This window comes from Haemophilus parainfluenzae T3T1, from assembly GCF_000210895.1.
In the GTDB taxonomy this organism is placed as follows: domain Bacteria; phylum Pseudomonadota; class Gammaproteobacteria; order Enterobacterales; family Pasteurellaceae; genus Haemophilus_D; species Haemophilus_D parainfluenzae_A.
Window position 1 is genome coordinate 1,806,723 of the sequence record NC_015964.1, and the last position, 57,671, is coordinate 1,864,393.

Annotated in this window: 52 protein-coding genes, 1 tRNA gene and 1 riboswitch (1 of these 54 only partly in view); of the genes, 22 read left to right on the forward strand and 31 right to left on the reverse strand. The window is 40.2% G+C overall.

Features of this window, described 5'->3' with window-relative positions; genetic code table 11:
- The first annotated feature begins 264 nt into the window (after positions 1-264).
- Entirely contained in the window at positions 265-1,275 is a 1,011-nt protein-coding gene (gene purR / locus PARA_RS08930) for an HTH-type transcriptional repressor PurR (RefSeq protein ID WP_014065480.1), read from the forward strand.
- 175 nt (positions 1,276-1,450) lie between these two features.
- Positions 1,451-4,090, forward strand: coding sequence for a phosphoenolpyruvate carboxylase (gene ppc / locus PARA_RS08935; protein WP_014065481.1), 2,640 nt, complete (start codon positions 1,451-1,453; stop codon positions 4,088-4,090).
- A 56-nt stretch (positions 4,091-4,146) separates the two neighbouring features.
- Here ppc and PARA_RS08940 read toward each other — a convergent pair whose 3' ends face one another.
- Entirely contained in the window at positions 4,147-4,578 is a 432-nt protein-coding gene (locus PARA_RS08940; RefSeq protein ID WP_014065482.1) for a MarR family winged helix-turn-helix transcriptional regulator, read from the reverse strand.
- Positions 4,579-4,681: 103 nt separating this feature from the next.
- Between PARA_RS08940 and PARA_RS08945 the strand changes: the two genes are divergently transcribed.
- Entirely contained in the window at positions 4,682-5,575 is an 894-nt protein-coding gene (locus tag PARA_RS08945; protein WP_014065483.1) for an ABC transporter six-transmembrane domain-containing protein, read from the forward strand.
- Positions 5,576-5,671: 96 nt separating this feature from the next.
- Entirely contained in the window at positions 5,672-5,995 is a 324-nt protein-coding gene (locus PARA_RS08950) for an HI1450 family dsDNA-mimic protein (protein ID WP_005697650.1), read from the forward strand.
- Between the two features lie 67 nt (positions 5,996-6,062).
- Here the strand turns inward: PARA_RS08950 and hypE are convergent, their stop codons facing one another.
- From hypE to PARA_RS08975, 5 genes are all read right to left on the reverse strand, one after another.
- Entirely contained in the window at positions 6,063-7,076 is a 1,014-nt protein-coding gene (hypE, locus tag PARA_RS08955) for a hydrogenase expression/formation protein HypE (protein WP_014065484.1), read from the reverse strand.
- Between the two features lie 4 nt (positions 7,077-7,080).
- Positions 7,081-8,193: a hydrogenase formation protein HypD gene (gene hypD, locus PARA_RS08960; RefSeq protein ID WP_014065485.1), complete on the reverse strand. Its 1,113-nt coding sequence runs from the start codon at positions 8,191-8,193 to the stop codon at positions 7,081-7,083.
- A 9-nt stretch (positions 8,194-8,202) separates the two neighbouring features.
- Entirely contained in the window at positions 8,203-9,009 is an 807-nt protein-coding gene (gene hypB / locus PARA_RS08965) for a hydrogenase nickel incorporation protein HypB (protein WP_041918275.1), read from the reverse strand.
- Positions 9,010-9,196: 187 nt separating this feature from the next.
- Entirely contained in the window at positions 9,197-9,538 is a 342-nt protein-coding gene (hypA, locus tag PARA_RS08970; RefSeq protein WP_014065487.1) for a hydrogenase maturation nickel metallochaperone HypA, read from the reverse strand.
- Between the two features lie 99 nt (positions 9,539-9,637).
- Positions 9,638-10,051 (reverse strand): MerR family transcriptional regulator, encoded by a 414-nt coding sequence (locus tag PARA_RS08975; protein ID WP_014065488.1) that lies wholly within the window; start codon positions 10,049-10,051, stop codon positions 9,638-9,640.
- A gap of 86 nt (positions 10,052-10,137) precedes the next feature.
- Between PARA_RS08975 and PARA_RS08980 the strand changes: the two genes are divergently transcribed.
- The 5 genes from PARA_RS08980 to PARA_RS09000 are packed head-to-tail and all read left to right on the forward strand — an operon-like array spanning position 10,138 to position 13,219.
- Entirely contained in the window at positions 10,138-10,821 is a 684-nt protein-coding gene (locus tag PARA_RS08980; protein ID WP_014065489.1) for a DUF4198 domain-containing protein, read from the forward strand.
- Positions 10,821-11,324 (forward strand): hypothetical protein, encoded by a 504-nt coding sequence (locus PARA_RS08985; RefSeq protein WP_014065490.1) that lies wholly within the window; start codon positions 10,821-10,823, stop codon positions 11,322-11,324. The genes PARA_RS08980 and PARA_RS08985 overlap by 1 nt, the downstream gene beginning before the upstream one ends.
- Before the next feature lies 1 nt (position 11,325).
- Entirely contained in the window at positions 11,326-11,937 is a 612-nt protein-coding gene (gene cbiM / locus PARA_RS08990; protein WP_014065491.1) for a cobalt transporter CbiM, read from the forward strand.
- Positions 11,934-12,578 (forward strand): energy-coupling factor transporter transmembrane component T family protein, encoded by a 645-nt coding sequence (locus PARA_RS08995; RefSeq protein ID WP_014065492.1) that lies wholly within the window; start codon positions 11,934-11,936, stop codon positions 12,576-12,578. The genes cbiM and PARA_RS08995 overlap by 4 nt, the downstream gene beginning before the upstream one ends.
- Positions 12,578-13,219, forward strand: coding sequence for an energy-coupling factor ABC transporter ATP-binding protein (locus PARA_RS09000; protein ID WP_014065493.1), 642 nt, complete (start codon positions 12,578-12,580; stop codon positions 13,217-13,219). The genes PARA_RS08995 and PARA_RS09000 overlap by 1 nt, the downstream gene beginning before the upstream one ends.
- 84 nt (positions 13,220-13,303) lie before the next feature.
- Here PARA_RS09000 and fdhF read toward each other — a convergent pair whose 3' ends face one another.
- From fdhF to PARA_RS09065, 12 genes are all read right to left on the reverse strand, one after another.
- Positions 13,304-15,457, reverse strand: a complete 2,154-nt coding sequence (gene fdhF, locus PARA_RS09005) for a formate dehydrogenase subunit alpha (RefSeq protein ID WP_080557657.1) — start codon at positions 15,455-15,457, stop codon at positions 13,304-13,306.
- 183 nt (positions 15,458-15,640) lie between these two features.
- The gene (gene hycI, locus PARA_RS09015; protein ID WP_014065496.1) at positions 15,641-16,096 is read right to left on the reverse strand and encodes a hydrogenase maturation peptidase HycI; all 456 of its coding nucleotides are present in this window, start codon (positions 16,094-16,096) and stop codon (positions 15,641-15,643) included.
- Positions 16,089-16,496 carry a formate hydrogenlyase maturation HycH family protein gene (locus PARA_RS09020; protein WP_005696265.1) on the reverse strand — a complete coding sequence of 136 codons (408 nt, stop codon included), beginning with the start codon at positions 16,494-16,496 and terminating at the stop codon, positions 16,089-16,091. Before PARA_RS09020 ends, hycI begins: the two co-directional genes overlap by 8 nt.
- A gap of 45 nt (positions 16,497-16,541) precedes the next feature.
- Entirely contained in the window at positions 16,542-17,318 is a 777-nt protein-coding gene (locus PARA_RS09025) for an NADH-quinone oxidoreductase subunit B family protein (RefSeq protein ID WP_014065498.1), read from the reverse strand.
- Complete coding sequence (locus PARA_RS09030) at positions 17,315-17,962, reverse strand: formate hydrogenlyase complex iron-sulfur subunit (protein WP_014065499.1); 648 nt, start codon at positions 17,960-17,962, stop codon at positions 17,315-17,317. Before PARA_RS09030 ends, PARA_RS09025 begins: the two co-directional genes overlap by 4 nt.
- Positions 17,963-17,974: 12 nt before the next feature.
- The gene (locus PARA_RS09035; protein ID WP_014065500.1) at positions 17,975-19,705 is read right to left on the reverse strand and encodes an NADH-quinone oxidoreductase subunit C; all 1,731 of its coding nucleotides are present in this window, start codon (positions 19,703-19,705) and stop codon (positions 17,975-17,977) included.
- Positions 19,706-19,725: 20 nt separating this feature from the next.
- The gene (locus PARA_RS09040) at positions 19,726-21,264 is read right to left on the reverse strand and encodes a hydrogenase 4 subunit F (protein WP_014065501.1); all 1,539 of its coding nucleotides are present in this window, start codon (positions 21,262-21,264) and stop codon (positions 19,726-19,728) included.
- Between the two features lie 4 nt (positions 21,265-21,268).
- Complete coding sequence (gene hyfE / locus PARA_RS09045; RefSeq protein WP_005697594.1) at positions 21,269-21,907, reverse strand: hydrogenase 4 membrane subunit; 639 nt, start codon at positions 21,905-21,907, stop codon at positions 21,269-21,271.
- 15 nt (positions 21,908-21,922) lie between these two features.
- Entirely contained in the window at positions 21,923-23,368 is a 1,446-nt protein-coding gene (locus PARA_RS09050; RefSeq protein WP_014065502.1) for a hydrogenase 4 subunit D, read from the reverse strand.
- An 11-nt stretch (positions 23,369-23,379) separates the two neighbouring features.
- Positions 23,380-24,342: a respiratory chain complex I subunit 1 family protein gene (locus tag PARA_RS09055; RefSeq protein ID WP_014065503.1), complete on the reverse strand. Its 963-nt coding sequence runs from the start codon at positions 24,340-24,342 to the stop codon at positions 23,380-23,382.
- Positions 24,343-24,352: 10 nt separating this feature from the next.
- Entirely contained in the window at positions 24,353-26,374 is a 2,022-nt protein-coding gene (gene hyfB / locus PARA_RS09060) for a hydrogenase 4 subunit B (protein ID WP_014065504.1), read from the reverse strand.
- A gap of 37 nt (positions 26,375-26,411) precedes the next feature.
- Complete coding sequence (locus PARA_RS09065) at positions 26,412-27,011, reverse strand: 4Fe-4S dicluster domain-containing protein (RefSeq protein WP_014065505.1); 600 nt, start codon at positions 27,009-27,011, stop codon at positions 26,412-26,414.
- Positions 27,012-27,355: 344 nt separating this feature from the next.
- Between PARA_RS09065 and hybG the strand changes: the two genes are divergently transcribed.
- Positions 27,356-27,631 (forward strand): hydrogenase maturation factor HybG, encoded by a 276-nt coding sequence (gene hybG / locus PARA_RS09070; protein ID WP_005696275.1) that lies wholly within the window; start codon positions 27,356-27,358, stop codon positions 27,629-27,631.
- Between the two features lie 13 nt (positions 27,632-27,644).
- Positions 27,645-29,912, forward strand: coding sequence for a carbamoyltransferase HypF (hypF, locus tag PARA_RS09075; protein ID WP_014065506.1), 2,268 nt, complete (start codon positions 27,645-27,647; stop codon positions 29,910-29,912).
- A gap of 84 nt (positions 29,913-29,996) precedes the next feature.
- Here the strand turns inward: hypF and PARA_RS09080 are convergent, their stop codons facing one another.
- Both PARA_RS09080 and aroG read right to left on the reverse strand, forming a co-directional pair.
- Entirely contained in the window at positions 29,997-30,914 is a 918-nt protein-coding gene (locus PARA_RS09080) for a lysine exporter LysO family protein (protein ID WP_197534119.1), read from the reverse strand.
- A gap of 123 nt (positions 30,915-31,037) precedes the next feature.
- Positions 31,038-32,129, reverse strand: a complete 1,092-nt coding sequence (gene aroG, locus PARA_RS09085) for a 3-deoxy-7-phosphoheptulonate synthase AroG (protein WP_014065508.1) — start codon at positions 32,127-32,129, stop codon at positions 31,038-31,040.
- 415 nt (positions 32,130-32,544) lie between these two features.
- Between aroG and PARA_RS09090 the strand changes: the two genes are divergently transcribed.
- Entirely contained in the window at positions 32,545-33,936 is a 1,392-nt protein-coding gene (locus PARA_RS09090; protein WP_014065510.1) for a DegQ family serine endoprotease, read from the forward strand.
- Positions 33,937-33,973: 37 nt separating this feature from the next.
- Here the strand turns inward: PARA_RS09090 and uvrB are convergent, their stop codons facing one another.
- Positions 33,974-36,010 carry an excinuclease ABC subunit UvrB gene (gene uvrB / locus PARA_RS09095; protein WP_014065511.1) on the reverse strand — a complete coding sequence of 679 codons (2,037 nt, stop codon included), beginning with the start codon at positions 36,008-36,010 and terminating at the stop codon, positions 33,974-33,976.
- A 400-nt stretch (positions 36,011-36,410) separates the two neighbouring features.
- Between uvrB and PARA_RS09100 the strand changes: the two genes are divergently transcribed.
- Positions 36,411-36,486: transfer RNA gene (locus PARA_RS09100), tRNA-Asn, on the forward strand.
- A gap of 132 nt (positions 36,487-36,618) precedes the next feature.
- On the opposite strand, the gene PARA_RS09105 is transcribed toward PARA_RS09100, so the two are convergent.
- Both PARA_RS09105 and xthA read right to left on the reverse strand, forming a co-directional pair.
- A complete protein-coding gene (locus PARA_RS09105) occupies positions 36,619-37,392 on the reverse strand; it encodes a TIGR01619 family protein (protein WP_014065512.1) in 774 nt (257 codons plus the stop codon).
- Positions 37,393-37,401: 9 nt separating this feature from the next.
- Entirely contained in the window at positions 37,402-38,205 is an 804-nt protein-coding gene (xthA, locus tag PARA_RS09110; RefSeq protein WP_014065513.1) for an exodeoxyribonuclease III, read from the reverse strand.
- 234 nt (positions 38,206-38,439) lie between these two features.
- On the opposite strand from xthA, the gene PARA_RS09115 reads away from it, so the two are divergent.
- Positions 38,440-39,750, forward strand: a complete 1,311-nt coding sequence (locus PARA_RS09115; RefSeq protein ID WP_014065514.1) for a cation:proton antiporter — start codon at positions 38,440-38,442, stop codon at positions 39,748-39,750.
- A gap of 10 nt (positions 39,751-39,760) precedes the next feature.
- On the opposite strand, the gene PARA_RS09120 is transcribed toward PARA_RS09115, so the two are convergent.
- Entirely contained in the window at positions 39,761-40,438 is a 678-nt protein-coding gene (locus PARA_RS09120; RefSeq protein WP_041918276.1) for a TIGR01621 family pseudouridine synthase, read from the reverse strand.
- Positions 40,439-40,456: 18 nt separating this feature from the next.
- On the opposite strand from PARA_RS09120, the gene cls reads away from it, so the two are divergent.
- Positions 40,457-41,917: a cardiolipin synthase gene (gene cls, locus PARA_RS09125; protein ID WP_014065516.1), complete on the forward strand. Its 1,461-nt coding sequence runs from the start codon at positions 40,457-40,459 to the stop codon at positions 41,915-41,917.
- Positions 41,918-41,982: 65 nt separating this feature from the next.
- On the opposite strand, the gene PARA_RS09130 is transcribed toward cls, so the two are convergent.
- Positions 41,983-43,503: a Na+/H+ antiporter NhaC family protein gene (locus PARA_RS09130; protein WP_014065517.1), complete on the reverse strand. Its 1,521-nt coding sequence runs from the start codon at positions 43,501-43,503 to the stop codon at positions 41,983-41,985.
- Positions 43,504-43,563: 60 nt separating this feature from the next.
- Positions 43,564-43,741: riboswitch (Lysine riboswitch) on the reverse strand.
- 300 nt (positions 43,742-44,041) lie between these two features.
- Between PARA_RS09130 and PARA_RS09135 the strand changes: the two genes are divergently transcribed.
- The 3 genes from PARA_RS09135 to aroA all read left to right on the forward strand — a co-directional run bounded on the left by PARA_RS09135 (position 44,042) and on the right by aroA (position 46,652).
- Positions 44,042-44,446: an H-NS family nucleoid-associated regulatory protein gene (locus PARA_RS09135; RefSeq protein ID WP_014065518.1), complete on the forward strand. Its 405-nt coding sequence runs from the start codon at positions 44,042-44,044 to the stop codon at positions 44,444-44,446.
- Positions 44,447-44,517: 71 nt separating this feature from the next.
- The gene (gene purU, locus PARA_RS09140) at positions 44,518-45,354 is read left to right on the forward strand and encodes a formyltetrahydrofolate deformylase (RefSeq protein ID WP_014065519.1); all 837 of its coding nucleotides are present in this window, start codon (positions 44,518-44,520) and stop codon (positions 45,352-45,354) included.
- On the forward strand, positions 45,354-46,652 hold the full coding sequence (aroA, locus tag PARA_RS09145) for a 3-phosphoshikimate 1-carboxyvinyltransferase (protein WP_014065520.1): 1,299 nt from the start codon (positions 45,354-45,356) through the stop codon (positions 46,650-46,652). Before purU ends, aroA begins: the two co-directional genes overlap by 1 nt.
- Positions 46,653-46,734: 82 nt before the next feature.
- On the opposite strand, the gene PARA_RS09150 is transcribed toward aroA, so the two are convergent.
- A complete protein-coding gene (locus PARA_RS09150) occupies positions 46,735-47,910 on the reverse strand; it encodes a multidrug effflux MFS transporter (protein WP_014065521.1) in 1,176 nt (391 codons plus the stop codon).
- Positions 47,911-48,020: 110 nt separating this feature from the next.
- A complete protein-coding gene (gene folE / locus PARA_RS09155) occupies positions 48,021-48,677 on the reverse strand; it encodes a GTP cyclohydrolase I FolE (RefSeq protein ID WP_014065522.1) in 657 nt (218 codons plus the stop codon).
- Positions 48,678-48,832: 155 nt separating this feature from the next.
- On the opposite strand from folE, the gene moeA reads away from it, so the two are divergent.
- From moeA to yedF, 4 genes are all read left to right on the forward strand, one after another.
- The gene (gene moeA, locus PARA_RS09160) at positions 48,833-50,050 is read left to right on the forward strand and encodes a molybdopterin molybdotransferase MoeA (RefSeq protein WP_014065523.1); all 1,218 of its coding nucleotides are present in this window, start codon (positions 48,833-48,835) and stop codon (positions 50,048-50,050) included.
- A complete protein-coding gene (moeB, locus tag PARA_RS09165) occupies positions 50,050-50,772 on the forward strand; it encodes a molybdopterin-synthase adenylyltransferase MoeB (RefSeq protein ID WP_014065524.1) in 723 nt (240 codons plus the stop codon). Before moeA ends, moeB begins: the two co-directional genes overlap by 1 nt.
- Before the next feature lie 566 nt (positions 50,773-51,338).
- On the forward strand, positions 51,339-52,562 hold the full coding sequence (yedE, locus tag PARA_RS09175; protein ID WP_014065526.1) for a selenium metabolism membrane protein YedE/FdhT: 1,224 nt from the start codon (positions 51,339-51,341) through the stop codon (positions 52,560-52,562).
- A gap of 40 nt (positions 52,563-52,602) precedes the next feature.
- Positions 52,603-52,872 (forward strand): sulfurtransferase-like selenium metabolism protein YedF, encoded by a 270-nt coding sequence (gene yedF, locus PARA_RS09180; RefSeq protein WP_005696304.1) that lies wholly within the window; start codon positions 52,603-52,605, stop codon positions 52,870-52,872.
- 101 nt (positions 52,873-52,973) lie between these two features.
- Here the strand turns inward: yedF and PARA_RS09185 are convergent, their stop codons facing one another.
- The 4 genes from PARA_RS09185 to tldD all read right to left on the reverse strand — a co-directional run.
- The gene (locus PARA_RS09185) at positions 52,974-53,813 is read right to left on the reverse strand and encodes a hypothetical protein (protein ID WP_014065527.1); all 840 of its coding nucleotides are present in this window, start codon (positions 53,811-53,813) and stop codon (positions 52,974-52,976) included.
- Between the two features lie 120 nt (positions 53,814-53,933).
- A complete protein-coding gene (gene pntB / locus PARA_RS09190) occupies positions 53,934-55,313 on the reverse strand; it encodes a Re/Si-specific NAD(P)(+) transhydrogenase subunit beta (protein ID WP_014065528.1) in 1,380 nt (459 codons plus the stop codon).
- 10 nt (positions 55,314-55,323) lie between these two features.
- Positions 55,324-56,865: a Re/Si-specific NAD(P)(+) transhydrogenase subunit alpha gene (gene pntA, locus PARA_RS09195; RefSeq protein WP_014065529.1), complete on the reverse strand. Its 1,542-nt coding sequence runs from the start codon at positions 56,863-56,865 to the stop codon at positions 55,324-55,326.
- A 307-nt stretch (positions 56,866-57,172) separates the two neighbouring features.
- Positions 57,173-57,671 carry the 3' end of a metalloprotease TldD gene (gene tldD / locus PARA_RS09200; RefSeq protein WP_014065530.1) on the reverse strand. 950 nt of this gene lie beyond the right edge of the window, so 499 of the gene's 1,449 nt are visible here — the last part of the coding sequence; its start codon lies off the right edge, out of view — the gene reads right to left on this strand; its stop codon occupies positions 57,173-57,175.

Genomic DNA, 57,671 nt, shown 5'->3' on the forward strand with positions numbered 1-57,671 from the left:
CTTAAAGCGCGGTCTATTTTAAATGGATTAATATGTTATTTCTTTCAATTAGAAAATTGCAGTTGCTAAACCTACTACAACACTTAAAGAAAGCACTACAGCTAACATTGCATAACCAAAATCACTCATTTTAATTTCCCACTTGTTTAGTTAAAGATACCCCATTCTAACAATAAAGTACGTTTTTTCAAAAATTTTTTATAATTTGCTTAACCTATTTGGCGACAGTCTTTATAATGGGAAAAATTCTCTAGAGGCAAAATTATGGCAACAATTAAAGATGTCGCGAAAATGGCTGGTGTTTCAACCACCACAGTTTCCCATGTAATTAATAAAACCCGTTTTGTAGCAAAGGAAACCGAAGAGGCGGTGATGCAAGCCATTAAAAGCTTGAAATACTCACCAAGTGCTGTTGCGCGGAGTTTGAAAGTCAATACGACAAAATCTATTGGGATGATTGTTACCACCAGTGAATCCCCTTATTTTGCTGAAATCATTCATGCCGTTGAAGATCATTGTTATCGTCAAGGTTATTCACTTTTTTTGTGTAATACACAAAATGATCCTGAAAAAATTAAAAATCACGTCGAAATGCTCGCCAAAAAACGCGTAGATGGTTTATTGGTGATGTGTTCTGAATATACGCAACATTCACTTGATGTGCTTTCAGGTTTCTCTTCCTTACCTATGGTGGTAATGGATTGGGGCCCTAATGCTGATACCGATATCATTGAAGATAACAGCTTTACGGGCGGTTATATTGCCACTAAGCACTTAATTGATTGTGGTCATAAAGCCATTGGTCTTATTGCGGGGGAATTAGATAAAACCACCGCAAGAACCCGTTATGAAGGTTTTGTGAAAGCCATGAATGAAGCCAATCTGCCAATTCATGAAAATTGGATTATGGAAGGTTTCTTTGAGCCAGAAGACGGTTACGAGTGCATGAACAAGATCCTTTCACAAGACAGCCTACCTACTGCTGTCTTCTGCTGTAATGATGTGATGGCATTAGGTGCAATTTCCGCAATTACGGAAAAAGGCTTGCGCGTGCCTGATGATATTTCGATTATTGGCTATGACAATATTCACTCATCACGTTTCTATGCACCGCCACTCACAACGATTCACCAATCGAAGTCGCGTTTAGGTGCACAGGCAGTGAATCTCTTATTTGAACGTATTGCGAATAAAGATAACGACAATCACGAAAAACATCGTATTGCGATCCATCCAGAATTAGTACTACGAAAATCAGTTCGTACACTTGAATAAACATTAAACTTTTTGACCGCACTTTGAATTTTATCTAAAAAAGTGCGGTCATTTTTTACTTATTTTCAGCTTTTTTGATTTAATGCAAGTTTTCGACGTATAGCATTTGATCCCGATACATATTTTTGGTTATATCTCTCCTGGTTTTATTTTATTTTTTTTTATCGGAGTTTATATGACTGATGAGTATCGCACTCTCCGCCATAATATTAATATGTTAGGGCGTTTTCTTGGAGAAACCATTAATGATGCACAAGGCGAAGACATTCTCACCTTAATTGAAAATGTTCGCCAATTGTCCAAACAATCTCGAGCAGGCGATAGCCAAGCACGTAAAACCTTGTTGGATACCCTTTCCACCATTTCTAACGAAAACATTATTCCCGTTGCGCGTGCATTCAGCCATTTTCTTAATCTGACGAATATCGCTGAACAATACCAAACGGTCTCTCGCCAACATAAAGATTTACAATCTTCTAATCGTTCATTAAGTGCTTTATTTCAACGTTTAAAAGAACAAAATGCCTCAAAAGAAGAGGTTTATAAAACTGTTGAAAACTTACTCATTGAACTTGTATTAACGGCACACCCAACCGAAACTACACGTCGTTCTTTAGTCCATAAACATGTTGAGATCAATAAATGCTTAAGCAAATTAGAGCATGATGACTTAACACCGAAAGAACGCGGCATTATTGAACGTCTGTTGCTTCGTTTAATTGCTGAAGCTTGGCATACCAATGAAATCCGTACTGTTCGCCCTACCCCATTCGATGAAGCAAAATGGGGCTACGCCATGATTGAAAACAGCCTATGGCAAGGGGTGCCGGAATTCTTACGTCAATTAAATGAACATGCTCGTGAATTTTTGGGGTACGATTTACCGGTGGGCTTACGTCCTGTCCGAATTTCTTCTTGGATGGGCGGTGACCGTGATGGTAACCCATTTGTCACCTCAAAAATCACGCAACAAGTACTCTATTTCGCTCGTTGGAAAGCGGCAGATTTATTCTTAAATGACATTAAATCTCTTGCCGATGAATTATCTATGGTGAAATGCACGCCAGAATTTACCGAAAAATATGGTGAACATTTAGAGCCTTATCGTTTTGCAGTCAAAGCGCTTCGTGCAAAACTTATCGCCACTCTTGATTACTTTGATGATTGTCTAGCAAATCGTCCGCCACGCGTAAGCCAAGCGGATATCATCATGGAAGATAATCAACTTTGGGAACCACTCTATGATTGCTATCAATCATTAATGGCGTGTGGCATGCGTATTATTGCCAATGGATCTTTATTGGATATTTTGCACCGCATTCGTTGTTTTGGCGTTACCCTTTCACAAATGGATATCCGTCAAGAAAGTACCCGTCATACAGATGCCATTGCTGAAATTACCCGTTATCTTGGCATTGGCGATTATGCACAATGGAGCGAAGCAGAAAAACAATCTTTCTTAGTACGCGAGTTAAATTCTCGTCGCCCATTAATTCCAACCCATTGGGAGCCATCTGCTGAAACCCAAGAAATTTTAGATACTTGCAAAGTCATTGCTCAACAAAAACAAGGCGTGATTGCTTGCTATATTATTTCAATGGCGAGAAGTGCCTCTGATGTGCTTGCTGTGCATTTATTATTAAAAGAAACAGGCGTGCCTTATCACATTCCTGTCGTGCCACTTTTTGAAACCTTAGATGACTTAGATGCTTCTGAAGGTGTCATGCGTCAATTGTTTAATATTGGTTGGTATCGTGGCGTAATTAACAATCATCAAATGGTGATGATTGGTTATTCTGACTCAGCTAAAGATGCGGGAATGATGGCGGCTTCATGGGCACAATATCGTGCACAAGAAGCATTAGTCAACTTAACCGAAGAACTAGGTATTGAGCTCACTTTATTCCATGGTCGTGGTGGTACAATCGGTCGAGGTGGTGCGCCTGCACATGCGGCATTACTTTCTCAACCTCCGCGCTCACTCAAAAATGGTTTACGTGTAACTGAACAAGGGGAAATGATCCGTTTTAAACTTGGCTTACCCGAAGTTGCGGTTGAAACCTTTGATCTTTACGCGAGCGCGATTTTGGAAGCAAACTTACTTCCACCACCAGAACCCAAAGCAGAATGGCGTACTGTGATGGATGAGCTTTCCGCTACTTCATGCGACATTTACCGTAGTGTCGTTCGTGGTGATAAAGACTTCGTGCCTTATTTCCGTAGTGCCACACCGGAACAAGAACTGTCTAAACTGCCACTTGGCTCTCGCCCTGCAAAACGTAATCCAAATGGTGGCGTGGAAAGCTTGCGTGCTATTCCATGGATTTTTGCTTGGATGCAAAATCGCTTAATGCTACCAGCATGGCTTGGTGCGGGTGCAGCAATTCAAAAAATTGTAGATGAAGGCAAAGGTCATATTATTGAAGAAATGTGTAAAGCTTGGCCATTCTTCTCTACTCGTGTGGGCATGTTAGAAATGGTGTTCAGTAAAACTGACACTTGGCTTTCTGAGCAATATGATCATAACTTAGTGAAAAAAGAGCTTTGGTACTTAGGTGAAAATCTGCGTAATCAACTCAATGCGGATATTAAAACCGTGCTTTCGCTTTCTCACAAAGATGAATTAATGGCTGACTTGCCGTGGATCGCCGATTCTATTGCATTACGTAATGTTTATACGGATCCGCTCAACCTCCTTCAAGTGGAATTGCTTCGTCGTTTCCGTGAGTCGCCTGAAAACCCAAGCCCTGATGTAGAACAAGCCCTGATGATTACCATCACAGGTATTGCCGCAGGTATGCGAAATACGGGCTAGTTACGGCAACTAAAAGTAAGTGCGGTCAAAAACAACAGCGAATTTGACCGCACCTTTTATTTATTCATTACATCTCGACAGATTTGGGAAAATTCAGACATTAATGCAAAAAGTTGAGAAGATTTCTGCTTTCCAAATATATTAAATGCGTTCTCAAACATTTCTGTCGTCGCGCTATAAACCGGTTTTGCTTGCAATTTACCTGCATTTGTTAATTGCATAATCCTTTCACGTTTATCTGTTGAACTCGGATAAAATTCAATCCAGCCTTTTTCTCGAAATTCTTTACAAATATTAAACACGGTTTGTTTTGGCATATACCATTCATCACAAATTTGCTTTTGCGTGCATTGTCCATTTTCAGCTCCCGCTAAACAATAAAGCACTGCAAAATGATTGTAATTAAGTGAAAATTTCTGCTCAATCCATGTTTCCAGCACCTCATCAATTTCTGAAATGTGTTTACCAAGCAAATTAAAATTATTCATTTCTATCCCTCAACTTTCTCTGTTTGTCTTATTCTATCATTTCAATCATAAAAATATAGTCTTAAAATTTACTTTATTTTAGTAACTTTTGAGACTATAATTTATGCAATTTAGTAAATTATTGGACTATATCTTTATGACTAAAATAACTTCAAATGCGATAGAAAATATTAAATCAATCGCCAAAAACAACAAAAAACGACTTTTCTTCACTTTCAGCTTGGTCACATTAGAGAACATTTTCTTTATTACTTATCCCGTTTTTGGGGGCTTTGCTGTTAATGCAATAATGAATGGAGATGTCTTGCTTTCACTTAGCTATTCCCTTTTAGTTCTTATTATTTGGGGAATTGGTGCAGCTCGCCGTGCAGTAGATACTCGTAGTTTTGCTCGTATTTATGCAGAGCTTGCTGTGCCGGTTATCATTAACCAACGAGAGAAAGGATTAAATACCTCAGCAATTACTGCTCGTGTAGCATTATCACGTCAATTCGTGGACTTTTTTGAACAACATCTACCAACATTAATTATGTCGAGTTTTTCCATCATTGGTGCGGCTATAATGCTATTGTGGCTAGAATTTTGGTCAGGCATAACGGCTTGTCTAATATTGGTATTTTTTGGTCTTTTATTACCTAAATACTCAAAAACAAATGATTTGCTTTATTTAAAGCTTAACGATCGGTTAGAAAAAGAAGTCAACGTAATTGAACAAAAAAGTAATTATCACTTAAATAAACATTATGACTGGCTTGCTCATTTACGTATCCGTTTATCTAATCGTGAAGCAAGCGGTTATTTATGGATTGGCATCGCATCAGCTATTTTATTTGGCGTCACTGTCGTCAATTTAGCTACAACTAAAGGAGTGCAAGCTGGGCATATTTATGCAGTGATTACTTATCTTTGGACATTTGCGATTAGCCTTGATGATGCACCTCGATTACTCGAGCAATTTTCTAATTTGAAAGATATAGGAAAACGAGTTGAGGTTTAACTACTATAAGCAAAATATAGATGAATTTGACCGCACTTTTTGTTTTCTATTTCTTGCGGTATCATACGCACAATTGACTTGATGAAGGAAAACCCAATGACAACTGATATTCAAAAACTCGATCCAGATGCAGCGATTGATCTTGCTTATGATATTTTCTTAGAGATGGCAGGCGAAAATCTCGATCCCGCTGATATTATGCTATTCAATCTGCAATTTGAAGATCGTGGTGCAGTCGAGTTTGTCGAAACTGCCGATGATTGGGAACAAGAAATTGGGGTGTTAATCGATCCTGAGGCTTTTGCTGAAGTTTGGGTCGGATTAGTAAATGAGAAAGATGAAATGGATGATGTGTTTGCGAAATTCTTAATTTCACACCGAGAAGAAGATCGTGAATTCCACGTTATTTGGAAAAAATAGCACTCTTCTCACACATATCAATTTACAAACTAAAACCGGTTTAATTTAACATTAAACCGGTTTTTGCTTAACAAATGCGTGGTAAAGGTTCGTTGCGTGGTAAGTCTAATAAACGACTTTGACCGAAAAGACCAACTGCACGAACTTTGCCGTCAGTCGTTACCTCGCCGATTACGGTCGCATTTTCACCTAATGGATGACGACGAAGTGCGGTCAGAATTTCAGCTGTTTTTTCTTTGTCCGCCACAATCACCAATTTGCCTTCATTAGCAAAATTTAATGCATCCAAACCGAGTAATTCGCAAATACCACGTACTTCCTGACGAATTGGTAATACCGTTTCATCAATTTGAATCCCTACTTTTTGTGCCTGTGCAAATTCGTGAAGTACCGCATTCACACCACCACGGGTCGCATCGCGTACAGCTTTCACCCCTTCAATCGGACGAATACAATCAATGAGCGGTGCAAGCACAGCACAATCACTGCGTAAATCCGTTTGAATACCAAGATTTTCGCGTAAATTCAAAATGGTTGCACCATGATCACCTAAAGTACCACTCACGATTATCTGATCACCTGGTTGAATGCGATGCACGCCCCAGTCGAGTCCATTTGGTATCACACCAATACCTGCTGTATTGATAAACACTTTATCTATTGCGCCTTTTTGTACTACTTTGGTATCGCCTGTTACCACTTGAATACCAGCTGAATGGCAGGCTTTTGCCATAGACTGGATCAATTTTTTTAAGGTTTCTAGTGGTAAGCCTTCTTCTAAAATAAAGCCACAGGATAAATATTTAGGTACGGCACCGCACACCGCTACATCGTTAGCGGTACCACATACGGCGAGTTTACCAATGTCGCCACCAGGGAAAAAAATCGGATCAATCACAAAACTATCGGTAGAAAATGACAATGTTCCACCTAAAGCATTTAACTCTTGTAAAGCAATACGAGCCTGATCTTCGCCTTGTGAAAGTATTGGATTATCAAATGCCTCGACAAAATAATCGCGGATCAACTCTTGCATTGTGGCACCACCATTTCCGTGTGCCATTGTAATAAAATCAGTCATTGTTTTATTCCCGTCTATATTGATAATAGGCCGCACATGCCCCTTCGGAAGACACCATCAATGCACCATAAGCATTGTCAGGATTACATTTTTTAGCAAATAATGGGCAATCCGCCGGCTTACATTTTCCGATCAGGACATCACCGCAGCGAGAATCAGGATCATCAGCAACTTGGTGTGGCTGACAAGCAAAATGCGCTTCTGCGTCAAAGCATTGATAATCATCTGTTAGTTCTACTCCAGATTCTGCAATTTCGCCTAATCCACGCCATTCACTGTTGGCTTTCAAGCGGAACACTTCACTGATTGCCTGTTGTGCTAACTCATTGCCATGTTGGTGTACGATACGTTTATATTGATTTTCCACTTCACAGCGTTTTTCAACAATCTGTGTCACCAACATTAAAATTGCTTGTAGGATATCTAAAGGCTCAAAACCAGTGATTACAAAAGGCTTATGGTAGGTATCACACAATTCCTGATAAGGTTCAGAACCAATCACCATGCTTACATGACCTGGTGCAAGAAAGCCGTCAATTTTGACTTGTCCTTGTGACAATAAGCTGTGTAATGTTGGGATGATAGTGATATTTTGACATACCACAAAAAAGTTTTTTACCTGCTGTTTTTTCGCTTGTTGCAAGGTAATTGCAGCACTCGGCATGGTTGTTTCAAAACCGAGTGAAAAGAACACGACTTTTTTATCTGGATTATTTGATGCGATATTCAATGCATCGAGCGGCGAATAAACGATACGAACATCTGCGCCCTGTGCTTTGGCTTCTAATAATGAGCCTAAACGTCCGCGTACTCGCATGGCATCACCGAAAGTACAGAAAATGACTTCTGGACGACGAGCAATCTCAATACATACATCAATTCGCCCCATCGGTAATACACACACAGGGCAGCCTGGACCGTGAATAAATTCAATACTTTTGGGTAATAAGCGATCCAGCCCAAATTTAAAAATGGTATGAGTATGTCCGCCACAGACCTCCATCAGATATAACGGATTTTCTGGCGTAAAGTGCGGTTGGTTTTCCATTATTTTTTGTAACCGCTGCAACAGACTTTTAGCCAGTTCAGGATCACGAAATTCATCAACAAACTGCATTTGATGCTCCTATCGTTCTTGCGCTTTTAACCAGTCTAGCCATTGCTGTAACCCTTCTCCACTTTGAGAAGACAACTGGATAACCTCAATTGTTGGATTCACTTGTTTCGCATAAGCAATACATTTTTCCACATCGAAATTTAAATACGGCAGTAAATCTACTTTGTTTAAAATCATTAACTTCGAAGCCGCAAACATATGTGGATATTTTAGCGGTTTATCTTCACCTTCTGTCACGGATAAAATCACCACTTTAGCATGCTCACCCAAATCAAATTCTGACGGACAAACTAGGTTTCCGACATTTTCAATAAACATCAGACTATTTTCCTGTGGCTGCAATTTCACCAATGCATTACCTATCATTTGTGCATCTAAGTGACAACCTTTGCCTGTATTAACTTGAATCGCCGGCACACCGGTTTGACGAATACGATCCGCATCGTTTTCTGTTTGTTGATCGCCCTCGATCACATAGCAAGGATAGTCATTTTTTAATGCATTTAATGTGGTCGTCAACAAAGTTGTTTTGCCTGAACCTGGACTTGAAACAAGATTAAGTGCCAAAATATGTTGATTCGCGAAAAAGCGACGATTCATATCGGCTAATTGATTGTTGGCGCCAAGAATATCTTGTTCTACTTTCAGTAATCGTTGCTGAGTTTCATCTTGTTGTGGAGAGTCTGGCATGCGGAAGGAGGAGTGAGAAAAATTAGGTAGTTTTGTTGCATGTTGCGCGTTGGAATCATTATGAACATGCGGTAATTCACCGATTCTGACTTGGTCTGGATGGCCACAGCCACAGGTTGTACACATAAGTCACCTCAATAATTTTTCGTTTATTCTGTAAATACTTAGAATCTATGGTAATTCATGTGCGTTAGAATACCATATTCTCAATGTTAAATATATTCTTTGAAGAGGGATAAACGCATACTATCAATCAGTTAGCGTGTTTTATATTCAAAAGTCAGACGACATTCTAATCAATTAAAATACTATGCTATTTTACGGCGATTTCTTTCACTCTAAATTCTGTGCCGCTTCGACGTTGTAAACATGCACTATGACAATGTGGACAGCAATCCTGATAGGCCTCAATCTCTACTTCCTTTTGACATTGCCAACACCAAGCAATCGCAGGCAAATGAATAAAATGTAACTGGCAATTTTCAGCAACGGTATCTTTACGCATAATTTCAAAGCAAAATTCAACCGCACTTTGCTCGACACAAGACAGTGCCCCAATTTCTAGCCAGATATCTGTCACTTCATGGATGTCATGCTTTTTCTGTTGCTGTTCAATAATTTCCATCATGTTCTGACAGAGGGACATTTCGTGCATGATTTTCTCCTTAGGATAAAAAGCAGTATGTTTTAATTCTGCTCTTTTTACTATTCATTTTCTGATGTTTCAATATTTCACCCGTGTTGGCATTATATTTTATTTCAACGGCACAAAATTAATGCCACTATGCTGCAACAAGGTATTCATTAAATCATTGTTTTGCTCAAAGTGACTACATTTACCTTTGAGCTGAATTAAGCGAATTCGTAAGTGAGCCAATTCATGGATCCGTTTTGACACTTCTCGAATATGTCGATCTAGCAGCTTATTGATTTCTCTTTCTTGCTCTTGAGTAGCACATTGCGGATTCAGCAACATTTTGATTTCTTTTAGTGAAATATCCAAACTGCGGCAATAACAAATAAAAGAAAGTTGTTTCAAATGCTCTTCCGTATAAACGCGAAAATTACCACTTGTTCGCTTGGCGGGTTCGATTAATCCTTGCTTTTCATAGAAACGTACAGCTTCCACCGTACAGCCAACGATATTGGCTAATTGACCAATTTTCATTTTTTATTAAATTACACTTGACTCTGAAGTTACTTCATATTTTATACTTTATCACAGTATTCACATGTTAGAAAAGGAGAACTTCCATGAAAAAAACAGCATTGTTTATTACTGCACTATTCGGTGCTTCACTCGCTAATGCACATAATGTTTGGTTGGAGCCTGCTAAGGATGCAAAAGGGCAATATGTGGTTAAATTTGGTCATGAGGAAACTGAAACCTATCCTCAAAGCAAATTAAAAGCGATACGCCTACTCAATGCCAAAGGCCAATTACAAAATGCTGAGGTCACCTTCAAGCAAGGCGAAGCGTACTTTGCCGCCCCTGAAACTGCAATTGCATTTATTCGCTTTGATAATGGTGTTTGGTCGAAATTGCCAAGCGGTAAATATGTCGAAAAAACCAAACAGCAAGCACCTGAAGCTGTACTCAGTGTTAATCCAGTCAAATTCGGCAAAGCGATTTTACACTGGGATGCGCAAGCAAATAAATCACACAACATGGATTATGAATTGATCCCACAAAGTGAACCGAAAGCGGGACAACCACTCGATATTCTCGTGTTAGTAAAAGGTAAACCTGTGCAAGGCATCAAAGTTGGTTTAGGCGAAGATCACCCATTCAACTTAACCAATGAAAAAGGTATTGCACAATTCACTCCTAAAGCGGGCTATAACAAAGTCTGGGCTGAATTTGACGAGCCGGTTAAAGACAATCCTGACTATAACAAACGTAGTGTTGAATATATGCTGACTTTTGATGCGAAGTAATGAAAAGAGCTGTATTTTTAACCGCACTTTTCACCTGGCTGTGCGCACCGTCAGCATTGGCTCATAGTTTGCATGTTTTTGCACAATATGATGGGCACACAGTCTCCGGTAAAGCTTATTATTCCGATATGACCCCGGCGGCAGAAACCTATATGGAAATTTTGCAATCTGGACAGGACTCCCCTCTGTTAGAAGGCAAAACAGATCGCGATGGGCAATTTGCCTATCCGATCAATACCACTGCCGAGGGTGCCATTAAAGTTGTTGTAGAAGGTGAAGAAGGACATCGAGCCTCAATTGTTGCCAACAGAGTATCTGCGCAAACCACTAATAACAGTGACAATGCATTGATGTTGGTCCGCGAAGATATTTCTAAATTAAAAGACAAAATTTACCTGCACGATATTATTGGCGGTATCGGCTATATTGTTGGTATTTTTGGCTTATGGGCATTGATTAGAGCCTCAAAGATGACGCGTGCGTCGCAATCTAAGGAAAGATAATATGCATTTATCGGAAGGTGTGTTGCATACACCGGTATTGCTTGGTAGTGCAGCTGTCGCATTAGTCTGTGTAATGATTGGTCTTAAACGACTCAATTCGCAGCAATTGCCGCTAACAGCATTGTTTGCCGCTGCTTTTTTTGTTGCTGGAACCATTCATGTACCGGTAGGCATTGGTAGCGTGCATCTCATCTTAAACGGCATGGCCGGCCTGTTTCTTGGCTGGGCCGTTTTCCCTGCTTTTTTAATCGCATTAGTCCTACAAGCTCTGCTCTTTTCCTTCGGTGGATTTGCTGTATTAGGTGTCAATTTATGCGTAATGGCATTACCTGCCCTTCTTGTACATTGGCTCTTTGCAAAAAGACTTGAGCATGACAATTCCCGTCGCACTCAAATTGCAGCAGGTATTGGTGCTGGTGTGATCGGCGTTGGCGGTTCAGCCTTGCTCGCCTCTCTAGTCTTAGCATTGGATGGCGGTAAAGCCTATAGCGACCTGATTATGCTTCTGGTGATATCACATATTCCCGTGTTTATTATCGACAGTATCGTCAGTGTCGGCGTGGTCTTATTGTTAAACAAAATGTATCCAACAGCGCTCAGTGTGGTGAAATGAATTTCCTTGCTATTTTTCAACCGCACTTGCGATTAATTTATGTGTTTTTGTGTGGACTTATCGTCAGCACAATGACACATATTTCAACGCTTATTATCCTTAATCTTATCGTATTCGGCGGATTACTTATTGCACTAATACGCTATCGGAAATCCCTTGCCGGTTATTTCAAATATTGGCTGAAACTGAATTTTTTCACTTTGCTTGTTTGGTTGACCTTAAGCTGGAAAATCACCGAACAAGGTTTAGCATTAAATCCAATAGGGGTTCAGCTTGCACTGCTCATCACACTACGTTTCAATTTAATTTTAAGTTTAACTCGACTCTTGTTAATTGATATGAACGAGAGCCTTTTATTGCAAGCATTGTGCCGTTTGCCATTACCTGAAAAACTACTTCACCTATTTGTTCTCACTGTGCGCTATATTTCAGTGTTCAGTGAAGTACATAAAAAGATGGATATGGCAATGCGAGCACGTGGCTACCAGCCAAAACTTAATGGCAGAACCTTATTTATCGCCGCGCAACGTGTGGCATTATTATTAATTCATGCACTTGTTAAAGCAGAAAAAACAGAAATGGCACTAAAAGCTCGTGGCTTTCAGCTGCATGATGTGAAAAAAACACAGGATAAATCTTGATGAACGTCCTCGAAGTCAAACAATTACAGATCATGCGTGAGCAACGTGTGATTATTGATAACCTTTCTTTTGAACTCCCTGAAGGTCACCGCCTTTTTTTACAAGGTGATATTGGTTGTGGGAAATCCACCCTATTACACTGTCTATTAGGTTTTATACCTTACCAACAAGGAGAAATTCGCTGGTTCGATAATGTATGTCGACAAGAAAAGGATTTTGTGCCACTACGTGGAAAGGTAGGCATCTGTTTCCAACATGCGGGCGATCAACTTTTTGGTCCAACCGTACTTGATGACGTAGCCTTTGGTCCACTTAATCAAGGATTGAACAGAGATGAAGCTTATCAAATAGCATTACAACAGTTGGAACGTCTAAATATTGTTGGGTTAAAAGATCGCTCTGTGAATACCTTATCTGGTGGTGAACAGAATTTTACTGCGCTAGCCGGCGTACTGGCGATGCAGCCAAAAGTATTATTACTTGATGAGCCAACGAATGGACTCGATGTAAAAAATATCGCCAAACTGACCGCACTTTTACGCGAATTACAGTTGCCAATGCTTATTGCTTCACATGATTTACACTTTAGTGAAACACTTGCGGATTCCTGTTTATCTTTAGCTACGGATAACGATGACTAAATGCGTTCATAATGCGTAAGGAAATAATTCAATAAAAAACGGGCGAACCATTTAAGTTCGCCCGTCATTCATTTATGACACTAATCAAGCCACTAGTGCGGTTTCTTTTAAGCGATTTTTTAATTTCGCGTATTCAGTTACCACATAGCGTTCAGCCCAGGCTTGGTCTTCGATTTTATCAATACGAACCGCGCTATATTTGTATTCCGGCGTTCTTGAACCCGGGTTCAAATGTTCAGCGGTTAATTCGTTACATTTACCGATCCACCATTGGTAGGTCATATAACAAGCGCCTTTGTTAGTACGAGTGCTCACATCTGCGCGAGAAATCACTTTACCACGTGATGAGGCAATCCAAACCAAGTCGTTGTTTTTAATGCCCAATTCCTTGGCATCCTGATCGTTCATTTGTACGAATCCCGGCTCATCTGCAAGTGCAGCTAGAGCGCGGCAGTTACCAGTCATTGAACGGCAAGAATAGTGACCGACTTCACGCACGGTAGAAAGTACCAATGGGAACTCTTCAGAAAGATCTTCCATTGGTGGTTCCCAATCGCAAGCAAAGAACTCAGCTTTACCGTTCGGACGGTCGAAGATTTGGCCTTTATACAAGTATGTTGTGCCTTGATCTTCAGGGCCTTCATCAGTACATGGCCATTGGATATAACCCAAGCCTTCCATTTTTTCGTAAGTTGCCCCTTTGTAAATTGGACAAAGCGAACGAAGTTCATCCCAAATTTCTTTGGTATTGTTATAGTGCATTGGGTAGCCCATTGCTGTAGCAAGTTCGCTAATGATTACCCAGTCATCCTTGACGTTGCCGGTTGGTTCAACGGCTTTATAGAAACGTTGGAAACCACGGTCAGCAGCACTATATACACCTTCGTGTTCAGCACAAGAAGTGGCAGGTAATAAAATATCTGCTTCTGCGGCTGTTTGAGTCATGAAGATATCTTGAACGATGAGAAGTTCAACTTTCTCGAAGGCTTTTTTAACCGCATTAATATCAGGCTCAGTTTGTAATGTATCTTCACCCATGATATAGAATGCTTTAATTTTATCTTCCATGATCGCTTCAGGTACTTCACTCAATGGTACACCTGGTTTGCTTGGAATAGACGGTACGCCCCAAGCTTTCGCAAATTTTGCATTAATTTCTGGATCAGCAAAACTTTGATAGCCTGGTAATGTGTTGAATAACGCACCCATATCGCACGCACCCTGTACGTTATTTTGGCCACGTACTGGGTTTACACCAACATTTGGTTTACCTAAGTTACCGGTAAGCATTGCCAAGCTTGCTAATGCACGTACGGTTTCTACACCTTGACGGAATTGGCAAACGCCCATACCCCATAAGATAGTAGCAGTTTCCGCTTTCGCATAAGTGCGGGCAATTTCACGCAACATCTCAGGTTCAATACCGGTGATATGTTGAGTGGATTCCGGTGTATAAGCTTTCACGGTTTCATAGAACGCATCGAAGTTTTCGGTGTGTTCATCAATAAATTTTTGATCTTGTAATCCTTCTTCTAAAATCACATTCATCATAGCATTCAAGAATGCCACGTTAGACCCGTTAGCAAGCGGTGCATAAATATCCGCAATACGGGCTGTTTCGATTTTACGAGGGTCACAAACAATGATTTTCGCCCCTTTTGCTTTAGCGTGGTTAATCCGACGCGCCACAATAGGGTGTGAAGTGGAGGCATTATAGCCAAAAATGAATACGCATTTGGTATCTTCAATCTCAACAATTGAGTTGGACATTGCGCCGTTACCGACCGATTTGAGCAGACCTGTTACAGAAGGGCCGTGTCACACGCGCGCACAACAGTCAATGTTGTTATTTCCTAATACTGCACGGGCGAATTTTTGCATAACGAAGTTCACTTCATTGCCTGGTCCACGGGAAGAGCCCGTTACCATAATGGATTCGTTACCGTACTTTTCTTTGATTTCACTAAGACGTCTTGCTGTGTAAGAAATCGCTTCTTCCCAGCTCACTGGTGTGAATGGTTCGCCACGTTTGTAGCGGATCATCGGTTGAGTTAGGCGAGGAGTCAGGATTTTTGTATCATGCACAAAATCCCAGCCATAATATCCTTTTAGGCATAACTCCCCTTCGTTTGTTTTTCCGTTTGCACCTTCAGCACCCACAATTTTGTTGTTTTCCACCAAAAGATGGATTTTACAACCTGAGGCACAATACGGACATACGGTAATTACTTTTTTAATAGCCATAGTAACGTCCTTATTTTAATACAACACGAGGTTAGAGATAGAATTAGAATAATTAATTCTGGGTATATATTACACCCAAAATCAGTTCATAGTCTTACAAAAAACATGGATTTATTGATATAAAACAGGTTTTCGTAATATTTTTAAAATATGTTTAGAAAATCCCCCTCACTTTTTCTACAAAACAGGAATCTCTTCAAGCGATCTTCCCTCGTTTAAAAAATCATACATAAATTGCACAGACTCTTTTACGTTGTCTGTCATCGGAAAACCAAAAGAAACAAGATCCGGTTGAAGACCAACGAAGACAATTTGTTTAATATCTTGTTCCAGTTGTTCAATGAGGTAATTGAGCGGCATATTATGTGTACTCATGAAAAACATTTCCGCAATGCTCTCTTTTTCAATGATTCGGATTTTACCTGGCGCTAATTCCATATCAGCCGCATCGAAAATTAAAAGCAGATCGGGTTTCATGTCTCGCACAATATGTGCAACATTTTCGGGGGCTGAGCCGCCGTCAAGTGCGGTCCAATTTGGCAATGGATTTTCACTTAATAACTGATAGAGATAAGGACCCGCACCGTCATCCCCCATCATGCTGTTACCAACGGTTAAGATCACATTATTCATCACGACGTTTCACCATTATATACATCACTGGTTCACGCTGAATCGATGCTAACGTATCCATTAAGATCTCAACCCACTCTTGATGCTCTGGTGTGAAATTAGCTTTGTTCTCATCCATTGCTTTCGCCAATAAATTCACATGGCTGGAATCAATCACGATTTCACCGAATCGCATTAAGCCGGCAAATTTACGTTTAGCATCCCCTTCTGGAAAGCTATCTACAAAACGTTGATAAGCATCGTAGTCACAAACCAGTAATTTTTTAAAACAATCAATTACGCCAACATGGTGACCAATCGCCAAAGAGTAATACATCACCTGTTTTGCTTGCTCTGGCACTTGTTCATCGTTTTCGACGAAACGTTCGTTTAATAAATAGAAAAAGACTTTCGTTGTCATAACATTCCCATTTTTATAGGGGGCAATCACTTGCCCCATAATTAACTATCCCGAAAACGGCATACTAATCGCATGCAAACGATTGACGATTTCGCTTAAACGCGGATCGGCTTCGCGTTCTAGGTATTCACCTAAACGTACACCGAATGGCACCTTATCATCTTCGGCCATCATTGCCATAAATTGGTTAGCAATGTTGCCACCTTGACGATAACCGGCTAGACGACGAGCTTCTCGTTCAAGACTAATACGCAAATCCAACGGAATGGTTGGGAAACGTAATTTAGCTTCTGCGTTAGGATCGGCTTTTTCTTGTTTGCCTTTAAGTTTTTGATCAAGTAAACCAAGCGCGACAGCAAAACCATAAATAGTGGCGGCAGGTGTCGGTGGGCAGCCAGGGATATACACATCAACCGGTACGATTTGGTCAGAACCACCCCATACACAATAGAGATCGTGGAAAATACCGCCGCCGCAACCGCAAGCCCCGTAAGCGATACAAATTTTTGGATCCGGTGCAGCTTGGTAAGCACGCATGGCTGGCGTACGCATCGCACGGGTAACCGCACCTGTGAACAAGAGAATGTCCGCATGGCGAGGTGATGCTACCACTTTAATACCAAAACGTTCCGCATCAAATGTTGGCGTAATAGTACTGAAAATCTCGATTTCACACCCATTACAACCGCCACAGTCCACACGGTAAACGTAAGCTGAACGTTGAATATCTTTCAGCAATGTTTGTTTCATTTTGGCTATATTTTCATCAATACTAAACGGTGTTGATATACCATTAACCGGCATTGGAATTTGAGTGTTCATCGTCTTTCGCCTCCTGCTAAAACTTTAGGTAAATCAACCGCACTTTCCTCACGTTGTTCGATTGCTTTTTTAAAATTCAAGCGAACTGGCTCCTTAAAGTCGATCAATTTCATCCGCATATTGGATTCCATATTTGCGGTTTTTTCTAAACTATGTTGACGTTTGCAAACCGGACAGGTATGTAATTCCGCCAATTTTCGTTTCACTAACTCTGGATTATCCAAAGTTTGTTTGAATAAATCGATGGTGTAATTTAGTTCTTTATAAGAAATAAACGGTTTACCACATTCCTGACAAGCGACTGTAGCAAAGGTCGTTTCTTGGAAAAGATCCTGTTTATTCGTCACTGACAATTCAAAATCTTGCGATAATCGAATCGCCTTAGTTGGACAAACCTCCTCGCAACGACCGCAGAAAATACAACGACCAAGGAATAACGACCATGTACGTTCGCCTGTAATGGGATCCGTTCTCATCGTTAAGGCATTGGCTGGACAGGCAATAGTACAAGCCGCGCAGACAATACATTGATCAGAATTAAGTTCTGGTTTTCCTCTAAAATCCTCATCGACTTCATAAGGTTTGAACGGATATTTGGTGGTGACATCACCTGCTTTAAATACCGTTTTTAGTAATTTAAACATTTTCCGCCTCCCCTATTTCAATGGTGAATTTTTACGTTCAATACCGTAGCGTTCAATCTCTTTATAATCTACGGTTTTCGCTTTGCGTTTACGCACATCCACCACGGTGACACGGTCGGTACAAGAATAACAAGGGTCAAGACTACCAATAATAAGTGGCGCATCAGACACTGTATTGCCACGCAACATATAGCGTAAGGTTGGCCAGTTAGCATAAGTCGCAGCACGACAACGCCAACGGAAAAGTTTTTGGTTGTCTCCTAGCATTGACCAGTGAATATCTTCGCCACGTGGTGCTTCGGTAATCCCTAAAGCAAAACGTCCAGGCGTATAATTGAAACCTTCTTTTAAGATTTCGCCACTTGGCAAATTGTCCACCATGTAATCGATGATATTCATGGATTCAAACACTTCATTAATCCGCACTTTCACACGAGATAACACGTCACCATTGGCTTCAGTGAAGAGATTGAAAGGAATATCACCATAGCCGGAGAACGGATGTACTTTACGCACATCGCGAGCAAAGCCAGAACCACGAATCATTGGACCAACTGGACTAAAGTCACGAGCGATATCTTTTGCCAAGACACCGACACCTACCGTACGTTGTTCCATATTCGGTGTATTTAATAAAATATCGGTTAAGGTTTTGAGTTCTTCACGCATTTCACCGATAAGTTTGATACATTGCTCACGTTGACGTTTCAACATATCACGACGCACACCACCGATAAGGTTAATACCATAGGTTTTACGTGCACCTGTTAGCACTTCTGCCAAGGTCATAGATTTCTCACGAACGCGGAAGAATTGCATAAAGCCAGTATCAAAGCCAGTAAAGTGGCTAGATAGACCTAAATTTAATAAGTGACTGTGTAAACGTTCTACTTCTAATAAAATCGCACGAATCCATTCAGCGCGTTTTGGAATTTGAATCCCCAAAGCACTTTCGACGGAATTAGCATAGGCCACACTATGTGTGAAGCCACAAATCCCACATACACGGTCAGCCAGGAAGTTAACTTGGTCGTAATCCATACGGGTTTCCGCCAATTTTTCCATACCACGGTGCACATAGAACAAACGATAGTCCGCATCAATGATATCTTCCCCATCCACGAACAAACGGAAGTGTCCAGGTTCATCGGAAGTGATATGTAACGGGCCAAGTGGAACGATACGTGCTTCGCCTTTTTCGTTAATAAATTCGTATGTTTCTGTCGCGGTTGTCGGATCGGGACGTAAACGATAGTCCATGGAGTCTTTACGTAATGGATAAAGATCATCAGGCCAATCATCTGGCAACACTAAGCGGCGTTGGTCTGGTAAACCGACGGCTTTCAAACCATACATATCGAATAATTCACGTTCGCCCCAAACCGCCGCTTTGACTTTTGGTGTCACAGACGGAAATTCTAAGCTCACAGGATCAACTAAGGCTTTAATAGTGATAAAAGTTTTCACCTCCCCTTCCATGGAAAGCACATAGTACACCGCATAGTTACCATGAATTGAACGCTCATCATTCCCGAATACCAGCGGTAACCAACCTTCATGTTGATAATAAAGGTATTCAACAACATCAGGTAACATATTGGTTTTAATGGTAAGGGTAACCTGATTTGGTGTTGACCACTCCTCATCCAAAATGGTATTTGGAAATTTTGCATTGACTGCTTCAATGTAATTTTTGCCAATCATTTTGGCTGGATCGACTGATGTATTTTTAGTTAATTCCATATATTTATCCCTCCTGTCGATCATTGTGCTAAATTTTGCCAAGGTAAAACTAACATATCACCAAAAGACACATTAGGTTGTCCTAACACAATGCCCACTGCATTTGTCAAAAGTTGTAAAATTGGTTCGGAAATATAAATCCCCATGAATAGAAGAAGTAGCAAATATGTTGCTAGAACAACAACTGAAGATTTATTCAACTCACCAACTTCAATACCTTCTTTTGGTTTACCTAATACCGTTTTTAACAACATGGTAGTTAACCCTGCTAACGCGATAGTTAGGAAAATCAAACATAAAACGATTAACCATGTTTTACCTGCATAAATACCGGCAACAGCAATCGCAAATTCACTCGTAAACATACCAAATGGAGGCATACCGCCCAGTGCTAATGCACCGCCTGCAAATAACACCGCTGTGAACGGCATAGTACGCCATAAACCACTCACCTCATGAATATCACGGCTACGGTATTTCAATAAAATGTTACCAGAAGCACAGAATAATAAGGCTTTTGCCAAACTGTGAGTGATGGTATGCAATAATCCAGCAAAGGCGCCAACTGGACCGCCCAAGCCAAAGGCGAAGCTAATTAAGCCCATGTTTTCAATACTGTGATACGCTAATTTACGTTTAATATCATGTTGCATGATAATAAAGAAGGAAGCGATACCAGTAGAAAGCAAGCCAAATACCAACATTAAGGTTTGCGGATAATCAGCTCCTACTGCTTTAGAAACTAAAATGTAATAACGCAATACCACTAACATAGCACAGTTCAATAACACAGCAGAAAGTACCGCACTGACAGGACTTGGCGCCTCACTGTGTGCATCTGGTAACCAAGTATGCATTGGAAATAGACCGCACTTGGTACCAAAACCAACCAAGATGAATGCAAAGGCAAGATACATCAATCCATGATTTAACTCACCAGCTTGTTGATTAACTGCCGTCCAGAAAATCGCTTGGCTAGGATCAGCTAAAAGATTGGTACCATTAGAGAACGTTAAAATTGTGCCAAACAATCCGAACGCTACCCCAACAGAGCAAATAATGATGTATTTCCATGCCGCCTCAAGAGAGGTTTTTTGTTTATAGGTTCCCACCAAGAAAGCAGAACTTAAGGTGGTTGCTTCAATACCTGCCCACATTAAAATTAAGTTATTGGTTGTTACGGATAGAATCATCGTAAAGAAGAAAAGATGTAAAAATCCGTAGTAATTGCAATAAGTCTTAAGATCAACATGACCTTCGTTAAATTCACGATTGATATAAGCAATAGAATAAACACCAGCCAAACCACCAACAACGCTGATTAAAGCTAAGAAGATGGCTGACAAACTGTCAACATGAATCCAGTTTCCAAAGCAGTTGATTTCACCCTGTGTAAGCACACCAGTGATAACTTGCAATGAGAAAACAAACATTAAGATAAGGCCTGTAACATGAAGTGCGGTACAAATTGTCCGTGCTTTTGTCACGCCACAAGCGAAACTGGCAAGTGATATTGCTAAAGGTGCGATTAATAACGCGATTATCCATTGTTCATACATAGCGTTACCCCTTCAAACTCATAAGTTGTTTTGCATCTAATGAATGGAATGTACGATAAATTTTGTTTACCAACACCACCATTATGATGACGGCAAAGATAGCATCTGTGGCAATTCCGATTTCCACTAACTCAGGTGCTTTATTTGCCAATAAGGCTAATGTGAGATGAGAACCGTTTTCCATCAAACAATAACCGAATACTTGTTTTACGATATTGCGTTGGCTAACAATGCATACTAAACCTAATAAGAAGTGACTTAATGACACTGATAATGCCGGTTTAAGATGTGCAACCAACGGTAAATCGATTGGGACAACTACAAAGTAGCACAATGTAACTATCACTGCTGTGATCGGGATCAACCAAGCGACATTTATTCCAGCTGGAGTTTGACTTTCATCCACTTTTTTCATCGCATAGATTAAAATTGCTGGCACCAAAACCACTTTGGTAATAAATGCGCTAATTGACCACATATAAAGTTCATGGGCTTGCATTTCATTGGCAAGATAGACAAACAGTAATACCAACACCAACGATTGCAAACTGTAAAATAACGCAGCTTTTTTGGCGGTTCGAACCATAATTACGCAAAGAGAGGTAATAATGAGTAAACACGCAAGTCCATTTATCATTAACATAGATTCCTCCTTAACCTAACCAGCCAAACCTAACCAATATGCGGCGATAAAACTGGACACCACGGACATCACCATTAATACAACTAACACGAAACGCATAGAGAATGGTATAGGTTGTGCATTGGCAACCGCTTCTGATGGTTTACCGATGACACATTGTCCGAATTTATACAACAACCATACGAATGTTGCGGTAGATTCAACTAAAGCAAGCACCATCAACCAAGTAATCCAGCCATATTCATGGCCTAATTCAAATCCGGCCGCAAATAATGGATATTTACTGAAGAATCCGTTAAACGGTGGTACCCCAGCAATCGCTAACGCGGCTACGCCAAATCCAGCCCCTACCACTGGCATTGTACGCATAATGCCTTGTAGTAATGGCATAGAACGGGTTCCAGTCGCATAACTTAATGAACCCGCGACCAAGAAGAATAAGCTTTTCGCGAAAGCATGGTTGAAGATATAGCTAATCGCTGCCACAAAGGCTAATTTAGAGCCTAATGCAGCAAGAGAAATCCCGATGAAAATATAAGAAAGTTGGGTAATAGTTGAATATGCCAATAAACGTTTTAAGTCAGTTTGTGGCAAGTACATCAAGAAGCCATAAATTAAGGTAATCATCGCCATGATGATGCCGACTTCACCCACAATATGTGGAATCTCACCAGCAGACATAACTGAACGAGCGAAAATATAGACCCCAACTTTTACCATTGATGCGGCGTGCAAATACGCACTCACCGGTGTTGGTGCTTCCATCGCATTCGGCAACCAAATTTGCATTGGTAATTGTGCTGATTTCCCCCACGCAGCAAACATCACACCGAATAACACGATTGTTTTCGCACTCGGATCTAAATGTTCTAACGCGTTGATAGAGAAAGTACCTGATTGGCTGAATAAATAAGCTGCGGCAATATATAAGCCGATTGCCCCCACGTGGGTGATAATCAAGGCTTTCATTGCGGCTGCTTGAGCTTTCGGTGTTTGGTAATAACTGATTAATGCCCAAGAACATCCCCCAGTAATTTCGAAGAACAATAATTGTCCTGCTAAAGTTGAGGAATACACCAAGCCCGCCATGGCACCGATAAAAATGAGCAAGAATGCATAAAAACGTGGTAACCCATTATGTGGGTGTTCACGGTTTTTATCGGTTAAGTAACCACAAGAATATAAGCAGATTAAGAAACCTAAGGCCACAACGGCAAAGGCAATTAATGTACTGACTGCATCAAGCGTTACACCAAAGATCGCGGTTTTATCAAAAGCAACGATGTCATAAGTGACGCTTTGATGACCATCGGCAAACCATTGTCCTGCGACTAACAAGGTTCCTAGCGTAGCAAGCGCAGCAAATACGGTGGCAATTTGAGCAAAATGTTTTTTGTTCAAACCGACAATAAACGCCCCTACGAAAGGTAAAATGATTGTAATCAGAGCTAAACGTTCCATATTTGTCCTCCTTACAACCCAGTGAAGTAAAATACAAACGCCAACACAGAAATGCCGAAGCCGACCACGGTTAAACGTCCTGTTAACATAAAGCGGGTACGAGAAAGTGTATTTTCAAAGACACAAGCCAAGACGAACACCACTAATAATTTCACGAAGAATAAAACACCACCTAAAATGACCGCACTTAAGCTCATCTCTGTCGGGATACCAAACGGAAGCAACACGCTAACAAAGATAGATGCCACAACCATTGATTTTAAGCTTAAGCCGATTTTTAATAAGGCAAGTGCCGGACCAGAGTATTCAGTCAATGGACCTTCTTGTAACTCTTGTTCCGCTTCCGCCAAATCAAATGGAATTTTACCCATTTCAATAAATACGGCGAAGAATGCTGCAGCGATAGCAATCACTGTCGCAATTGGATATTGCCAAGTGTTATCGGAAAGTGCATTACCGATAACCGCAAAATTGGTTGAACCGGCAATTAACGCAATGACAAGGAATGCCAACATGAGAATTGGCTCTACCAAGACACCTAATGTGACTTCACGACTTGCCCCTAAACTTGAGAATGTGCTGTTTGAATCCAAACCCGCAATTGAAAAGAAGAAACGGAACAAGGCGAATAAGTAAATCACGGTGATTAAATCACTGCCAGCGCCAAATGGTGCAACACGAGTAAATAAAGGCAAACTCATAGCGACCACCATCACGGTGCTAATTAACACATAAGGCATCGCTTTAGAAACCCAACCCGCATTGTCAGGCCAAATGTTTTGACGTTTCATTAATTTCGCAATGTCGCGATAATCTTGTAACACGCCCGGACCGCGACGAGATTGAATACGAGCACGAATCATACGTGAAATACCGGAAAATAACGGTGCAAGGGCAAGCAAAATCAAGGCTTGCACGATGGCAAAAACAAACATTCCGGCAGATGTTGCAATTTCTGAAGGTAACGTAATCATCTTCAACCTCCTACATCAACGCAATGGAAAGTAGTATTGCCACCAAGGCAATCACGAAGTACACGCAGTACACACGGAAGTCACCTTGTTGCAACCATTGGATTTTTGTTCCTAACCACGGAATAAAACGAGCGATAGGCATCGTCATTTTTTCTTCCCAGAAAGGTTCAGCTTTTGTTGCGCCTTTAATTACCGCTTGGATGCCTTTATCACCTAAAGGTGCAGGATCCAACACTTCACGCAAGGTATAAAGCGATTTGAAAATCGTACGTAACGGACGAGTGAAACTACCTGCAGAGGCAGCCATATCTTGTTCATAAGCATAGCCACAAGCCCATGGATTGCCTTTTGCACGATCGGATAAACGTTGATTTTTGGTGAACGCATAAAAACTAAATGGCAAGAAGAAAAATGCCAATAACATGATAGTCACCATTGGTGTTGAAAGTGCAGTATGCGGTTCAGTTTGTGCAACCACTACGCCATTTTGAGCCAACATTAACGGTTCGCTATGAGCAAGTGCGGTCGAAATTTTCGCAATTATTGGGGTCACAACAGATGCGCCTACACCTAATAACACACAACATAACGCCAACACTGCCATCGCAATCACCATTGGTTTTGGTACTTCACGTGCATTAGCTGCTTTTTCACTACGCGGTGCACCTCCGAAACTGATACCGTACACTTTCACGAAACAAAGTGCCGCTAACGCACCAGTCAATGCCAACATAATGATGGCAATCGGACCGGCAAGTTTTAAGACGAAATCATCACTTTGGCTTAAGGTGAATAAAGATTGATAAGTAAACCATTCACTGACAAAACCGTTAAACGGTGGCAATGCCGAAATCGCCATGGTACCGATTAAGAAACAGAATGCAGTGTAAGGCATAAGTTTGCCTAAGCCGCCCATTAAGTCCATGTCTTTAGTATGTAAGCGATACATTACAGAACCTGCACCTAAGAATAACAAGCCTTTGAATACAGCATGGTTAAGTAAGTGGTATAAACCACCAAGTAATCCCACGGTTGCCAACACTGGATGATGTGTCGCGATACCAATCATACCGACGCCCACACCCATCATAATGATACCGATATTTTCTACCGTGTGATAAGCCAAGAGTTTTTTGATGTCATGTTCTGCCAAGGCATAAAGTACGCCGAGTACGGAGGATACCGCACCAAAACCAAGTACGATAACGCCATACCAAACATTGGTAGAACCGAGAAGATCCACGCCGACTTTGATGATCCCAAAGATACCGATTTTCACCATCACACCAGACATCATTGCGGATGCATGAGAAGGTGCAGCCGGGTGAGCTTTAGGTAACCAGCTGTGTAATGGAATCATCCCTGCTTTGGCGCCAAAACCTAAAAATGCCAAAATAAAGGCGGTAAAGGCAAGCGGTGCCGGCAAAGTGGTTTGACGGAATGCGCTAAATTCAAAACTACCGGCATAGCAGTAGAAAATGAAGAAGGCGATCATAATTAATACCGAACCGGCATGCGCAATAAAGAAATAAAGCAAGCCTGCATTTACGGCATTGTCATCTTGTTCGGTAAGGACTAAGAAATAAGATGCCAATGACATCATTTCAAAGAATACAAGGAAGTAGAACGCATTATCGCTGGTCACTAACGCTACCATGGACGCGATAAATAAATTCATAAAGAAGCCCATAGAATCTGCGCCTTTGCCTTTGTATTCTTTCACATAAGAGAAAGAATAAAGTGCGGTCACAATAACTAATAAAGAAATGACACACACCATAAACGCTGCCAATCCGTCAATACGGATGGAGAACGAGGCAAATTCAAATGGGGTTTTGAAAACATCAACGACTGTGTCGCTGCTGATCAGAACGGGGATGCAGGCAACAATACCTAACACTCCAGCAAGTACACCGGTCACGCCGGATATATTGATTGAAAGTTGTTCATTTCGTCTCACTGCGAGCGAAATAAACGCACCTACGACATAAATCAACAGGGTCGTGATGAGTAAATTGATAGGTAAACTCATAATATCACTCCATTGATTACAAGTTAAAACACACTAATTATCTTGGAATAGCAGGCGAAGAAACCATTGCCATTTCACGTTTTCTTTCGTTAGCCTGCTTGATACTCTCATCACTAATAATAAATAACGTTTTAGTTGGACAGGTTTGAACACAAGCCGGACCATCTTCACGGAAATAGCAAAGATCGCATTTCACCGCAATGGCTTTCACACCTGGTTGCCATGCCAGCATATTGTGTAAATCCGTATTATCTGGTGCAGTACGAATATCTCGTTTTACCGCATCAGTGAAGGAGAATCCTTCATAATAGGTTGGTGCGTCAATCGGTGCAGAACCATGTTGGGTAATTGCACCGAATGGGCAAGCAATACCACAAAGTTTACAACCGATACAGAGACTTTCGTTAAGTTGAATGGTGTCATTAATATGTGTGATTGCGTGCACCGGACACACGGTAGCACATGGTGAATCATCACAATGACGACAGAGAATTGGCACGGTTACATCATCATTACGCATGACTTGTAAACGTGGAAAAGATTGTAATCCGAAAGCTTTATGCACTTCGCTACAAGCGGCCATACAGGTGTTGCATCCAATGCAATCCTTCGGATCACCGATTACAAAACGATTCATACATTCCCCTCCTTGTATGTAAATAACGTTTCTACAATAACCACTCTAGAAGTAAGGATACTCCTGTCGAAAAGTAAAGCTCAAGAAGTAATTCGAAAATTTGTGATTAAGATCAAAAGATTTCCATTGTTTTTCTATTACTGTGATGTCCCTGTTAAATAACGGTGAAACATAATAATTTTATGTTAAAAATGTGAACAAATTTTCAACAAATGAACATCACCCTATTTGAAATATCGCTATACAAATTTAAATGGTTACGTGATAAAATTTCCCTTTCGCAGTATGTTTATTGGCACACAATAAACAATTCATCTCATAAACATTCTAACTAAGGACAGATTATGTGTTTAGGTATTCCGGGACAGATCATTCAAGTAGCTGACAGCGCATTACAGCTTGCTGTAGTCGATGTGTGCGGAGTTAAAAGAGAGGTTAATATTTCATTAATTTGTCAGGATGACCCAAAACCTCTCGTCGGTAAATGGGTACTCGTACATGTAGGTTTTGCCATGACAATTATCGATGAAGAAGAGGCCAAGCAAACGCAAGAAGCCTTAATTGCCATGAGTCAGCTAGAACACGAAGTCGGTGATTTTCTTGGCTTAAATCAAAAATAAACAGGATTGCGTTATGCAAGGGATCGAATTACGCATAAAAGGAAAGGTTCAGGGCGTGGGATTTCGCCCTTTTGTCTGGCTTCTGGCAAATCAATATGGATTAAATGGAGATGTCAATAATGATGGACAAGGCGTGTTAATTCGTTTTGTCTCTCCACCAGCAAATGCACTTGAGCAATTTTTATCCGACCTACAAAATAAACTCCCACCGCTAGCGCAAATTACTGACATTACTCTGCGCGCCATAGATTGGCCTGACTCCGCCACAGTAACAAGCTTTACTATCCGGGAAAGCGAAAATAATCAAATGGATACGCAAATTATTCCCGATGCGGCGACCTGTCCACATTGTTTAGCTGACTTATTCGATCCCAACAATCGACGTTATCACTACCCCTTTACTAATTGTACCCATTGTGGCCCACGTTTTACCATCATCAAGGCAATTCCTTACGATAGAAAAAACACGGCGATGGCTTCTTTTCCGCTTTGTCCACAATGTGAAAAAGAATATAAAGATCCCGCTGATCGTCGTTTTCATGCTCAACCTAATGCTTGTTCAGTCTGTGGACCCCATATCTGGTTGCAGGATCGAGAAAAAACACTTTTTACTCATGAAACCGCGCTAAAACAGACCGCACTTTTATTGCAACAAGGTCACATCGTCGCTGTTAAAGGCTTAGGCGGTTTTCATCTGGCCTGTGATGCGAATAATCAAAAGACGGTTGATTTATTACGTCAACGGAAATATCGTCCAACAAAACCATTAGCCATCATGGTGCCTGATCTGCAGTTTTTACAGGATTTGAGTTCTCAAGAAACAGAATTGCTAACCAGCAGTGCAGCTCCGATTGTACTGCTAGCAAAACATAAAGTACCCAATATTGCTGATAATATTGCGCCTAACTTGCAAGAAATCGGCGTCATGCTTCCAAGTAATCCACTACAACATTTGTTGTTACGTGCGGTTAATCGTCCGCTCGTGATGACCTCTGCGAATGCCAGTGGGCAACCTCCTGTATTGAAAAATGAACATGCGGTGGAACAATTAGCTAATTTAGCGGATTTTTATCTTTGTCATAATCGCGATATTCTACAACGTGCTGATGATAGCCTTGTTCGCGTTGCCTTCGATGGATTAGAAACATTGCGTCGTGCTCGTGGCTATGTGCCTGATGAAATACCACTTGAAACACAAAGCACAAAAAATGTATTAGCGTTGGGTTCTGATCTGAAAAATACATTCTGCTTACTACGTCACAATAAAGCCGTACTAAGCCAACATATTGGTGATACGGCAAATGAACAAGTGCGGTCACAATTAAGTGAAAATCTTGAATTATTTCAAAATATTTATCAATTTAAACCTGACATTATCGCTGTCGATGCTCACCCTGGCTATTTTTCATCTTCCATTGGTAAACAACTTGCCGAACAGCAACAAATCACACCAATAGAAGTTCTACATCATCATGCTCATATTGTCAGCGTAATGGTCGAGCACAATTGTAATGAACCTGTTATTGGTCTTGCTCTAGACGGTATCGGCATGGGTGAAAATGGACAACTTTGGGGAGGTGAATGTCTACTCGTTGACTATCAACATAGTCAATATTTAGGTGGTCTGCCTGCTGTGGCTCTGCCAGGAGGCGATCTTGCAGCTAAACAACCTTGGCGCAACTGGCTGGCTCACCTGCATCAATTTGTACCACAATGGCAAGAAATTCTCACCAAAACCTGTACCGAACCGAATTGGCAAATATTAGTCAATGCCATTGAACGTGGACTCAATTGCCCACCTATATCATCTGCGGGGCGTTTATTTGATGCTGTAGCTTATGCTCTCGGTATTGCACCAAGCAGTGTTTCTTGGGAGGGCGAAGCAGCCTGTCATTTAGAAGCATTGGCAAACACCTCATCTTTGGCGACACAAGCACAAAGTGCGGTCAATATTCCAGTAAAAATGCCGCTTATCAGCAATAAACTGGATTTGGCTTACTTTTGGCAAAATTGGTTGAATTATCATGCTTCTGTTGAAGATAAAGCCTTTGCCTTTCATTATGCTCTCGCCCAAGGTTTTGCTGAACTTGCAACAAGCCAAGCTCGCGAACATCAATGTCGTACTATCGTGCTATCTGGCGGCGTGATGCATAACCAACTGCTACGTCGCTTATTAAAAGAAAATTTGAGCGAATTCCATGTACTAAGTGCGCATAAACTACCGATGGGTGATGGCGGACTCAGTTTAGGTCAGGCGGTTATTGCCATGCATAGAAACTGATAATCCTTAATATTAAATATAAGAAAAAGAGTTAATCGGAAAATAACGATTAACTCTTTTGTTTTTGTATTTATTTTTTATCTTTTATAACGGAATACTGGAAAAGAAAACCAATAATAACGGTGGCAGAATATTCGTCACAAAGCCAAATGAAATAGCTATAGGTGTCACTTCAATGCCCCCCGCTTTTTGAATAATCGGCAAAGTGCAATCTATTGCGGTCGCTCCCGTAATTCCAATTGCCGTCGAACGAAAATGACGCATAAATAATGGGATGACAAATAAACTGACAATTTCACGGGATAAATCATTAAAAAAGGCAATACTACCCTGCACCGGTCCCCACGCATTAGTTAATACCACACTAGATAACGAATACCATCCCATTCCAGAGGCAAAAGCGAGTCCTTGAGTAATCGGTATCGCTAAAACGAAAGCAGCTATCACGCCCCCTAGTAACGAGGTAAACGTAAACACCATCCCTGTTTGAAAACCACGCTTATTGAAAATAGCCTCTTTTAAAGAAATACCATTATTTCTTAGTTGAATACCCACAAAGAAAATCAGCACAATCAATACATATAGATTTATACCTGTAGGCAGCATTAAATAGGATTTAAAAAAGAAACCACAAATGGTACCAAGCACTACTGTGCCAGAAAGTTTGAGAGAATCAATTAAGGAATGCCAGCGAGAATCAATTTTACCTTGTGATTTAAGTGGCTCAGCTGGGTTAAAGCGATCGTAAAGCATCAGGCCAATCATATTTGAACCCAAAATGATCGCAGATAGTGTTACCGCAGTTGTACCAATAATAGGGAGTTTATGTTCTAAATCATCCAATTGACCAAGCAAATACCCCATTAAGAAAAGGATGATGTAAAGCAAAAACATGACGATATGATTAATCTTTGCGATATAGGATTTATTATTGACCTTCAGTAGATAGCCTAACACCATCGGTACCAAGACAATTAATAAGCCATTTATCATATCCTGCATCATACTTCTCCTTTATTATTCCATTGAGTCTAGCATACCCCTTTTCTACTATTTTTCAAAGCGCATAAAAAAAGTGCGGTCAAAATTAACCGCACTTTTAATCATCTGAAAAATAAAAACTGACTAGCCATTTACTTGACGGCGAGCCGCTACAGCATCAGATAACTGTTTTAACACGATTTCTGTATCTTCCCAGCCAATACAAGCGTCAGTAATACTTTGTCCGTAAGTATGTGCTTTGCCATCCACTAAATCTTGACGACCTTCAACGATATGGCTCTCTACCATCACACCAAAGATTTGTTTTGAACCGCCTGCGATTTGCTGACAAACATCTTCACAAACTTCCATTTGTTTTTTAAATTGTTTGCTACTATTTGCATGACTGAAATCAATCATTACATGTGGAATACGACCTGATTTTTCGATCTCTGCACACACTTTTGCAATGTCTTCAGCCTTATAGTTAGGGCCTTTATCGCCACCACGTAAAATAATATGGCAGTCTTCATTTCCTTTTGTTGAAACAATAGCAGAATGACCAAATTTTGTTACGGATAAGAAATAATGTGCAGCCTCCGCCGCGCCCATTGCATCTAGAGCTACTTTTACGCCACCATTTGTGCCGTTTTTAAAACCTACCGCACAAGATAATCCTGAAGCTAACTCACGGTGAACTTGAGATTCAGTTGTTCTCGCACCAATTGCACCCCAACTCATAAAATCTGCCACATATTGAGGTGTGATCATATCTAAGAACTCACCCGCTGATGGCACACCTAAGTTATTAATATCAGATAACAATTTACGTGCAATACGTAAGCCATCATTTAAACGATACGTATCATTTAAATAAGGATCGTTGATTAAGCCTTTCCAACCTACTGTTGTACGCGGTTTTTCAAAGTAAACGCGCATCACCACTTCAAGTGTATCTTTATATTTATCACGTAATACTTTTAAACGTTTAGCGTAATCTAATGCAGCTTTAGGATCATGTATAGAACAAGGACCAATTACCACAAGTAAACGGTCGTCTTTTCCATGAATAATATTGTGGGCATGTAAACGGGTTTCACGAACTAACTCAGCTGCTTCTTCACTTGCAGGAAATTTTTCTAATAAAGCAATGGGAGGCAATACCTGATCCACTTTTTCAATCCGGGTATCGTCATTTGCAACTTTTATTTCGATATCTTCTTTCTTCGTCGCCATATATCACTCTCTAAATCTTAAATGTTGTGCTTAAAATCTAATGGCGTTACTCTACACCTATTTTTTGTACTAGTAAACTAGTTCATTTGAGTTTATACACAATTATTATGTAATTGCGTAAAATTTGTACTACCAAAGCAGTAAAACAGGACATTATTAAACTATATTTCAGCCTTGGCTGGCAAGGTTTTTGCCCTAAAAATAGGTTGTACCAGCCCTATTTAAACAGAATGATTCTTTTATCCTTAAAATTAACAAAGAGGTTTAGATAAATGCGGGCAAAAAACACAATTTCAATTTCAACCGCACTTTTAAAAAATATTTTTTCAATGCCCTTGTTTTTTCTGAACATTCCCCTCATTTCTTTGTCTGATTGAACACTTATTCAGTCATTTATTTTTACTTGGAGAACTCTATGAAGAAAAGAAATTTTGTATTAACCGGTATAGCATTAGGTTTAAGTGTGTTTGGTACCTCTTTATCCGTTCAAGCGGCTATTCCAAATGAAATCGTAGAACAAGGCAGCCTAGCGCCAATGTTAGAAAAAGCGCAAGCAGCAGTTGTGACTCTTTCAGTTGAAGGCAAAGCAAAAGCAAACAGCCGTTCAGCATTACCTGATGATATTCCAGAAGAATTTAAATTTTTCTTTGGTGATCAATTTGGCGAACAATTCGGCGGAGATCGTGGCGCATCACGCAACTTCCGTGGTTTAGGTTCAGGCGTGATCATCAATGCAGATAAAGGTTATGTTTTAACTAATAATCACGTGGTAGATGGTGCGGATAAAATTACCGTAAAATTACAAGACGGACGTGAATTCAAAGCAAAACTCGTTGGAAAAGACGAACAATCTGATATTGCTTTAGTACAAATCGAAAAACCAACCAATCTTACTGCTATCAAAATGGCTGACTCCGATAAATTACGTGTCGGTGACTTTACCGTTGCTATCGGTAACCCATTTGGTTTAGGTCAAACTGTAACCTCTGGTATCGTTTCTGCACTTGGTCGCTCTACTGGTTCAGATAGCGGTGCGTATGAAAACTATATCCAAACTGATGCTGCGGTAAACCGTGGTAACTCTGGTGGTGCATTATTGAATTTACAAGGTGAATTAATTGGTATTAATACGGCTATTATTTCTCCAAGTGGTGGTAATGCAGGGATTGCCTTTGCAATTCCAAGCAACCAAGCCAATAATCTCGTTCAACAAATCTTAGAATTTGGTGAAGTACGCCGTGGTTTACTCGGTATTAAAGGTGGTGAATTAAATGCAGATTTAGCGAAAGCCTTTAATGTCAGTGCGCAGCAAGGTGCATTTGTGAGTGAAGTCATTCCAAATTCTGCTGCCGAAAAAGCAGGCTTAAAAGCAGGTGATGTGATTACCGCAATGAATGGTCAAAAAATCTCAAGCTTTGCCGAAATGCGTGCAAAAATCGCAACTTCTGGTGCGGGTAAAGAAATTGAACTCACTTATTTACGTGATGGTAAATCTGAAAGCGTAAAAGTGACCTTACAAGCAGACGATGGCACTCAAACAGCAAGCAAAACAGAACTTCCAGCATTAGACGGTGCAACCTTAAGCAACTATGATGCAAAAGGCGTTAAAGGTGTGGAGATTAGCAAAGTACAACCAAATTCAATGGCGGCACAACGCGGTTTAAAATCAGGTGATATCATCATCGGCATCAACCGTCAGCCAATTGAAAGTACGCAAGACTTACGCAAAGCGCTAGATGAAAAACCATCTGCCGTTGCACTCAATATCTTACGTGGCAAAAATAACTTCTACTTATTAGTGCAATAAAATAAAAAAGAGCGGTCAATCTGGCCGCTCTTTTTCTTTATTCCGATATCATAAACTGCTCTCTCAGCTGATGAAGTTGATCGCGTACTGCAGCCGCTTTTTCAAACTCAAGATCTTGAGCAAATTTATACATTTGTTGTTCCAATTTCTTAATTTGTTGTTGGAATTCTTTAGCTGATTTAGGCGTATTGTAAAGTGCGGTCGGTTCAGCCGCCGTTTTTCCACGCTGTTTCGATTTCGCTTTTTGATTTGCACCTTGACCAATATCTAATAACTCGCCGACTTTCTTATTTAATGCCTGTGGAACAATGCCGTGCTCTTCATTGTATTTCATTTGTTTTTCACGACGGCGATTCGTTTCGGTAATGGCTTTTTCCATAGATTTAGTAATACTATCAGCATACAAAATTGCTTTACCATTTAAGTTTCGAGCAGCTCGACCGATGGTTTGGATTAAGGAACGCTCAGAACGCAAGAAACCTTCTTTATCGGCATCTAAAATCGCCACAAGAGAAACTTCTGGAATATCCAAGCCCTCACGTAACAAGTTGATACCAACCAATACATCAAATTCACCTAAACGTAAATCACGAATAATCTCTACACGCTCAACCGTATCAATATCTGAATGCAGATAACGTACACGAATGCCGTGTTCGTCTAAGTAATCCGTTAAATCTTCCGCCATTTTCTTCGTTAGCGTCGTCACTAAAACACGCTCATTTTTGTCCGCTCTTTGACGCGCTTCGGAGAGCAAATCATCCACTTGAATAGATACTGGACGAATTTCAATTTGCGGATCGAGTAAGCCCGTTGGACGTACAACCTGATCGACAATTTCAGTACCCGATTTTTCCAACTCATAAGGGCCAGGTGTCGCAGAAACGTAAATCGTCTGCGGCGCTAAACGTTCAAACTCTTCAAAGCGTAATGGACGATTATCCAATGCAGAAGGCAAACGGAAGCCATATTCGACCAAGGTTTCTTTACGTGACCGGTCACCACGATACATCCCACCAATTTGCGGAACAGTCACGTGTGATTCATCAATAATCAAAATCGCATCAGACGGCATATAATCAAATAATGTCGGAGGCGGTTCCCCCTCATTTCTGCCTGAAAGATAGCGTGAATAGTTTTCGATTCCTGAGCAATAGCCTAACTCATTCATCATTTCAATATCAAATTGCGTGCGCTGAGTAATACGCTGCTCTTCCAGTAATTTATGTTCCTTGATGAAATATTCACGGCCTTGTACCAGCTCCGCTTTGATTTTCTCAATGGCATCTAAAATACGCTCTCTTGGCGTCACATAGTGAGTTTTCGGATACACCGTAAAACGCGGAACCGCGCCAAAACTTGTACCCGTTAAAGGATCAAATAAACTTAAACGTTCAATTTCATCATCAAATAATTCAATTCGTACTGCACGATCGTCAGATTCTGCAGGGAAAATATCAATTACTTCGCCGCGCACCCGGAATGTACCACGCTGAAAAGCTTGATCGTTTCTTGTATATTGTAATTCCGCCAACTTCGCTAAAATCTGACGTTGATCGATAATGGCACCTTGCTGTAAATGCAACATCATCTGCAAATAGCTATCCGGATCACCCAAACCATAAATCGCGGATACAGACGCCACTACAATAGTATCTCGACGCTCTAAGAACGACTTCGTGGCAGAAAGACGCATCTGTTCAATCTGATCATTAATAGAAGCATCTTTCTCGATAAAGGTATCACTACTCGGTACATAAGCTTCTGGCTGATAATAATCATAGTATGAAACGAAATATTCCACCGCGTTTTCAGGAAAGAACGCCTTCATTTCCGCATAAAGCTGAGCGGCAAGGGTTTTATTTGGGGCAAGTAACATCGCCGGACGGTTTAATGTCGCAATGACATTCGCAATCGTAAAGGTTTTGCCTGACCCCGTTACCCCGAGAAGTGTTTGATGGGCCAAACCATCCTCTAAATTTTCGACTAATTTTTCGATTGCTTGGGGCTGATCGCCAGAAGGTTTAAAATCGGAATGAAGGATAAAAGGCTTAGTATTAATTTTCTCTGCCATAAGTTCGGTCAATTTTTTAGGTATTTTAGAAATGGAGCTATTTTAGCACATTTATTGCTCCAAATTGAGTGATAAAAATCCAAGTTTTACACACACTTAGGCGTGTCAAGTCTGAAACACTTCAAAATTGAAAAATATTTTATTTTTTTTGCTGGACTTCATGCAACATATTGATATTTAAAAGAATATTCACTTATGGCTAATAGATGAGCAATTTGAGACAAAGCCAGTCTGCACCAGTGGTTGACCATTTTAAACAAAAACAATCCACAAAGTTATCCACAGGCTTTGTGGATAGCAAAAACGGTAAATTTTTTTGTAATTTTTTTCATTTTGAGTATTGACAAGCGACAGGTCGCTCATTAAAATGCGCGCCTATTCTTTGTGATACCAAATTTATTCCTCCTTAGTTCAGTCGGTAGAACGGTGGACTGTTAATCCATATGTCGCAGGTTCGAGTCCCGCAGGAGGAGCCAAATTTCTCTTTTGGTTTAGCTTTCGTTTGTCTCCTTTTACGAATCCTAAATTTGTAGCCAAAAGAATTTAAGCCCATCGTGTTGATGGGCTTTATTTTTATCTAATCTATACTGATTTAATGAATTATCAGGCTAATTTAACGATGAACGATCATCCATTAAGTTATCACATTCCCAGCCAATATATTCGCCTGAAAACTCCATAGCTAATTTTTCAAAGCGCTCTACCCACTCGAAGATCTCATTACTGTCTAATGAAAGCTCTTGCTCCAATTTCACCATGAAATAAGGCTGTTCATCTTCTTCCGTCTGGATGGCTTGGCTTGAATATTTCAGCGTACTAAAAGACACTTTTCCAAGCGTTAGTTCATCCATAAAGGGAAACATTTTTTCTTCTTCATCAAAATGGAAAGTATGCTCAATCAAATAAGTATCACTTAAATTACGCCCTTTGCTGTTCAGCATACTCAAAATCTCTTCCGTCGCATTTAATTTCATTTCCAATGGAGAAGCCAATAAGAAATCGAAATAGGTATCCCAATTGGGATCATCCTGCACATTGATTTCTGAGACAAAATCAAGCTGTTGAAGGGTTTCTTTAAGCAAAGCATCGTGTTCACAATAAAAATGCATTTTTGCCTGATGGTTGCAAATAAAGTGCCCAGCAAAGAAAACATTCGGAAGTGCGGTCAATTGTGCAAGGATTTTAAAAAGACGATTAATCAATTTTTCATATTCGTCTTCATTCGGTAAACCATCCTCATCTCCCTGATAAGGCACGGTAAATTGCACAACTTTACTAAGATGTTTACCATGATAAACATCTAAATCTTCAATATTTGCGGTAAACACGGCAGGCATGCCATTCACTTGGGAACGGTAATTCTGCCAATTTGCCATATCCATGTTGCTTTCCTATTTAAACTCAGCCCAAATTGGTGCGTGATCGGACGGTTTTTCCATTGCACGAATATCTAATGCAATACCGACATCAACGCAACGCTCTGCTAATTGACGATTCACTAAAATATGATCGATACGTAATCCACGATTATCATCGAAACCTTTTGAGCGATAATCAAACCACGAGAACTTGTCATTGACTGTTGGGTTTAATTTACGGAACGTATCTTCTAAACCATAATCGTATAAGCGTTGATACCATTCACGCTCTTCGGGTAAGAATGAACATTTGCCAGTACGCAACCAACGTTTACGATTTTCATCGCCAATGCCAATATCTAAATCGCTTGGGCTAATATTCATATCCCCCATAATTAAAACTGGATTAGCTTTATCATGATCTTGTTCTAAATAGCGTTGAAGATCCGCATAAAATTTTTCTTTTGCCGGAAACTTGGTTTCATGAGCACGGCTTTCGCCTTGTGGAAAATAGCCATTAATTACCGTTAACAAACCAAACGGGGTTTCTAAATCTGCCATAATAATGCGTTTTTGCGCATCTTCATTATCAGTTGGAAAACCACGACGCACTGCTTTTGGTTCTTGTTTAGTTAATAAGGCTACACCATAGTGGCCTTTTTGCCCGTGATGAAAAACGTGATAACCCAGATTTTCAGTAATTGTATAAGGAAAATCCTCATCTGCTACTTTGATTTCTTGTAAACCAATCACATCCGGTTGGTATTTTTCAATAATTGCTTCAAGTTGATGAGGACGGGCACGTAAGCCATTAATATTAAAAGAGATAAATTTCATTTTTGTTCCTAATGTGAAAAATTGGGTCTATTATACAAAATAATTGAAATCTTAACCGCACTTTTCCTCTTGTAACAGAAGAAGTGACGCCTATTAATGTAATTACTCTTCAGTTTTAATCAAATGAATTTTTCTCCTTCTTTCTCATTAAAATTTTTCCTAAAAACGCACTTTATAAATAAAACTAAGTTGCTTATACTGGCGGCGCTTTTATTACTTTACTCGGATCATTTTATGAATATTTATACTTACTTGTGTTTTCTCACCACAATAGCCATTCTTATCAGTTTTATCACACGCAAACTGAATGATAATATCCAATATACGATCGCTATCACAGCTACTTCCATGGCTGGATCGCTTTTTCTGGTTTTGTTGGGTTATTTCAACTGGTTTAATTTAGATGATATTGCAACACGTGTTATCGAACGCATTGATTTTAAAGATTTCTTATTAAATGGAATTTTAGGTTTTTTACTCTTTGCAGGAGCCTTGGGCATTAAACTTCCACTCTTAAACAATCAAAAATGGGAAATTACCACTTTCGCTCTGTTTTCAACGCTTGCCTCCACCTTTTTTATTGGTTTTCTACTTTATGGCATAGCCTTACTTTTCGGCTGGCATATTGATTTAATTTACTGCATCTTATTTGGTGCACTAATATCTCCTGATGACCCTATTGCCGTACTTGCCATTATCAAAAACTTAAAAGCCCCAAAACGCTTATCCATGCAGGTGGAAGGCGAATCACTTTTTAATGATGGGATTGGCTTGGTGATTTTCACCACGGTTTTTGCTGTCGCATTTGGCGGTCATGAACCGACAGCAAGCGGTATTCTCCATTTATTTTTTAAAGAAGCTTTAGGCGGGATTGCATTTGGATTGGTTTTAGGTCTATTCGCCCATTATTTGATTTCAGCTACAGATGATGGCTCGCTAGAAATTCTCTTAACCTTAATCGTACCAACCGCGGGCTTTATGCTTGCTAATCTCTTGCACGTCTCAGGTGCATTAGCGATGGTTGTTGCAGGGATTTTAATCGGGAACTGGACTAGGTACACTGGTTTTTCTAAACAAAGCCAACGTTATTTGGATCACTTTTGGGAAATGATCGATCACTTCCTCAACTCATTACTCTTCATTTTGATTGGTTTAGCAATTTTATTGATTCATGTGTCTTGGCAAGGGTTAATTTTAATTTTCCTTGCTATTCCGGTTTGCTTAATCTGTCGCTATGCCAGTGTTTGGTTACCATTCCAAGTCATGAAACGTTATCGTAAATACAATCCTTACACCATGAAAGTACTTACTTGGGGCGCATTACGAGGGGGATTAGCGCTCGCTATGGCGCTTTCTATTCCAAGTGGTCAATTTTATATTGAAGGATTAGAAATGGATGTTCGTGATCTTATTTTAGGTATGACGTATGCGGTAGTGGCATTCTCCATTCTCGTACAAGGTATGACAATTGAGACCTTAATTCGTAAATCAAAAGAAGCCACCATGCGTGAACGTGGCTATACGGGTATCGGATTAGCGAAATAAACGTTATTGATTATTTCTTTGGCTCAGCATTTGCTGAGCCAAATTTTTGAATCTGAGATTGAACGTTCTCACGATGCCACCACTCTCCTTCTTTCGGAGGGGTAAACACATCAAATGCTTTACCTTTAAATTCAAATTGCAATCTTGCAGCATGTAAATAAGTGCGGTCAATTTTTTCAGTGTTTTTACCATAAAGCGCATCACCTAAAATGGGGCTACCTAAGCTTTTCATCGCTACACGCAATTGATGGGTTTTACCTGTTTGTGGCTTTAAGATAAATAATCGTAAATTGGGCTCACAACTTACACTTTCAAAACGCGTAATCGCGGGATTTTCTTTCGATTGGCAAAGTTTCCAGGCGCCGTTTCTGGCCTTTTGCATATCCCCGACAAGCAATCCTTGTTTCTTTTTGGGTTTCTGATTGCTGAGTGCAAGATAAGTCTTTTGGATATGATGTTCAGAAAAAAGTCGGAAAAATTCAGCCGCACTTTCGGCATTTAGTGCCAAAATAAGTAAACCTGATGTCACTTTATCTAATCGATGTACAAGCCAGACTTGTGGCACATTAAGCTGTCTGGCAAGCAAAGTGGTTAAACCAATTTTACTTTGATCTTTATGCACACTTATCCCACAAGGCTTATAAATAATGATAAAATCATCGGTCTGATAAATAATGTCTAATTTCATAAGTGCGGTCAAAAATTAATGAGTTTTGAACATATTATACTGGTTTATATTATTCCCGTGTTAATTTGGGTAGCAGTTCTTTCTGTCACATTGCGTTTACTCGTCAAAAAACAAGCGGTTTCTGCTACGTTGTCATGGCTGATGATTATCTACCTTGTGCCACTGATTGGCGTTATTGCTTATTTAATTTTTGGTGAGATTAAACTCGGTACTCGCCGAGCCAAAGTATTTCAATCATTAAAACCTAAATATACACAATGGCTTCAGCAGCTGTCTGGGCAAAAAGATCTGGTTGCGCATTCCCAGGATCCTCGTTATCGTGCTTTATTTAAACTAGTCCACCACCGCTTAGGTATTCCGAATATTCGCGGTAATGAATTACATATTCTCGACACGCCAGAAAGCATTATTCGAAGTATCATCGGTGATATTCAACAAGCTCGCCACTCCATTAATATGGTGTTTTATATTTGGAGCAATGATGGTCTGATTAATGACGTTAAACAAGCCTTAGAAGAAGCCGTGCAACGTGGTGTTAAAGTTTGTCTTTTACTCGATTCCGTTGGCAGTAATGCTTTTCTGAAAAGCCCTATTTGTAAAGAAATGCGAGAAAAAGGCATTGAAATTACCGAGGCGCTACATGTAAATTTATTCCGGATGTTCTTCAGCCGAATTGATTTACGTCAACATCGTAAAATCATCATCATTGATAATCAAATTGCCTACACAGGCAGTATGAATATGGTGGATCCGAATTTCTTCAAACAAGACAGCAACGTGGGCAATTGGATCGACGTGATGGTGAGAATCAACGGCCCTGTTTCACCAATTTTAAACAGCTTACATGCTTGGGATTGGGAAATTGAAACGACTGAAGAGTTACCCCTTTTATTACCCAATTGCCCACTTGTGGAAATTGATGACAACGATACCCATTCGGTGCAAGTTATTGCGAGTGGCCCCGCGTTCCCGGATGATTTAATTGCGCAATCTCTTGCAACGGTTATTTATGCAGCAAGAGAAAGCATTGTGATCACATCACCTTACTTTGTGCCAAGTCACAATATTGCTGAAGCATTACGTATTGCCGCATTCCGTGGCGTTGATATCACGCTCATTTTACCTAAAAACAATGATTCCTTGATGGTTCGTTGGGCAAGTCGAACATTCTTTGATGATTTACTCGAAGCAGGTGTCAAAATTTATCATTTTGAAGCAGGACTTCTACATACGAAAAGTGTGTTAATCGATAATAAGCTTGCGCTCGTTGGTACAGTAAATATGGATTTACGCAGTTTCCTGCTTAACTTTGAAATCACCGTTGCCGTAGAAGATCGTAATTTTGCCAATGAAGTGGCCACACTCCATGAAAATTATTTAGCGAACTCTTCTGCACTCAATATGCAAGAATGGCTCAATCGACCTTTCTATCATCGAATAATTGAGCGGTTATTTTTCTTGTTTAGTCCATTACTCTAATTCTCATAACAAATACAAAAAGGGCGTACCACACACAGTACGCCCTTTCTTTTTCACGTTTATGCTTAACGTTTTTTCACGATAAACACTAAAGCTACTAAAACAACTGCTGTTGTCACAAATCCAGCTAAACCTGATTCTGTAAAGCCTACCACAATGTAGCCTACAGCGCTTGCTGTTGCGACAGTTGCTGCATAAGGTAATTGTGTGGTGACGTGATCCATATGGTTACATTTTGCCCCAGTTGACGACAGAATCGTTGTATCTGAAACCGGTGAACAGTGGTCGCCACATACTGCGCCAGCCATAACTGCCGACAGACAAGGAAGTAATAACTCTGGTGCTGAGTTAGTCGCCATTGCCGCAGCGATTGGTAACATAATGCCAAATGTCCCCCAGCTTGTCCCTGTTGAGAATGCCATTGCTGAACCAAGGATAAATAAAATTACAGGTAAAAATTGAACTGGAATACTGCCACTCACTAAAGAGGATAAGTATTTACCGGTTTGTGCATCCCCAACCACTTTATTGATTGTCCACGCAAAGAACAGAATAGCAATTGCACCTAACATCGATTTAATGCCGGCAATCCATGCTTTTCCGTATTCTGGTAAAGAAACTTGGCGCTCAAGAATAATCAATAATGTTGACATCGCAACCGCACTTGAACCACCTACAACAAGCGAAATACCTACGGTTGTATTTTCAAACGCACCTAAGAGGCTAAATGGTTTTCCATCTGCTGCTAAGGCTTCACTCCCCGTATGAATCATCATAAAAACTGTGACGGTAATTAAGACTAAAATCGGTAAAATTAAGTTGCGAACTTTACCTTTCACACCTTCAATGACTTCTTCTTTATAATCGCGCTCCATCGCTAATTTTTCATGGCGTGCCATTGATGCAATATCAAATGAGAAATAAGCCACAAAGAATACCATCAATAATGAGAAGATCGCATAGTAGTTCATTGAACTCATAGCAACGAATGCGCCCATTGGTGTATAAGAGGTAATAGAATATGTCGCCAATAAGCCAGCCACAAGAGTAATAATGTATGCTCCCCAGCTTGACACTGGCATCATGACACACATTGGTGCAGCTGTAGAATCAAGAATGTAGGCTAATTTTGCACGAGAAACTTTGAAACGATCAGTAACTGGACGTGCAATCGCACCTACAGCAAGACTGTGGAAGTAATCATCGATAAATGTCACAAACACTAAAGATGCCGCTAATAATTTCGCACCGCGACGACCTTTAATTTTATTTTGTGCCCATTCAGCAAACGCACGGTTGCTGCCTGACACAGTTAAAAGTGCGGTCAATACGCCAAGTAAAACTAAGAAAAACACGATATTCATATTTGAATTCATGCCTTCTTCGCTACTATAAACTAATGCCACAACATTATCTTTTAAATAAATAAGTGCATTCAATGGATTGAAATCAACCAACATTAACGCACCGACAATAATCCCAGCACTGAGGGACACCAAAACCCGACGAGTTGCAATTGCTAAAATAATTGCAAGTAATGCGGGAATAATTGAATAAATAGATGAAGAATAATCGACTAGTTCCATTAAGTTATACCTAATAATTTAATGGAGACAACGGCAAGAAAAGACACAATTATGACCAGACCGAACCGTAGCGCTCCATAGTTAATACACAAAAACTATGACAGTCACGTTCCTTTCGAAGACGTGACCAACCGAATAAGATGACGCCTATTCGATTTCGGCAATCATTCCTTTCCTTTCCTTTCAACGCTATCCACTCCAGGAAAATACTTATAATGACCGCACCTCTACTGTTGTATAGGATGGTGAGAGATTACATTAAAATGAATGAAATTACCAATAAAATCTTATACTTTCCCCTAAATCTATTTTTTAATTTAAAGTTTCTAATGAGGTTGTTAAGACTTTGTTAAGTTGTTTTGTAAGCAAACGTTTGCAATAACACGGAAAAATAATCAACTTTATACAGTGAAATATGATGACATCCGACCAATTAGTTCCTGTATTTAGGCTAATTCATATTTACCAAATATATTATTTTCGCTATTATGTATATCTAGAAAATAATTAAGCATTCACACGCATAAAAGAGGTAATAATGAACGAATTAACAAAAGGTTTAACGAACCTTCGTAGTTTACGCGCTGCTGTACGAGATTTAACATTAGAGCAAGCCGAAAGCTCACTTTTAAAATTACAAGCTGCTGTTGAAGAAAAACGTGCTCAAGCAGCTGAAATTGAACAAGCTGAACAAGAACGTCGTGCTCGTATTGCCAAATATAAAGAATTAATTAAACAAGAAGGTATCACTGCAGAAGAATTAACTGCAATTATTGGTATTGCCCCTTCTTCAATTCGTAAAAAACGTGAACCTCGTCCAGCAAAATACAAATATACTGATGAAAATGGTCAAGAAAGAACATGGACTGGCCAAGGCCGTACGCCTCGTGTGATTCAAAAGGCCTTAGATAAAGGTGCCTCTTTAGCTTCTTTCGAAATCTAATTTCATTATCAACGATGCAGAACCCATTTTTATGGGTTCTCTTTTTTTATTTACCTTGCAAAATATTCATTATGTTAGAAAAGAAAATATTACTGACCGACTGTCCAGATGACAAAGGCTTAATCGCCAAAATCACCAATATTTGTTACAAACATCAATTAAATATCCTTCATAATAATGAGTTTGTTGATTTTGAAACAAAGCATTTCTTTATGCGTACAGAATTAGAAGGGATTTTTAATGAAGAAACCTTGCTAGCTGATTTAGATTATAGCTTGCCGAAAGGAACAAACTGTCGCCTAATCAGTGCAAAACGTAAACGTATCGTGATTTTAGTGACCAAAGAAGCACACTGCATAGGTGATATTTTAATGAAAAATTACTACGGTGCGTTAGACGTAGAAATTGCGGCAGTCATTGGCAATCACGATAATTTACGCGAATTAGTCGAACGCTTTGATATTCCATTCCATTGTGTCAGTCATGAAGGTCTCACGCGTGTGGAACACGATAAATTACTTGCTGAAAAAATTGATGAATATGCACCTGATTACATTGTTTTAGCAAAATACATGCGTGTATTGAATCCAGAATTCGTAGCGCGTTATCCAAATCGTGTGATTAATATTCACCATTCATTCTTACCCGCATTTATTGGTGCAAAACCTTATCAACAAGCCTATGAACGTGGTGTAAAAATTATTGGTGCAACGGCTCACTTTATTAATAACGAATTGGATCAAGGTCCGATCATTATGCAAAATGTGATTAATGTGGATCACACCTACTCTGCCGATGCCATGATGCGTGCAGGGCGTGATGTGGAAAAAACCGTATTAAGTCGTGCGCTTGATCTTGCCTTACATGATCGTATTTTTGTATATAAAAATAAAACGGTGGTCTTGTAATGAAAGCAATCACTTTAGAGCCAATTTCTCGCATTGAAGGTGAAATCAACTTACCTGGCTCGAAAAGTTTATCAAACCGTGCATTATTATTAGCGGCATTAGCTAAAGGCACCACAACGGTCACAAATCTGTTAGACAGTGATGATATTCGTCATATGTTAAACGCCCTTAAAGCGTTAGGTGTGAATTACCAACTTTCTGAAGACAAAACTTGCTGCGAAGTTGAAGGCTTAGGTGGCGCATTTCAGGTTGAAAATGGCCTATCACTTTTCCTCGGCAATGCCGGTACGGCCATGCGCCCTTTAACGGCTGCACTTTGTTTAAAAGGCAAAATTGAAGGCGAGGTTATTTTGACCGGTGAGCCTCGTATGAAAGAACGCCCAATTAAACATTTGGTTGATGCGCTTCTTCAAGCGGGTGCCGATGTTCGTTATTTAGAAAATGACGGCTACCCTCCACTTGCAATTCGCAATCAAGGGATTAAAGGTGGCGTAGTTGAAATTGACGGTTCAATTTCTTCTCAATTTTTGACCGCACTTTTAATGGCTGCTCCGCTTGCTGAGGGCGATTTAGATATCCATATTGTGGGTGATTTAGTCTCAAAACCTTATATTGATATCACCCTCGCGATGATGAAAGATTTTGGTGTTTCGGTTGAAAACCACAACTATCAAGTGTTTAAGGTGAAAGGTAATCAATCCTATGTGTCACCTGGTAAATACATGGTGGAAGGTGATGCTTCATCTGCCTCTTATTTCCTTGCCGCCGCCGCGATTAAAGGCAATGTAAAAGTGACAGGAATTGGCAAACATTCCATTCAAGGTGACCGTCTATTTGCCGATGTGCTAGAAAAAATGGGCGCCAAAATCACTTGGGGTGAAGATTTTATTCAAGCAGAACAAGCAGAGCTCCACGGCATTGATATGGATATGAACCACATTCCTGATGCAGCTATGACAATAGCGACAACCGCCTTATTTGCAAAGGGTGAAACCGTTATTCGCAACATTTATAACTGGCGTGTGAAAGAAACTGATCGTCTTGCCGCTATGGCTGCCGAGTTGCGAAAAGTCGGTGCGGAAGTTGAAGAAGGTGAAGATTTTATTCGAATTCAACCGCTTGCCCTTTCTCAATTTAAACATGCCGAAATTGAGACCTATAACGATCACCGTATGGCAATGTGCTTTGCGTTGATTACATTATCGGATACACCCGTCACGATTTTAGATCCCAAATGTACGGCTAAAACGTTCCCAACATTCTTCGATGAATTTGAGAAATTAAGTATTCGAAACTAATGCTAAAATAACAAAAGGCGAACAAATTAATGTTCGCCTTTTTCTTTCTCAAAAATACCGTCAAAAATGACCGCACTTTTCACTACTCTGCTGAAGTTGGGATTTTATGACGAATCGACCAATAGATAGCTAGCCCCAATACTCCACAAGCTAAAATCACTAAAGCAGTTGAATAGAAAATATTGCCGATACCCACTAACGGAGAAACTACACCGCCTAAGAAGAAAGGAGCAAAACCTAATAATGCAGAAGCACTGCCCGCATATTGACGCTCACTTTCCATCGCTAGAGTAGAAATCGCAGGGAAAGTAATACCCATTAATAACAACATGGCAAAGAAACCGATTTCAACAAATAACCAGTATGGCTGAATAATCAATACCGCAATGGTATAAAGTGCAGCAACCACAAAAGCCAATACGCCAATTGCTAAAGCCTGACGATTTGGCAATTTACCACCAATATTTGCCCCGATGACTAACGCAGCACCATTCGCCCCAAAACATAAACTAAAGATAAATGCGCTTAATCCATAGAAACTTTGTAAAATAAATGGTGAAGCAGCAATATAAGCAAACATTGCGCCAAGTAAAAAGCTTTCAATACCAACATAACTCATAAATAAACGGTTTTTGATAATCACACCAAAGGTTGAGAATGTGGCAAATATTGAACCTTGTAAGCGATTTTCGACGCTTAAGCTTTCTTTCAAACGGAAGCAAAAAAATAAAACAACCACACCAATCAAAGCAAGGAAAACAAATACCCCTTTCCAGCTAATGTATTCCAATAATAAACTACCAAGAATTGGCGAAATAATTGGCGCGATCCCGTTAATTGTCATTAATAAACCAAAGAAACGTGTCATTTCACGCCCACGATAAAGATCCGTTGCGACAGCACGAGAAATAACCACACTTCCTGCCGAAGAAAGTCCTTGAATCACTCGCAAGACAATCATCGCTTCAATATTTGGTGCATAAACGATTAAGATCGTGCTGATGATATAAATCACCAATGAAATAATAAGCGGAATTTTTCGCCCAAATTTATCACTGAGTGGTCCAAGAAGTAACTGTCCTACCGCTAAACCAATCATGGCTGTGGTGAGCGTAAGCTGTGTCATTGAGGCACTTGTTTCAAAAAAGCTCGCAAGTTGTGGCAATGAAGGTAAATAAAGATCTACCACAAATGGGCCAAAGGCTGAAAGGACACCGAGTAATAACACAAGAAACAATTTTGAATTGGCTTTTGTCATAAAAATCCTCAATAAAAATCAAAATAGAAATAAAAAAATGAAAGGGGCTAATTTTACTTATCTTCGCATAATAAATAAACAAAAAAGCACCGGACTCTCGGTGCTTCTTGTTATTTCTGAATGGAAGATAAAAATTCCTTTCGAGTTTCGCGATCTTCTAAAAAGACCCCACCATAGGCTGATGTCACGGTATAACTATGAGTATCTTTTACCCCACGCGCTTTCACACAGAAATGTGTCGCTTTCACATAAACGGCCACATCATCCGTTTCTAAAATCGTTTGAAATGCTATTAAAAGCTGTTCGGTTAAACGCTCTTGCACTTGTGGGCGTTGCGCAAAAAACGCCACAATGCGATTGATTTTAGACAGCCCAATCACCCAATCTTTCGGGTAATAGGCGACGGCGACATTACCATCAATCGTCACAAAATGATGTTCGCAAGTACTGGTTAAGGTGATGTCATTCACTTGCACCATTTCGCTCACTTTCATTTGGTTTTTGATTTTCGTCATTTTCGGGAAATTGGCATAATCCATTCCACTGAAAATTTCATCAATAAACATTTTAGCTAAGCGATTTGGTGTTTCTTCTAGGCTATCATCACGTAGATCTAACCCAATCAATTTCATCACTTCACGCATATGCGAAGCAATCGCCTCTCGGCGCTCATCTTTACATTGAGTCGGGTCAATCATTGGGGTTTCGATGCCTTTAGCTACCAAGGCTCGGCGGACATTTTCCGCATCAGGTGAAATCGCGTTCATTCACTTTCCATTTATAAAAAAATAATGCGGCATTTTAGCAAAAGATGAATTATTCGTAAAATGCGAAAAATCACCCTAATTTATTAATTTCCTTCATATTGTATTTCGGGCTACAATATATCGACTTTTATTCTGATTAACCTAAAGGATTAATTATGTTGCCACTTGAAGATGCCTTGGCGCAAATGCTCCACCAACTTCCCTTCCCAACAAAAACTGAAACGCTAGCTTTAACTGAAGCGGCGGATCGTGTCTGTGCGGAAGATGTGATTTCTCCGATTAATGTGCCTTCTTTTGATAACTCAGCGATGGATGGCTATGCGGTTCGTTTAGCCGATTTACAGCAATCCATGACACTTTCTGTCGCAGGAAAATCTTTTGCGGGTAATCCATTTCAAGGGGAATGGGTAGCACAAAGTGCGGTCAGAATTATGACGGGTGCGATGATTCCTGAAGGTGCCGATGCGGTGGTCATGCAAGAAGAGGTCACCGTCAATGAAGATGGTTCTGTTACCTTTTCTGCCTTACCTAAAGCCAATCAGAATATTCGCCGCATCGGTGAGGATGTGAAAAAAGGTGATGTGGTATTACATCAAGGCGATGAGTTAAATGCCGTTTCTTTACCTTTACTCGCCTCATTAGGTATCGCAGAAGTCAAAGCTTACCCACGCTTAAAAGTGGCGGTGCTTTCAACCGGTGATGAATTAGTCCCTGTCGGCCAACCGTTACAAGCGGGACAAATTTATGATACCAACCGTTTCACCGTGAAATTAATGCTAGAAAAATTAAATTGTGATGTGCTTGATTTCGGTATTCTGCCAGATAACCAAGCGGAATTTGAAGCGGCTTTTGTGAAAGCGCAAGCTCAAGCAGATCTTGTCATCACAAGCGGCGGCGTTTCGGTGGGTGAAGCTGACTTCACGAAAACTGTGTTAGAAAAAGTCGGTCAGGTGAATTTCTGGAAAATTGCGATGAAACCCGGCAAACCATTTGCATTTGGTAAATTAGAAAATGCTTGGTTCTGCGGTTTACCCGGCAATCCGGTCTCTGCATTAGTGACATTCTATCAATTGGTTCAACCGGCTATCGCTAAATTAAGCGGTAAAAAACACCCGAAAAAACAACCGCACTTTCAAGCGATTGCCCAAACTAATTTGAAAAAAGCGCCTGGCCGTTTAGATTTCCAACGTGGTTTCTATCAAATTAATGAAAATGGTCAACTTGAAGTGCATCCAGTGGGTTTCCAAGGCTCGCATTTATTCAGTTCTTTTGTGAAAAGTAACTGTTTTATTCGCCTTGAAAAAGATCGTGGCAATGTCGCTGCAGGCGAAATAGTTACCATTGAACCGTTTAATCACCTATTGGGGCAATAATGGCTGAATTAAGCTACGAAGAAGAACTGCGTTATAACCGCCAAATTATCTTAAAATCGGTCGATTTTGACGGGCAAGAAAAACTCAAAGACAGCCGAATGTTAATTGTCGGTCTGGGTGGTTTAGGCTGTGCGGCAAGTCAATATCTTGCCGCCGCTGGCGTGGGTCATTTAACCTTGTTGGATTTTGATACCGTATCGCTTTCCAATTTGCAACGTCAGGTGTTGCATACCGATAGCCGATTAAATATGCCTAAAGTGGAATCGGCTAAAATCGCGTTACAACAGATTAATCCTCACGTCGAAATTGAAACCATCAATGCACAACTTTCCGAAGAAAAACTCGCGGAAATCATACCGCACTTTGACGTGGTACTCGATTGTACCGATAACGTGGATATTCGTAATGCGCTCGATCGTGGTTGTGAGAAAGCGAAGATCCCGCTAATTTCAGGTGCGGCAATTCGTTTAGAAGGACAAGTATCCGTCTTTACTTATGAACCCAATACCCCAACCTATCGCCAGCTTAGCCAGCTCTTTGGGCAAAATGTTTTAAGTTGTGTAGAAGCAGGCGTACTAGCGCCAATTGTGGGCGTTGTTGGTTCTATTCAAGCCTTAGAAGCCATCAAAGTGCGGTTAAAAATCGGTTCAAATTTATGTGGACGCTTGTTGTTGATCGATGGATTAACCATGCGTATCCGAGAAATGAAATTGCCTGTTTAAGTTTTCTCTTAACATTTAGGCAGACAGAAAGTTTGTCTACACAAATCATTATTATGACTTAGCATTGAAACAACGTATGGATATTCTCTTTGAGTGTATTTTCCGTTTATTTTTTGAAGGATTATTTGAATTTCTATTCAATAAATATTCCAAATTAAGTTGGGGATTATGGTATGTATTTTCCCTGTTATTTGGTTTCTATTTCTTTAATTTCCTTAATATGGATAAATCTGCTTGGGTAATTTGTTTATTAGCTATTCTAGCTGGTGGACTTACAATGCTTATTACCCTAGTCTTCGTTTTTTTAATTAAAAAATTGATATTGAGGAAAAAATAAGGGCGATAGATTGACTTTATTCTCTCATCTTAAAATTCAAAATTACCCACAAATAATTATCCATCCCCTCGTGCATTACCCAAAAACAAATGCTATTATCTTGTTCGACAATTCATTTGTCTATATCGCAAGTTTTGTGTATAGGAAAATGGTAGACACTTCAAAAATCTCTTCATTTTATACCGCACTTGCAAATCATCATTTCATCATTTTAAGGATTAACTCTCTCATGAAAGAGGTTTTGCAACAATTTAAACAAAATTATCTGATTAAATACTGGAATCCTGTCGCGGCAGTTATTGCTGCGGGGCTTATTTCAGCTTATTACTTTGGGGTAACTGGCACTTATTGGGCCGTTACGGGGGAATTTACCCGTTGGGGCGGTCATGCTTTGCAAGCGCTAGGCATCGATGTGTCCAACTGGAGCTACTATAAAATTATCGGCATGCAAGGCACGATTTTTACTCGTATTGATGGCGTGATGATTTTAGGTATGTTCGCGGGATGTATTTCGGCTGCACTTTGGGCAAACAACGTGAAATGGCGTAATCAACCGCACAAACGTCGTATTGTTCAAGCCCTCATCGGGGGTGCATTAGCCGGTTTTGGGGCACGCTTAGCAATGGGCTGTAACCTCGCTTCTCTCTTCACCGGTATTCCACAATTTTCGGTTCACGCTTGGTTCTTCACTATTGCTACTGCTGTAGGTACTTACGCAGGCGTAAAAGTCACCTTACTCCCGATGTTCCGTGTGAAATTAGAATTGAAAAAAGGCGCGGCAAAATTACAAGAAACGGATCCGAAACAAGCAAATCGTCGTTTTTGGATTGGCATGGTGGTCTTTTTTGCTTACCTAATTGCTTCACTTTATGTGATGACAAACTCCATCAAACTGGGTTTTGCGATGCTTTGTGGTTTAGCTTTCGGTTTATTAATTGAACGAGCTCAAATTTGCTTTACTTCCGCTTTCCGTGATTTATGGGTAACCGGCCGTGCTTATATGGCAAAAGCCATCATCTTCGGTATTATCGTTGGTACGCTTGGCGTATTCAGCTACATTCAATTAGGCGTCCCTGCCAAAATCATGTGGGCGGGTCCAAATGCGATTATCGGTGGTTTATTATTTGGCTTCGGTATCGTATTAGCAGGCGGATGTGAAACCGGTTGGATGTATCGTTCAATGGAAGGACAAGTTCACTTTATGTGGGTAGGTGTGGGTAACGTTGTTGGTTCAACCTATTTAGCCTACGCATGGGACGATCTTGCTCCTGTACTTGCGTTAGATTACGAAAAACTAAACTTATTGAAATCCTTTGGCCCTGTTGGCGGTTTATTAGTGAATTACGGCTTGCTTATTCTCTGCTTAATTGCTGTTGTTTGGTGGGAACGCCATTTCTTGAAAAAAGCCAAAGCTAAAATCGCAGCAGCAAATCCACAAGCTTGTGGTTGCTAATTAAATATTAACGAATTCATTCCAAAAAGAGGACATTATTATGGCATTTACCGTTGTTCAAAAATTAGATAAAGATCCAAAAGACATCACCCCAGATTACACGTTAGATACGCTAGGTGAACCTTGCCCGTATCCAGCAATCGTGATGCTCGAAACCATGCCACAATTACAAAAAGGCGAAATTTTAGAGCTATTAAGTGACTGCGCTCAATCTATCAACAACATTCCTGTTGATACTAAAAACCACGGTTACACACTATTAAGCGTAGAACAAGATGGCACCAAATTACGCTATTTGATTCAACGTTAATGTAAAAAGTGCGGTCAATTTTGACCGCATTTTTATATTTTTTAGCAAGACACATCTGATAAAAAACAACCCCATTTTACTATCAGCGCTTACATTGAATCCTATTCATAATACTCGTATTGATAAGTCTTTTTGGTCTTCCATACCCCATCTTTGTTATAGATTATCTCTTCAATAACATTACCATGTTTATCAAATTGGTATGATACGGTTATCCAGTTGATGCGTATTCCAACGCTAAACATTTCACTTTTTAATAAGCGATGATTTTTATCAAAAGAATTTTTCACACTATTGATAAAAACGTTTAAAGATTCGGTAAATGAACCATCATTTTCGTAATGATAAATATCGCAATCTTTTTCTACATTATCTTCAATACGACATATTTTACTCAGTTTACCATTTTCATAATCGTATTTTTTTATATCTGATGTTGTTTTATTCTCTACATCATACTCTTGAGTTTTGAGCAAAGTACCCGCTTTATCATAAAAATGCTCTTTATATGATGATGAAAAATCCGGTGTGTCCTTATATTCTACAAACTGCATGACACCACTACCATCTGGATTATCTACATAACGATAAAATGCACTAAATGTTTTCAGCTCAGGATTGGTTTCAGTTACATTATCATCTTGAATTTCTAATAATCGATTCTGATCATCATACTTATAGTAACGAATTGTGATCTTTTCTTTATCAAAAAGAACGCCCTGTTCCTTTTCTTTTATCAAAAAGCCTTGTTCGTTATAAAAGCTATCTAGATAACTTACTGTCCCATTATCGGGCAAGGCTGAATTACCTTCCTCCTTGGATTTAATTGATTTCACTTTTCCTTGTAAGTGATGCTTTGCCCAATCATTCTCAATTGGAAATAGCGCGAAGGCAGAAGTTGAAAAAGAAAAAAGGAATAGAAAAAGGATGTGTTTATTCATGAAAATCTCTTAAAAAAATTAAATACTGAATGATTCTAAATAATTACGAGAAAAATTCAATAAACAAAAAACCGCACTTTAATCTCTCAAAGTGCGGTCAGTTTTACTTCAGTTTTTTGCTTATTTGTTTAATGCAGTAAGAATGTCATCAACACGTTCTTTTGCATCACCAAAGAGCATTTGAGTATTTTCTTTGAAGAATAATGGGTTTTGAACGCCTGCGTAACCTACCGCCATAGAGCGTTTGAATACGATAACGTTTTGAGCTTTCCATACTTCTAACACCGGCATACCGGCGATTGGGCTGTTTGGATCTTCCATTGCAGCTGGGTTTACGGTATCGTTTGCACCGATAACCAATACCACATCAGTATCTGCGAAATCATCATTAATTTCATCCATTTCAAGCACGATGTCATAAGGTACTTTTGCTTCCGCTAAAAGTACGTTCATATGACCCGGTAAACGACCTGCAACAGGGTGAATACCAAAACGCACGTTAATGCCACGCTCACGCAATTTCGCCGTAATTTCAGCCACTGGATATTGCGCTTGTGCTACCGCCATACCATATCCTGGTGTGATGATTACAGAGCTTGCATTTTTAAGTAATTCAGCCACTTCTTCTGCGGTTGTTTCACGGTGTTCACCTTGCTCTTCATCAGAAGATACTTGAACATCATTACCAAAACCACCTGCGATCACGCTGATAAATGAGCGGTTCATCGCTTTACACATAATGTAAGAAAGAATCGCACCAGAAGAACCCACTAATGCACCGGTAACGATAAGCAAGTCATTGCTCAACATGAAACCCGCTGCAGCTGCTGCCCAACCAGAATAAGAGTTAAGCATTGAAACCACAACCGGCATATCCGCACCACCGATAGATGCCACTAAGTGCCAGCCGAATGCAAGAGCAATCGCGGTCATGAGTAACACTGGGAAGATATTATCTGGGTTGTTTAAGAATGCCACCATCAAGAAAGCTGAAACCACTAATGCCGCTAAATTTAATTTATGGCGATGTGGCAACATTAACGCTTTTGAATTGATTTTGCCGCTTAATTTACCGAATGCTACGATAGAACCCGTGAATGTTACCGCACCGATGAAGATCCCTAAGAATACTTCAACGTTATGGATATTCATTAACACTGGATCAGTTTCGTGTGTTAAGCCGTAGCTGTTAAAGCCTACGAGCACTGCTGCTAAACCTACAAAGCTGTGAAGGATCGCAACGAGTTCAGGCATTTCAGTCATTTCAACTTTTAATGCACGTTGAACACCAATCACGCCACCGATGATCATCGCAATGATGATCCATAATGTGCCTTCAGATTGCGGGCCGAAAATGGTTGCAACAAGGGCAATTGTCATACCGACAATACCATACCAACAACCGGCTTTTGCCGTTTCATGTTTAGAAAGACCGGCTAAGCTCATAATGAAAAGTAATGCAGCAATAATATAGGCTGCTTGTACTAAACCTTCAGACATCGTCTTCTCCTTAACCTTTTCTAAACATCGCCAACATACGTTGGGTTACACGGAAACCACCAAAGATGTTGATACTTGCCACCAAGATTGCCACAAAGGCTAATACATCAATAAAGAAGTTACCTGTTGGTTGTCTAATTTGCAGTAATGCACCCACAATAATGATACCTGAAATCGCATTGGTTACCGCCATAAGTGGGGTGTGTAAAGCGTGGCTGACGTTCCAAACCACGTAGTAACCAACTACACAAGCCAATACGAATACGGTGAAGTGAGAAAGGAATGCCGCTGGCGCCACAGATGCAAGCCAGAGGAATAACACACCTACACCTGCCATCACACCGTATTTGATGCGAGGATCTGCCGGTTTTTCTTCCTCTTTTTTAACCGCACTTTGTGCCGCTTTCGCTTCTTGTTTTGGTTGTGCTGACACTTGGATTTGTGCTGGTGGAATTTCTTCCCCATCACGTACTACGGTCACACCGCGTAATACCACATCGTCAAAATCGATATTAATCTTACCGTCTTTTTCTTTACAAAGTAGTTTTAATAAATTAACTAAGTTTGTACCGTAAAGTTGGGAAGATTGTGTTGGTAAACGACTTGGGAAATCGGTGTAACCAATCACTTTTACTTGGTTCTCAGTGGTGACCACTTTACCTGCTTCAGTGTAAGCACAGTTACCACCGGTTGCAGCTGCTAAGTCCACCACCACAGAACCCGGTTTCATGGAATCAACCATTTCTTTTGTGATTAAGCGTGGGGCTGGTTTACCTGGAATCGCCGCAGTGGTAATAATGATATCCACTTCTTTGGCTTGTTCCGCATAAAGCTCCATCGCGCGGCGGTTAAATTCTTCTGACATCACTTTCGCGTAACCATCGCCGCTGCCGCCTTCTTCTTTGAAATCAATTTCTAAGAAAGACGCGCCCATACTTTGTACTTGTTCTTTTACTTCTGGACGAGAGTCAAAAGCACGAACAATCGCACCAAGGCTATTCGCAGCACCAATCGCGGCAAGACCCGCTACACCGGCACCAATGACTAACACTTTTGCTGGTGGTACTTTACCTGCTGCGGTAATTTGTCCCGTGAAGAAACTACCAAATTCATGAGCGGCTTCAATCACCGCACGATAACCAGAAATATTCGCCATAGAGCTTAATGCATCAAGCGCTTGCGCACGGGAAATACGTGGCACAGAATCCATCGCTAATACATTAATTTTTTTCGACGTGAGTTTTTTCATTAAATCCGGATTTTGTGCGCGCCAAATGAAGCTCACAAGTATTGCACCTTCCTTCATTTGATCAATTTCTGCATCCGTTGGTGGATTCACTTTAAAAATCACATCCGAATGCCACACTTCTGAACTTGAGCCAATTTTTGCGCCGGCGTCGATAAATGCTTGGTCTTCAAAACTCGCTTTAAATCCCGCATTGTGTTCTACGATGACGTCAAAGCCCAGTTTTAAGATCTGCTGAACCGTTTTTGGCGTTGCCGCCACACGATTTTCGCTCTCAAGCAGTTCTCTAGGTACACCAATTAACATAAATGTTTCCCTCTGGTTGATGAAATTTCAGACAAACTCACGCCTGTCCCTGTCTCTTAAATGACAAAAAGTCATGCAACGATAAATGTATCACTTATTGCGATTGTTTGGGGAAATTTTTTAACTGGTTTTACAAGATATTGTGATAGGGATCACAAAAGTGTGGATATGAAAATATCGTATGCAGAATTGCTCACTTAACCCAATGATTATTCCTGAGAAAGCGATGAATTAAAATAACGGAAAAACTGACCGCACTTAAATAAAAGGAACAAAAAAGCCCGATATGATTTATCGGGCTACATGCTTAATTTGTTCCACCAACGGTGATTTCATCAATTTTCAAGGCGGGTTGCCCAACACCGACCGGTACACTTTGGCCATCTTTGCCGCATACACCGATACCAAGATCTAAGTCTGTTTCATCGGCGACCATAGAAACTTTTTGCATCACATCGATACCGCTGCCAATTAATGTAGCGCCTTTAACAGGTTTGGTGATTTTGCCTTTTTCAATAAGATAAGCTTCAGATGTCGAGAACACAAATTTACCCGAGGTGATATCCACCTGCCCCCCACCGAAGTGCGGTGCATAAATACCGCGATCCACAGAGGCTACTAAATCTTCAAATTTGCTTTGACCTGCCAACATATAGGTATTCGTCATTCGTGGCATTGGTAAATGCGCATAAGATTCACGACGACCATTCCCCGTTGGTTTCACGCCCATTAATCGCGCATTGAGTTTATCTTGCATGTAGCCTTGCAAAATCCCATCTTTGATTAAAACGTTACACTGACTTGGC

What these genes read in the sequence shown, in the direction of transcription:
- purR (WP_014065480.1), top strand. Translation starts at nt 265, where the DNA reads ATGGCAACAATTAAAGATGTCGCGAAAATGGCTGGTGTTTCAACCACC.
- ppc (WP_014065481.1), top strand. Translation starts at nt 1,451, where the DNA reads ATGACTGATGAGTATCGCACTCTCCGCCATAATATTAATATGTTAGGG.
- PARA_RS08940 (WP_014065482.1), bottom strand. Translation starts at nt 4,578, where the DNA reads ATGAATAATTTTAATTTGCTTGGTAAACACATTTCAGAAATTGATGAG.
- PARA_RS08945 (WP_014065483.1), top strand. Translation starts at nt 4,682, where the DNA reads ATGCAATTTAGTAAATTATTGGACTATATCTTTATGACTAAAATAACT.
- PARA_RS08950 (WP_005697650.1), top strand. Translation starts at nt 5,672, where the DNA reads ATGACAACTGATATTCAAAAACTCGATCCAGATGCAGCGATTGATCTT.
- hypE (WP_014065484.1), bottom strand. Translation starts at nt 7,076, where the DNA reads ATGACTGATTTTATTACAATGGCACACGGAAATGGTGGTGCCACAATG.
- hypD (WP_014065485.1), bottom strand. Translation starts at nt 8,193, where the DNA reads ATGCAGTTTGTTGATGAATTTCGTGATCCTGAACTGGCTAAAAGTCTG.
- hypB (WP_041918275.1), bottom strand. Translation starts at nt 9,009, where the DNA reads ATGTGTACAACCTGTGGCTGTGGCCATCCAGACCAAGTCAGAATCGGT.
- hypA (WP_014065487.1), bottom strand. Translation starts at nt 9,538, where the DNA reads ATGCACGAAATGTCCCTCTGTCAGAACATGATGGAAATTATTGAACAG.
- PARA_RS08975 (WP_014065488.1), bottom strand. Translation starts at nt 10,051, where the DNA reads ATGAAAATTGGTCAATTAGCCAATATCGTTGGCTGTACGGTGGAAGCT.
- PARA_RS08980 (WP_014065489.1), top strand. Translation starts at nt 10,138, where the DNA reads ATGAAAAAAACAGCATTGTTTATTACTGCACTATTCGGTGCTTCACTC.
- PARA_RS08985 (WP_014065490.1), top strand. Translation starts at nt 10,821, where the DNA reads ATGAAAAGAGCTGTATTTTTAACCGCACTTTTCACCTGGCTGTGCGCA.
- cbiM (WP_014065491.1), top strand. Translation starts at nt 11,326, where the DNA reads ATGCATTTATCGGAAGGTGTGTTGCATACACCGGTATTGCTTGGTAGT.
- PARA_RS08995 (WP_014065492.1), top strand. Translation starts at nt 11,934, where the DNA reads ATGAATTTCCTTGCTATTTTTCAACCGCACTTGCGATTAATTTATGTG.
- PARA_RS09000 (WP_014065493.1), top strand. Translation starts at nt 12,578, where the DNA reads ATGAACGTCCTCGAAGTCAAACAATTACAGATCATGCGTGAGCAACGT.
- hycI (WP_014065496.1), bottom strand. Translation starts at nt 16,096, where the DNA reads ATGAATAATGTGATCTTAACCGTTGGTAACAGCATGATGGGGGATGAC.
- PARA_RS09020 (WP_005696265.1), bottom strand. Translation starts at nt 16,496, where the DNA reads ATGACAACGAAAGTCTTTTTCTATTTATTAAACGAACGTTTCGTCGAA.
- PARA_RS09025 (WP_014065498.1), bottom strand. Translation starts at nt 17,318, where the DNA reads ATGAACACTCAAATTCCAATGCCGGTTAATGGTATATCAACACCGTTT.
- PARA_RS09030 (WP_014065499.1), bottom strand. Translation starts at nt 17,962, where the DNA reads ATGTTTAAATTACTAAAAACGGTATTTAAAGCAGGTGATGTCACCACC.
- PARA_RS09035 (WP_014065500.1), bottom strand. Translation starts at nt 19,705, where the DNA reads ATGGAATTAACTAAAAATACATCAGTCGATCCAGCCAAAATGATTGGC.
- PARA_RS09040 (WP_014065501.1), bottom strand. Translation starts at nt 21,264, where the DNA reads ATGTATGAACAATGGATAATCGCGTTATTAATCGCACCTTTAGCAATA.
- hyfE (WP_005697594.1), bottom strand. Translation starts at nt 21,907, where the DNA reads ATGTTAATGATAAATGGACTTGCGTGTTTACTCATTATTACCTCTCTT.
- PARA_RS09050 (WP_014065502.1), bottom strand. Translation starts at nt 23,368, where the DNA reads ATGGAACGTTTAGCTCTGATTACAATCATTTTACCTTTCGTAGGGGCG.
- PARA_RS09055 (WP_014065503.1), bottom strand. Translation starts at nt 24,342, where the DNA reads ATGATTACGTTACCTTCAGAAATTGCAACATCTGCCGGAATGTTTGTT.
- hyfB (WP_014065504.1), bottom strand. Translation starts at nt 26,374, where the DNA reads ATGAGTTTACCTATCAATTTACTCATCACGACCCTGTTGATTTATGTC.
- PARA_RS09065 (WP_014065505.1), bottom strand. Translation starts at nt 27,011, where the DNA reads ATGAATCGTTTTGTAATCGGTGATCCGAAGGATTGCATTGGATGCAAC.
- hybG (WP_005696275.1), top strand. Translation starts at nt 27,356, where the DNA reads ATGTGTTTAGGTATTCCGGGACAGATCATTCAAGTAGCTGACAGCGCA.
- hypF (WP_014065506.1), top strand. Translation starts at nt 27,645, where the DNA reads ATGCAAGGGATCGAATTACGCATAAAAGGAAAGGTTCAGGGCGTGGGA.
- PARA_RS09080 (WP_197534119.1), bottom strand. Translation starts at nt 30,914, where the DNA reads ATGCAGGATATGATAAATGGCTTATTAATTGTCTTGGTACCGATGGTG.
- aroG (WP_014065508.1), bottom strand. Translation starts at nt 32,129, where the DNA reads ATGGCGACGAAGAAAGAAGATATCGAAATAAAAGTTGCAAATGACGAT.
- PARA_RS09090 (WP_014065510.1), top strand. Translation starts at nt 32,545, where the DNA reads ATGAAGAAAAGAAATTTTGTATTAACCGGTATAGCATTAGGTTTAAGT.
- uvrB (WP_014065511.1), bottom strand. Translation starts at nt 36,010, where the DNA reads ATGGCAGAGAAAATTAATACTAAGCCTTTTATCCTTCATTCCGATTTT.
- PARA_RS09105 (WP_014065512.1), bottom strand. Translation starts at nt 37,392, where the DNA reads ATGGATATGGCAAATTGGCAGAATTACCGTTCCCAAGTGAATGGCATG.
- xthA (WP_014065513.1), bottom strand. Translation starts at nt 38,205, where the DNA reads ATGAAATTTATCTCTTTTAATATTAATGGCTTACGTGCCCGTCCTCAT.
- PARA_RS09115 (WP_014065514.1), top strand. Translation starts at nt 38,440, where the DNA reads ATGAATATTTATACTTACTTGTGTTTTCTCACCACAATAGCCATTCTT.
- PARA_RS09120 (WP_041918276.1), bottom strand. Translation starts at nt 40,438, where the DNA reads ATGAAATTAGACATTATTTATCAGACCGATGATTTTATCATTATTTAT.
- cls (WP_014065516.1), top strand. Translation starts at nt 40,457, where the DNA reads ATGAGTTTTGAACATATTATACTGGTTTATATTATTCCCGTGTTAATT.
- PARA_RS09130 (WP_014065517.1), bottom strand. Translation starts at nt 43,503, where the DNA reads ATGGAACTAGTCGATTATTCTTCATCTATTTATTCAATTATTCCCGCA.
- PARA_RS09135 (WP_014065518.1), top strand. Translation starts at nt 44,042, where the DNA reads ATGAACGAATTAACAAAAGGTTTAACGAACCTTCGTAGTTTACGCGCT.
- purU (WP_014065519.1), top strand. Translation starts at nt 44,518, where the DNA reads ATGTTAGAAAAGAAAATATTACTGACCGACTGTCCAGATGACAAAGGC.
- aroA (WP_014065520.1), top strand. Translation starts at nt 45,354, where the DNA reads ATGAAAGCAATCACTTTAGAGCCAATTTCTCGCATTGAAGGTGAAATC.
- PARA_RS09150 (WP_014065521.1), bottom strand. Translation starts at nt 47,910, where the DNA reads ATGACAAAAGCCAATTCAAAATTGTTTCTTGTGTTATTACTCGGTGTC.
- folE (WP_014065522.1), bottom strand. Translation starts at nt 48,677, where the DNA reads ATGAACGCGATTTCACCTGATGCGGAAAATGTCCGCCGAGCCTTGGTA.
- moeA (WP_014065523.1), top strand. Translation starts at nt 48,833, where the DNA reads ATGTTGCCACTTGAAGATGCCTTGGCGCAAATGCTCCACCAACTTCCC.
- moeB (WP_014065524.1), top strand. Translation starts at nt 50,050, where the DNA reads ATGGCTGAATTAAGCTACGAAGAAGAACTGCGTTATAACCGCCAAATT.
- yedE (WP_014065526.1), top strand. Translation starts at nt 51,339, where the DNA reads ATGAAAGAGGTTTTGCAACAATTTAAACAAAATTATCTGATTAAATAC.
- yedF (WP_005696304.1), top strand. Translation starts at nt 52,603, where the DNA reads ATGGCATTTACCGTTGTTCAAAAATTAGATAAAGATCCAAAAGACATC.
- PARA_RS09185 (WP_014065527.1), bottom strand. Translation starts at nt 53,813, where the DNA reads ATGAATAAACACATCCTTTTTCTATTCCTTTTTTCTTTTTCAACTTCT.
- pntB (WP_014065528.1), bottom strand. Translation starts at nt 55,313, where the DNA reads ATGTCTGAAGGTTTAGTACAAGCAGCCTATATTATTGCTGCATTACTT.
- pntA (WP_014065529.1), bottom strand. Translation starts at nt 56,865, where the DNA reads ATGTTAATTGGTGTACCTAGAGAACTGCTTGAGAGCGAAAATCGTGTG.